General features: G+C 40.8%; 40 protein-coding genes and 1 tRNA gene. 9 read left to right on the forward strand and 32 right to left on the reverse strand.

The features are described 5' to 3' along the window. The coding region (locus DXA54_RS21730; protein ID WP_243647672.1) for a mobilization protein at nt 1-1,236 on the forward strand (1,236 nt) is incomplete at its 5' end. A gap of 146 nt (nt 1,237-1,382) precedes the next feature. Here DXA54_RS21730 and DXA54_RS21735 read toward each other — a convergent pair. The 4 genes from DXA54_RS21735 to DXA54_RS21750 are packed head-to-tail and all read right to left on the reverse strand — an operon-like array spanning nt 1,383 to nt 4,224. Further along, entirely contained in the window at nt 1,383-2,258 is an 876-nt protein-coding gene (locus DXA54_RS21735) for a radical SAM mobile pair protein B (RefSeq protein WP_005924033.1), read from the reverse strand. After that, complete coding sequence (locus DXA54_RS21740; protein WP_005924036.1) at nt 2,255-2,923, reverse strand: radical SAM mobile pair protein A; 669 nt, start codon at nt 2,921-2,923, stop codon at nt 2,255-2,257. The genes DXA54_RS21735 and DXA54_RS21740 overlap by 4 nt, the downstream gene beginning before the upstream one ends. 23 nt (nt 2,924-2,946) lie before the next feature. Next, nucleotides 2,947-3,411, reverse strand: a complete 465-nt coding sequence (locus tag DXA54_RS21745) for a cupin domain-containing protein (RefSeq protein ID WP_005924039.1) — start codon at nt 3,409-3,411, stop codon at nt 2,947-2,949. Nucleotides 3,412-3,444: 33 nt separating this feature from the next. Next, nucleotides 3,445-4,224, reverse strand: a complete 780-nt coding sequence (locus tag DXA54_RS21750; protein ID WP_005924041.1) for an MBL fold metallo-hydrolase — start codon at nt 4,222-4,224, stop codon at nt 3,445-3,447. Nucleotides 4,225-4,360: 136 nt separating this feature from the next. Between DXA54_RS21750 and DXA54_RS21755 the strand changes: the two genes are divergently transcribed. Beyond that, nucleotides 4,361-5,260 carry a helix-turn-helix domain-containing protein gene (locus DXA54_RS21755; protein WP_025819263.1) on the forward strand — a complete coding sequence of 300 codons (900 nt, stop codon included), beginning with the start codon at nt 4,361-4,363 and terminating at the stop codon, nt 5,258-5,260. A gap of 226 nt (nt 5,261-5,486) precedes the next feature. Here the strand turns inward: DXA54_RS21755 and DXA54_RS21760 are convergent. Beyond that, nucleotides 5,487-5,571: transfer RNA gene (locus tag DXA54_RS21760), tRNA-Ser, on the reverse strand. A 241-nt stretch (nt 5,572-5,812) separates the two neighbouring features. Here DXA54_RS21760 and pflB point away from each other — a divergent pair. Together pflB and pflA are read left to right on the forward strand one after the other, a co-directional pair. After that, nucleotides 5,813-8,041: a formate C-acetyltransferase gene (pflB, locus tag DXA54_RS21765; protein WP_004308785.1), complete on the forward strand. Its 2,229-nt coding sequence runs from the start codon at nt 5,813-5,815 to the stop codon at nt 8,039-8,041. 17 nt (nt 8,042-8,058) lie between these two features. Then, nucleotides 8,059-8,787, forward strand: coding sequence for a pyruvate formate-lyase-activating protein (gene pflA / locus DXA54_RS21770; RefSeq protein ID WP_004308786.1), 729 nt, complete (start codon nt 8,059-8,061; stop codon nt 8,785-8,787). A 27-nt stretch (nt 8,788-8,814) separates the two neighbouring features. Here pflA and DXA54_RS21775 read toward each other — a convergent pair whose 3' ends face one another. Genes DXA54_RS21775 through DXA54_RS21785 form a run of 3 tightly spaced genes read right to left on the reverse strand, consistent with a single transcriptional unit; the run spans nt 8,815 to nt 9,936 of the window. Next, nucleotides 8,815-9,258 carry an N-acetylmuramoyl-L-alanine amidase gene (locus DXA54_RS21775; RefSeq protein ID WP_004308787.1) on the reverse strand — a complete coding sequence of 148 codons (444 nt, stop codon included), beginning with the start codon at nt 9,256-9,258 and terminating at the stop codon, nt 8,815-8,817. Continuing rightward, nucleotides 9,245-9,436: a hypothetical protein gene (locus tag DXA54_RS21780; protein ID WP_004302306.1), complete on the reverse strand. Its 192-nt coding sequence runs from the start codon at nt 9,434-9,436 to the stop codon at nt 9,245-9,247. Before DXA54_RS21780 ends, DXA54_RS21775 begins: the two co-directional genes overlap by 14 nt. Next, nucleotides 9,433-9,936, reverse strand: a complete 504-nt coding sequence (locus tag DXA54_RS21785) for an HU family DNA-binding protein (protein WP_004305836.1) — start codon at nt 9,934-9,936, stop codon at nt 9,433-9,435. The genes DXA54_RS21780 and DXA54_RS21785 overlap by 4 nt, the downstream gene beginning before the upstream one ends. Before the next feature lie 193 nt (nt 9,937-10,129). Here DXA54_RS21785 and DXA54_RS21790 point away from each other — a divergent pair, with 193 nt between their 5' ends. Further along, a complete protein-coding gene (locus DXA54_RS21790) occupies nt 10,130-10,360 on the forward strand; it encodes a DUF4248 domain-containing protein (protein WP_004305834.1) in 231 nt (76 codons plus the stop codon). An 87-nt stretch (nt 10,361-10,447) separates the two neighbouring features. Then, complete coding sequence (locus DXA54_RS21795) at nt 10,448-12,565, forward strand: BT4734/BF3469 family protein (RefSeq protein WP_165863279.1); 2,118 nt, start codon at nt 10,448-10,450, stop codon at nt 12,563-12,565. Between the two features lie 239 nt (nt 12,566-12,804). On the opposite strand, the gene DXA54_RS21800 is transcribed toward DXA54_RS21795, so the two are convergent. From DXA54_RS21800 to DXA54_RS21865, 13 genes are all read right to left on the reverse strand, one after another. Beyond that, on the reverse strand, nt 12,805-13,110 hold the full coding sequence (locus DXA54_RS21800; RefSeq protein WP_004325432.1) for a helix-turn-helix domain-containing protein: 306 nt from the start codon (nt 13,108-13,110) through the stop codon (nt 12,805-12,807). 101 nt (nt 13,111-13,211) lie between these two features. Next, on the reverse strand, nt 13,212-13,457 hold the full coding sequence (locus DXA54_RS21810; RefSeq protein ID WP_008648497.1) for a hypothetical protein: 246 nt from the start codon (nt 13,455-13,457) through the stop codon (nt 13,212-13,214). Nucleotides 13,458-13,718: 261 nt separating this feature from the next. Then, the gene (locus DXA54_RS21815) at nt 13,719-14,990 is read right to left on the reverse strand and encodes a histidine-type phosphatase (protein ID WP_004325428.1); all 1,272 of its coding nucleotides are present in this window, start codon (nt 14,988-14,990) and stop codon (nt 13,719-13,721) included. A gap of 36 nt (nt 14,991-15,026) precedes the next feature. Then, nucleotides 15,027-16,232 (reverse strand): MBL fold metallo-hydrolase, encoded by a 1,206-nt coding sequence (locus tag DXA54_RS21820; RefSeq protein WP_229036771.1) that lies wholly within the window; start codon nt 16,230-16,232, stop codon nt 15,027-15,029. Nucleotides 16,233-16,334: 102 nt separating this feature from the next. Continuing rightward, entirely contained in the window at nt 16,335-17,186 is an 852-nt protein-coding gene (locus DXA54_RS21825; protein ID WP_004325426.1) for an endonuclease/exonuclease/phosphatase family protein, read from the reverse strand. Nucleotides 17,187-17,195: 9 nt separating this feature from the next. Beyond that, nucleotides 17,196-18,119 (reverse strand): fibronectin type III domain-containing protein, encoded by a 924-nt coding sequence (locus tag DXA54_RS21830; RefSeq protein WP_004325425.1) that lies wholly within the window; start codon nt 18,117-18,119, stop codon nt 17,196-17,198. Between the two features lie 22 nt (nt 18,120-18,141). Continuing rightward, a complete protein-coding gene (locus tag DXA54_RS21835) occupies nt 18,142-19,560 on the reverse strand; it encodes a RagB/SusD family nutrient uptake outer membrane protein (RefSeq protein WP_004325424.1) in 1,419 nt (472 codons plus the stop codon). 19 nt (nt 19,561-19,579) lie between these two features. Then, entirely contained in the window at nt 19,580-22,918 is a 3,339-nt protein-coding gene (locus tag DXA54_RS21840) for a TonB-dependent receptor (RefSeq protein WP_120080648.1), read from the reverse strand. Nucleotides 22,919-23,088: 170 nt separating this feature from the next. After that, a complete protein-coding gene (locus DXA54_RS21845; RefSeq protein WP_008648506.1) occupies nt 23,089-24,648 on the reverse strand; it encodes an ATP-binding protein in 1,560 nt (519 codons plus the stop codon). 76 nt (nt 24,649-24,724) lie between these two features. Continuing rightward, nucleotides 24,725-25,684, reverse strand: a complete 960-nt coding sequence (locus DXA54_RS21850) for a FecR family protein (protein WP_120080649.1) — start codon at nt 25,682-25,684, stop codon at nt 24,725-24,727. Between the two features lie 63 nt (nt 25,685-25,747). After that, on the reverse strand, nt 25,748-26,344 hold the full coding sequence (locus tag DXA54_RS21855) for an RNA polymerase sigma-70 factor (RefSeq protein WP_120080651.1): 597 nt from the start codon (nt 26,342-26,344) through the stop codon (nt 25,748-25,750). 212 nt (nt 26,345-26,556) lie between these two features. After that, complete coding sequence (locus DXA54_RS21860; protein ID WP_008648508.1) at nt 26,557-27,861, reverse strand: outer membrane beta-barrel protein; 1,305 nt, start codon at nt 27,859-27,861, stop codon at nt 26,557-26,559. 6 nt (nt 27,862-27,867) lie between these two features. After that, nucleotides 27,868-28,416, reverse strand: a complete 549-nt coding sequence (locus DXA54_RS21865; RefSeq protein WP_004305819.1) for an RNA polymerase sigma factor — start codon at nt 28,414-28,416, stop codon at nt 27,868-27,870. 175 nt (nt 28,417-28,591) lie between these two features. Between DXA54_RS21865 and DXA54_RS21870 the strand changes: the two genes are divergently transcribed. Further along, a complete protein-coding gene (locus tag DXA54_RS21870; RefSeq protein WP_004325420.1) occupies nt 28,592-29,314 on the forward strand; it encodes a NigD-like protein in 723 nt (240 codons plus the stop codon). 131 nt (nt 29,315-29,445) lie between these two features. Here the strand turns inward: DXA54_RS21870 and DXA54_RS21875 are convergent, their stop codons facing one another. Further along, complete coding sequence (locus tag DXA54_RS21875; protein ID WP_004302280.1) at nt 29,446-30,126, reverse strand: MIP family channel protein; 681 nt, start codon at nt 30,124-30,126, stop codon at nt 29,446-29,448. A gap of 146 nt (nt 30,127-30,272) precedes the next feature. Then, complete coding sequence (locus DXA54_RS21880; RefSeq protein WP_004302279.1) at nt 30,273-31,199, reverse strand: hydrogen peroxide-inducible genes activator; 927 nt, start codon at nt 31,197-31,199, stop codon at nt 30,273-30,275. 136 nt (nt 31,200-31,335) lie between these two features. Here DXA54_RS21880 and DXA54_RS21885 point away from each other — a divergent pair, with 136 nt between their 5' ends. Beyond that, nucleotides 31,336-31,812 carry a Dps family protein gene (locus DXA54_RS21885; protein WP_004305814.1) on the forward strand — a complete coding sequence of 159 codons (477 nt, stop codon included), beginning with the start codon at nt 31,336-31,338 and terminating at the stop codon, nt 31,810-31,812. A gap of 122 nt (nt 31,813-31,934) precedes the next feature. On the opposite strand, the gene DXA54_RS21890 is transcribed toward DXA54_RS21885, so the two are convergent. From DXA54_RS21890 to DXA54_RS21930, 9 genes are all read right to left on the reverse strand, one after another. Continuing rightward, nucleotides 31,935-34,283 carry a glycoside hydrolase family 3 N-terminal domain-containing protein gene (locus tag DXA54_RS21890; RefSeq protein WP_032852640.1) on the reverse strand — a complete coding sequence of 783 codons (2,349 nt, stop codon included), beginning with the start codon at nt 34,281-34,283 and terminating at the stop codon, nt 31,935-31,937. Between the two features lie 73 nt (nt 34,284-34,356). Then, a complete protein-coding gene (locus DXA54_RS21895; RefSeq protein ID WP_004310010.1) occupies nt 34,357-35,433 on the reverse strand; it encodes a DUF1573 domain-containing protein in 1,077 nt (358 codons plus the stop codon). Nucleotides 35,434-35,498: 65 nt separating this feature from the next. After that, complete coding sequence (locus DXA54_RS21900; RefSeq protein WP_224440802.1) at nt 35,499-36,773, reverse strand: BT_3987 domain-containing protein; 1,275 nt, start codon at nt 36,771-36,773, stop codon at nt 35,499-35,501. Between the two features lie 30 nt (nt 36,774-36,803). Next, the gene (locus tag DXA54_RS21905) at nt 36,804-38,018 is read right to left on the reverse strand and encodes a DUF1735 and LamG domain-containing protein (protein WP_032852641.1); all 1,215 of its coding nucleotides are present in this window, start codon (nt 38,016-38,018) and stop codon (nt 36,804-36,806) included. Nucleotides 38,019-38,040: 22 nt separating this feature from the next. Then, entirely contained in the window at nt 38,041-39,126 is a 1,086-nt protein-coding gene (locus DXA54_RS21910; RefSeq protein WP_032852642.1) for an endo-beta-N-acetylglucosaminidase family protein, read from the reverse strand. Between the two features lie 24 nt (nt 39,127-39,150). Continuing rightward, entirely contained in the window at nt 39,151-40,764 is a 1,614-nt protein-coding gene (locus DXA54_RS21915; protein WP_008648518.1) for a SusD/RagB family nutrient-binding outer membrane lipoprotein, read from the reverse strand. A gap of 23 nt (nt 40,765-40,787) precedes the next feature. Beyond that, nucleotides 40,788-44,081: a SusC/RagA family TonB-linked outer membrane protein gene (locus tag DXA54_RS21920; RefSeq protein WP_032852539.1), complete on the reverse strand. Its 3,294-nt coding sequence runs from the start codon at nt 44,079-44,081 to the stop codon at nt 40,788-40,790. Nucleotides 44,082-44,332: 251 nt separating this feature from the next. Then, entirely contained in the window at nt 44,333-45,253 is a 921-nt protein-coding gene (locus DXA54_RS21925; protein WP_032848779.1) for a FecR family protein, read from the reverse strand. Nucleotides 45,254-45,347: 94 nt separating this feature from the next. Continuing rightward, complete coding sequence (locus DXA54_RS21930) at nt 45,348-47,339, reverse strand: SUMF1/EgtB/PvdO family nonheme iron enzyme (protein WP_120080653.1); 1,992 nt, start codon at nt 47,337-47,339, stop codon at nt 45,348-45,350. 173 nt (nt 47,340-47,512) lie between these two features. Here DXA54_RS21930 and DXA54_RS21935 point away from each other — a divergent pair, with 173 nt between their 5' ends. After that, nucleotides 47,513-48,076 carry an RNA polymerase sigma-70 factor gene (locus tag DXA54_RS21935; protein WP_008648524.1) on the forward strand — a complete coding sequence of 188 codons (564 nt, stop codon included), beginning with the start codon at nt 47,513-47,515 and terminating at the stop codon, nt 48,074-48,076. Nucleotides 48,077-48,619 lie beyond the last annotated feature (543 nt).

Raw genomic sequence — 48,619 nt, forward strand, 5'->3', positions numbered from 1 at the left:
CCCGAACTGCGAACTCATTATGACAATATCAAGCAAATGGTCAAGGAAAAGACCGGACGTGCCATGCAGGAAAAGGAAAGGGAACGCAAGGGAAAGAATGGAAAGATTATCAAGGTGGCGGGATGCTCACCCATCCGTGAAGGAGTATTGCTTATCAGACCGGACACCACACTGGCTGATGTACGCAAATTCGGTGAAGAGTGCCAAAGACGCTGGGGCATCACTCCGCTACAGATTTTCCTGCATAAAGACGAAGGGCATTGGCTGAACGGTCAGCCGGAAGCGGAAGACAAAGAGAGCTTCCAAATAGGAAGCAGATGGTTCAAGCCGAACTATCATGCTCATATCGTATTCGACTGGATGAACCACGAAACCGGGAAGAGCCGAAAGCTCAATGACGAGGATATGGCAACCATGCAGACCCTTGCTTCCGATATTCTGCTAATGGAACGTGGGCAGACAAAAGCTGTCACAGGTAAAGAGCATCTGGAACGAAACGATTTCATCATTGAGAAGCAGAAAGCCGAACTGCAACGTATAGAAGAAACCAAGCGACACAAGGAGCAACAGGTAAGCCTTGCCGAACAGGAACTCAAACAGGTAAAAGCTGAGATACGTACAGACAAACTCAAAAGTGCAGCTACCGATGTAGCCACTGCCATAACCAGCAGCGTAGGTTCTCTTTTCGGAAGCGGTAAGTTGAAAGAACTGGAACATAACATCGAGCAGCTACATCAGGAGATTGCCAACCGGGACAAAGCTACTGATGAATTAAAAATTCAGATGCAACAAATGCAGGAACAGCACGGCAGACAAATACGCAATCTTCAAGGAATACATAATAAAGAGATTGAAGCTAAAGACAAAGAAATATCACGGCTAAACACCCTGCTTGAAAAGGCATTATGCTGGTTCCCATTACTCAAAGAAATGCTGAGAATGGAAAAATTATGCTATGTCACTGGTTTTACCAAGGGGATGGTTGATTCTCTTTTATACAAAAAGGAAGCTCTCAGATGTAGTGGAAAAATCTATTCCGAAGAATATAGACAGAGATTTGAAACAAAAAATGTAATTTTCAAAATTGAACGAAGCCCGATCAATAAGAATAAATTGATGCTGACTATAAACCAACAGCCAATCAGCGAATGGTTCAAGGAACAATGGGAGAAGTTACAGCAGCATCTGCGTAACTCAGTGCAGAAAGAACAAAAATCCAGAGGATTCAGGATGTAATATAGAGAAGTACAATTCATCATGGATTGTACTTCTATCGTAATATATAGTACAAAATCTAAGTTGTCTAACTATTCTAAAGTAAAATAAGCAATAAAAGAATATCTTATTCACTATTAATATACCATATTGTCAATATCTTTCCCTCATTTAGTCAATCGTATCTTTTCGTGGTAGAAATAATTTACGATAACCGGCTTGCCTTTTTCCGAGCGCCCGTAAGGCAAATCATTTATTCTATATGGAAACCCCTGTGCCTTGGCGTATTGGGAAATGTCCTGTTCCAATGCCTGCCAGTAATCAAGCCTCTTTTTGTTGTATATTTCTTCGTATAACGGAAAGAGGTCGGGATGCTTCTCACGGATATACGTCATTATCCCTCCCTTAAACTGCCCGCGCAGATTCAGGTTTTCGAGCCATATCAAATCGGCATATCCTTTCACTTTCTCGATAATCGCCTTCATATCGGTTATTCCGGGGAATATGGGCGATACAAAACACACGGTACGGATGCCCGCCTCATAGACCTGACGCATTGCGTTCAGACGACGTTCTATGCTCACGGCATTGTCCATATCCGTACGAAAACGCTCGTCAAGCGTATTGACCGACCATGACACCGTTACTTTGGGAAAACGCTTCAACAGGTCGAGGTCGCGCAGGACAAGGTCGGACTTAGTGCATATCATAATCTCGGCGTTGCTCCCACGCAGCTCTTCGAGCAGCCTGTGGGTACGGCAAAATTGCTCCTCATACGGGTTGTAACCATCCGTCACGGAACCTATCACAATGCGCTCTCCGTCATATTTGTGCGGATTGGCTATCGGTTTCCAGTTCTTCACGTCCAGAAATGCACCCCACGGTTCTGTATGCCCGGTGAATCGTTTCATAAACGATGCGTAGCAATACTTACAGGCGTGGGGACAGCCCACGTAAGGGTTGACCGAATATCCTCCGACCGGCAGTGAGGATTTGGTCATAACGCTCTGTACGTCTATTTCTTTGATTATTTCGGTATTCATTGTAAGCGTTTTGTAAATTGTTCCGGCAGTTCCTGAATCATCCTTTCTTCGCCCATTATAGGCAGCAAATCCTCTTTCATAAACACGGGGACGCCCTGTGTTTGGGCTTGGTCGGCAATGTGAAGCACCCATTCGGGACGGGAATCCACTTTGCCTTTCCGATGTCCGGTCTCCGTACCTATGACAATCCAGTCGATACCCTCGAAATCTATATCGCCGATTTCATCGAAAATAGGTTCGAAAGTGACATGGTAGTGCTTGGCCTTGATATTTCTTTTCAAATCGTCTAGCCGCTTTTTTTCGGAATTGCGCGTGACGGTCACGCCCATCCATACATTCTCGTCATCTGTAGAGAAACTGATCTTGTCCGGACATTTCGTAAGGAATATATAAGCGTGTTGCGGATTGCTTTTCATTCGTCTGAATATTTCCGCATTCCATTCAGGCTTCCAATCGGAGAAATCGCTCATTCCGGTCATCAGCCATACGTGAGGCTTGGGCGTGTCGATGATACGCAGCTTTCGCACCATATATTCCGGTACGGAGAAGTCGTCCGTAATATGGAAACGGCGGCAGTTGTTACGGGCATAGCAGTAGCTGCACCCGATGGAGCAGCCTACCACTATGTTCATATTCTTTATCAGGGATTTTATACAGATAGTCATCTGCTTAGAGTTCCTTTTTAGAATCATTTCGGAGAGACTTTCCATTTTACCGGTTCTTTCAGTATGATTCCGTCAGTGGCATCCTCCTGTGAGAATGTATTGCTGCAATATTGTATGCAGAGCATGAGGAGCGGAGTCGTTCCGTTGTTACGGACACTTCGTTTTCCTGCAGGAGATACCCTGACAACGCTACCTTCTTCCACTGGGAACACTGTTCCGTCTACTTGAAATTCACCTTTACCGGAGAGGAAAAAATAAAGTTCCTCATGACTCTTGTGACTATGCAGAAATCCGGTTTCTGTACCCGGGGCGAATGACTGGAAAGAAAACTCGCTTCCCGTAGTTCCGAGAGCGGTGCTGCAGAATACTTTTCCGGGAATTTTCACATCCGGGCCAAGCTGAAGTTCGTATTCATTCAGTTCATTCAACTTACCGACACTGATCGCGGCGAAATTCTGTTCTACCGCGATTTTCCTAATCTTTTTCATCTTTCTAATATTTTGAAATGATTGTTTATACAGTTATTTAAGTGTTATGCTTTCTCCGTCTTCCGGTATAATCAGTCGGCTCATATCCGTCCCGTGATGGCGAGCTTCGTTGCGAAGGATGGCACGGGTGGTCTGGCAATGATCGATGGCATCCATGTGTACGGTAATCAGCTTGATGTGTGGGGGGAGTGTGTCAAGCATCGCCATTACTTCCTGTTCATTGGGGATGATACAACCGTCCGTCTTAGAGAATTCGGGGAATACCGCACCGCCACTGTTCACCACAATATAATTAGGACGATACTTTTCCACGGTAGCAAGAGTACATTCTTCCCATTTGCAATCGCCCATGATATAAATAGTCGGAAGCCCTTCGGACATCAGCACATAGCCCGAAACAGGTCCCATCATCTGGCCTATCTGACCGAAACCGTGATGGCCAATAGCACGGTGGATGGTCAGATGACCTAAGGTTATGCTCTCTTCAATCGCTTCTACATTTGAGAAACCATCTTTCAGGATGGCGGCCTTATCTTGTGGCTGGGTGTAGAAAGGAATGTCTTTCGGCAAATGCTGCTTTACACTTGGTTCGTAATGGTCGATGTGGTTGTGGGTGAGCAGTACCATATCAACACCTTCAGTAATGTCGCTAATAGGCATTACGAGATGTACCCTCGGATTCTTATATACACCGAGAGCTGATTGCAGGGTTCCTTTGTCGGCAAATACGGGGTCAATAAGAATGGTATGTCCTGCATAGTTGATTTTCAAGGTGGCACTGCGTACCAACCGAATAATTGCTTTTTCGTTCATGATGTTATGTTTTGTATTATTTTTCGGGTACAAAGTTCGAAAGGATATCCCAATGTCTCTATGCCTTAAAAACAGGAATATATGCCATTTTGATAAAAGAATGATGTATATTTGCAGAAAGCAAAAAACAAGAGTGATGAAAGCTATAATCAATCCCGAAAGACTTGTAAGCGTTCCGTTCAATAAAACGCAATGTGGCGTAGACTTCTACATTAACACAGGCGAAAGCAAGGACATCTGTGGTGTCTTGACCGAGCATAAGGCGTTTAAGACAGATTTTTTCAGCTTCTATTTCTTTCGTCGTGCCAATGGATATTTGTTGCTGAACTTCCGAAAAGTGGAGTTACGGGATGGTATGGTGCTGCTTTTGTCGCCGCACCAGCAACAGGAATGGCACGTGAACGAGGTAGAACTAGATTACACTTTTCTTATTTTCCGCGAAGACTTTATGCGCACGTTCATTGCTGACAAGTTCTTCGTATATCGGCTGTTGTATTATTATCAGACTGATACACCGCCCTACTTGTTTGCCGAGCCGGAGGAGCTGACGGAATATATGCGCCTCTTAAAAAAGATAAAACAAGAACTACAACATCCTGTGGTAGACACTTACAACCTCATTGTGTCAGTGCTTTATTATCTACTGGTAATTATCAACCGGGCATACGCTCAAACTTATCGTCTACCTGTCGAAGTGCCAAAAAACAATTACGCATTCAAATTCAAGGACTTACTCGAAAAACATATCCGAACGACACAGCGCGTTCAAGAATATGCTGATATGCTTCGGGTAAGTCGTATCACCTTGAATAATTCTGTCATGGCGCAATTTGGTGTATCAGCCATTCACTTACTCAAGCAACGTCTTTTGGAAGAGCTGAAAAATGAGCTACTGTTCTCCAATCTGAATGTGAGCCAACTGGCAGACGAGTTCCACTTTTCCGACCCCAGTCACCTCATGCGTTTTTTCAAAAAAGAAACAGGCAAGACTTTTACCCAATATCTAATGAATTACAAAAGAGGAATATATGAATAGAAATTTCATATTTGGCAAATGAATTCCATATTTAAGATATTTATTTTTTTGAATAACTATATTTTTCGTCATAAAGGTTCATTCTGCCAGTCCATAGAAATACCAATCGCTTTGTAATTGACATTCTTTTGAAGAATCTTAAAAAATACAAAAACACCCAATTTTACATTCTTGGGTGTAAAAAAGGGTGTAAATCTCGCAAATGCTTGATTTACACCCTTTATTGCGGAGAGACAGGGATTCGAACCCCGGGTACCTCGCAGTACAACGGTTTTCAAGACCGCCGCAATCGACCACTCTGCCACCTCTCCAAAACTTCTTTATCAGAAGTGCTTTTCGTTAAAAGCGGTGCAAAGGTACGAATATATTTTAAACTTACAAGAGTTTTCACAAAAAAAAATCACGAACATCATTTCCAAAGAATAGCAATATCTAGGTATTTTATGTTGAAAAGCATAAAATAGAGCATATTTATGCTGATTATATGAAAAAACGTTGTAACTTTGTGCGCTCTAAAGAAAAGGATAACTACAACCTCTAATTTTATCATTTATGGAATTAAATAAGATCTTTAAAGACGGTCTTTGGAGCACTGAAATCAATGTCAGAGATTTCGTAAGTCATAACATCACTCCGTATTACGGAGATGCTTCTTTCCTCGAAGGACCTACCGAACGCACAAAAGCTGTATGGAACCGCTGCCTCGAAGCACTGGCAGAAGAAAGAGCCAATAACGGAGTACGCTCACTGGATAATGTCACCGTCTCAACCATCACTTCTCATAAAGCCGGATATATCGACAAAGAAAACGAACTGATCGTCGGTCTGCAGACAGACGAACTTCTGAAACGTGCCATCAAGCCTTTCGGAGGTATCAATGTGGTAAGCAAAGCCTGCCACGAAAACGGCGTGGAAGTGGACGACCGCGTAAAAGATATCTTCACTCACTACCGCAAGACGCACAACGACGGAGTATTTGACGTATATACCGAAGAAATCCGCTCGTTCCGTTCTCTGGGATTCCTCACCGGACTTCCTGACAACTATGCCCGCGGACGTATCATCGGCGACTACCGCCGTATGGCTCTCTATGGTATCGACCGATTGATTGAGGCAAAAAAAGAAGATTTGCGTAACCTTACCGGTCCGATGACCGAAGCCCGCATCCGCCTGCGCGAAGAAGTGGCAGAGCAAATCAAGGCATTGAAGGACATGAAGGTAATGGGCGAATACTACGGACTCGACTTGAGCCGTCCTGCCTACACCGCACAAGAAGCAGTACAATGGGTATACATGGCTTACCTTGCTGCCGTAAAAGAACAAGACGGTGCTGCCATGTCACTGGGTAACGTCTCTTCGTTCCTCGACATTTATATGGAATATGAATTGAGCAAAGGAACCATCACAGAATCTTTCGCACAGGAGCTGATCGACCAATTTGTCATCAAACTGCGTATGGTGCGCCACCTGCGTATGCAATCTTACAACGACATCTTTGCCGGCGACCCGACATGGGTAACCGAATCCCTGGGCGGACGCCTCAACGACGGACGCACGAAGGTGACAAAGACTTCTTTCCGCTTCCTGCAAACACTCTACAACCTCGGCCCTTCACCGGAACCGAACCTGACTGTATTGTGGAGCCCGGAACTTCCGGAAGGATTCAAAGAATTCTGCGCAAAAGTTTCTATCGACACTTCTTCCATCCAATATGAAAACGACGACCTGATGCGTGAAGTACGCCAGTCTGACGACTACGGAATCGCATGCTGCGTATCTTATCAGGAAATCGGAAAACAAATCCAATTCTTCGGCGCACGTTGCAACCTGGCAAAAGCCCTGCTGCTTGCCATCAACGGAGGACGTTGCGAAAACACCGGTACGGTAATGGTGAAAAATATCCCCGTACTAACCAGCGACACACTGAACTTCGAAGAAGTAATGAGCAACTACAAGAAGGTATTGACAGAAATCGCCCGTGTTTACAACGAAGCGATGAACATCATCCATTATATGCATGATAAGTATTACTACGAAAAAGCCCAAATGGCTCTTGTAGATACCAACCCACGCATCAACCTTGCTTATGGTGTAGCCGGACTTTCTATCGCCCTCGATTCACTGTCGGCCATCAAATATGCCAAAGTGACCGCACGCCGCAACGACATCGGTCTGACAGAAGGTTTCGATATTCAAGGCGAATTCCCTTGCTTCGGTAATGACAACGACAAGGTAGACCACCTGGGTGTTGACCTGGTCTATTTCTTCAGCGAAGAATTGAAGAAACTTCCGGTTTACAAAAATGCCCGTCCTACTTTATCTTTGCTCACTATCACTTCCAACGTGATGTATGGCAAGAAGACAGGTGCTACTCCCGACGGACGCGCCAAAGGTGTCGCTTTTGCTCCGGGAGCCAACCCTATGCACGGACGTGACAAGAACGGTGCCATCGCCTCTTTGAGTTCCGTAGCGAAATTACGTTACCGCGACTCACAGGACGGTATCAGTAACACTTTCTCCATCGTCCCCAAATCACTGGGAGCTACTGAAGAGGATCGCGTAGAAAATCTGGTGACAATGATGGATGGCTATTTCACCAAAGGCGCTCACCACCTGAACGTGAACGTATTGAACCGTGAAATGCTTTACGACGCCATGGAACATCCGGAAAAATATCCGCAACTCACCATCCGTGTTTCCGGTTATGCCGTAAACTTCGTGAAGTTGAGCCGCGAACATCAATTGGAGGTTATCAGCCGTAGCTTCCACGAACGTATGTAAAAATCTATCTACTCTATATGACGATAAACGTACATTCATACGAAAGTATGGGAACATTCGACGGGCCGGGCTTACGGCTCGTCGTTTTTCTTCAAGGATGCAATTTCCGCTGCCTATATTGCGCCAACCCCGACACAATAGCCGGAAAAGGAGGCACACCTACCCCACCGGAAGAAATCGTCCGCATGGCTATGAGCCAACGTCCTTTTTTCGGGAAACGCGGAGGAGTCACTTTCTCCGGAGGAGAACCTACGTTTCAGGCCAAAGCACTGGTTCCTCTAGTACGTGAACTGAAAGAAAAGGGAATACATGTATGCATAGACAGCAACGGCGGTATCTGGAACGAAGAAGTAGAAGAACTTTTCAAACTGACGGATCTTGTATTGCTGGATATTAAAGAGTTCAATCCGGCACGCCATCAAGCACTGACCGGAAGAAGTAACGAGCAAACCATCCGCACGGCAGCATGGCTGGAAGAAAACGAAAAACCTTTCTGGCTGCGTTATGTATTAGTGCCCGGATACAGCGATTTCGAGGAAGACATCCGCCGTTTAGGAGAAGCTCTGGGAAAATATAAGATGGTGCAACGAGTGGAAATCCTGCCTTATCATACATTAGGCGTACATAAGTATGAAGCGATGGAGCAGGAATACAAGCTGAAAGACGTAAAAGAAAATACCCCCGAACAACTTGAAAAAGCTGCGGAGGTATTTAAAGAGTATTTCACTACTGTGGTGGTCAATTAACCACCACAGTAATAAATAGGATAAAAATCACCATGTCTCTGCTTTCACCTCGAAACAGGGACACTCTTTGATCCGCTCCCAAGGGTCAACAATTCCATTATAATTAGTATCAGGACTCAAGTCCCGATGACCGACCACCTTTGCATCCGGATAACGCTGCAACAACTCGTTTACCAGACGATGCATCGCCTCTTTCTGGCGGGAAGTACGCGTATCTGCTGCCTTTCCGTTCTCATCCAGCCCGCCTTCATAGCACACCCCTAAACTAATCGCATTAAAACCGCGTGCATGAGCACCCACCGTATCTTCATCCCTCATCGGTTCTATCTGTCCCGACTTGCGGATATAATAATGATACCCCCAACAAGAAAAGCCCCGAAAGCGATGGGCAGTGTCCACATCCTTCGCCGTGAAGTCGCGATCAGCACGGGTAGCAGAGCAGTGAATCACAATCAGACTAATCTTTCTCATCGTCCTTTTCCCTTTCCGTCGTTTTCACATTACACACTTCCTTATGGGTGGCATTGAAGCGCACCTCTCTCACAATTCTGTTCCGCTTTCTTTTTCCGAAGAAAGGCACAAGGAACATAATTACATCCAAAATCTTAGTTACAATTTCTTTCATTTGATCCAATATTAAAGTTATCATGCTGCCGGATCCGGAGCTTCTCCGCTTCCACCACCGTCTGAACCGCCACCGGAACCTTTGTCATCATCTTCTCCTTCATTGCCGCTACCGCCCGTTTGGGCCACCGCACGCGTCGTTACCTGCTGGTAGCTAAGAATCTTCGTGATGTCCGCCAACGTCTTTCCGGGACGAAAAATAATATGGGCAGCCGTAATCAGCGAACTTGAAAACTCCTTGACCGACACAGCTCCTTCACTGTTCAACCCGATCTGCAAACTACCCAAATCACCCAGCCGGACTATTCTTCCCGCTTTCAACGCACGCTTCGCCTCATAAAGAATACCCGAAATGGCGGCACGCACATCTGTCTCCGTACAGGTAGACCGGCTGGTGATTCCCTCGCACAACTCTTCAAAATCCAACTCTCCCGAAGCCTGTGCCTGCGCGTAATACTTTGCCGACTCATCCTTTTTGGCAGGATTCTTGCGCGGCACTACTGAATAAGTTACTGTCATTGCCATAATAAAATAATTTTAAATTTTCATACATTTCGAACGCGTTCCTTATTTGTTAACGACATAAAGATAACACATTTTTCACCCTCCGGATTCCCCAACGAAGTTTCCTGATATTCTATGAATAATAATGACGTTATTCTTTTAATAAGCCATTAATTTTCAGTAACTTTATAGCATAAACCAAATACCATTCATCATGTATTATCCGGATCAGCCGTTTCATATCCGCACTTATAAAAAGTCGGAACTAGCTCATCTTTACAACCCCAACGTATGCCTTAAAGTAGCCTTACAAATACTACGTCGTTGGATTGTCTACAACCTTCCGCTCCTGCAAGAACTCGAACAAGAAGGCTATCGTGCCCGCAACCGCCTTCTCTCTCCCCGGCAAGTGGCAACGATCATACGCTATTTGGGAGAACCCTAGGAACTTAATCAAAAAAACGAAAAGTTCCATTCTATTATTTTACAAACAAATTTCTTTGCAACCGCAAATTAAAAAGAACAAACCAACATGGAGCATTTTACCATCTTTCAAGACTTTTACCGCGTCATAGCCGAAATGACAGAAGAAGAAATCGTATCGGCCATCAGCAACGGCACATACCGGGAAACAGTGGAGGACGTGCGCCGAATCTTCGCGGAACAAGGCGAGAAAGCAGCCAACGAAAAGAAAATAAAACTACCGGAAATCACCTTTTCAGCCAACTACCGGGGAGGACGTTCAAACGCAACTCTCGTCAAGTATCTGGGATACATCGTGGTAGACATCGACCATCAGACACAGGAAGCATTGGCACGCATCCTCGCACTGGCAAAAAAGTGTGCCCACACCCGCATCGCTTTCATCAGTCCCAAAGGAATGGGACTGAAAATCGTGGTACGTGTATGCCGGACAGACGGGACATTGCCCGAAACAATTCAGGAAATTGAAGATTTCCATCATGCTGCTTATCACAAAATCGCTTCCTTTTATGCCCAGCTCTGCGGAGTTGAGGTCGACACTTCCGGGCAGGATGTTAGCCGCACTTGCCTGTTCTCTTACGATCCGGATATTTATTTCAATCCCGATGCTACAGCTGTCATCGTGGAACAGCCACCGATGTTCTTCAAGTCTCAAAAGAAGAAAAGGGCATCCGGCAAAAAGAAAAAGACGACAGCACCAGACAACAATCCCCTCACCGAACAAGTGGCCCTCAACTACCATTCCTCGCACGCTTCCTTAATGGTGACTCTGAACTATTATCACAATAAATCCGAAAAGTACGTCACCGGCAACCGGAACAACTACCTGCATTGCCTGGCTTGTATGTACAATCGCTACGGCGTCCCCCAGGAAGAGGCGGCAGCTTTTATCAAGAGCCAGTTCACCGATCTTCCCGCGGATGAAATGGACGCACTAATCGGGAGTGCTTACGGACACAACGAGGAATTCGACACCCGCAAGCTGAATAGTACGCAGAAGCGAATGTTACAGATTGAGCAACATATCAAAGAAAATTACGATACACGCTACAACGAAGTGCTTCATATCATGGAATATCGCAGAAGGAAAACGGACACGGAGCAACCGGAACCTTTCCATATTCTCGACGAAATGATGGAAAACAGCATTTGGATGGAGATGAACGAACTGGGCTATTCGTGCACCGTCAAGACGATTCAGAATCTGATCTACTCCGACTTCAGCATCACCTACCATCCTATTCGCGAGTATTTAGACTCGCTGCCTGAATGGGACGGAACGGATTATATCGGTATCCTTGCCAACAGCGTGCATACTAGTCACCAGAAATTTTGGGTAGAATGTCTGGAACGTTATCTGGTGGGAATGTGCGCTGCCGCCACACAAGATGATGTGGTGAACCACACTGTTTTGTTGCTTTGCAGCGAAATACAGAACATCGGAAAGACTACGTTTATCAACAACCTGCTGCCGCCCGAATTGCGCGCCTATCTTTCTACCGGTCTTATCAACCCGAGCAACAAGGATGATCTAGCCAAAATAGCGCAGGCAATGCTTATCAATCTGGATGAATTTGAAGGGATGAGCGGACGGGAACTGAATATCTTCAAGGATTTGGTTACCCGCAAAGTAATCAGCATCCGCCTGCCATACGCGCGGCGTTCGCAGAACTTTCCTCATACGGCTTCTTTTGCCGGCACATGCAATTACCAGGAAGTGCTTCACGACACCACAGGTAACCGCCGTTTTCTCTGCTTTCATGTCAACTCGATGGAGTTTATCAAAATAAACTACGCGCAGTTGTATGCACAAATCAAGTATCTGCTCAACAAGCCGGGGTATCAGTATTGGTTCACCCAGTCGGAAAACTCACGGATTGAAGAAAACAACGAGGATTTCATTTTCCACTCACCGGAAGAAGAACTGGTGTTGACACATATCCGCAAACCGGAACGTTTCGAAAAGGTGCATTATCTGACGGTCACTGAAATTGCGGAATTGATTCGCGAACGGACGGGGTATCAATATTCTCACGGAACCAAAGCCCAACTAGGAAAAGTGATGTCCAAACACGGCTTCGAATTTCATAAGGGAAAAAACGGGAGAAGATACACTGTATTCATTATTGATACAGAACAGGTGAAATCAAACAGGCTATATGAATAAGATTTCATCTCCTTCGCACGTAAAAAGGTGAGGGTTGGTGAGGGTACTTTTGCAACTTTTCATTTTTATATTTCTTATTTCTATTCTTCTATTTTCTTCTAAAAAAAAATACGAATGTTAGAAATTGACCCTCACCTACCCTCACCTTTTTCCTTTTTCTTCCTCAAAAAAACGGTGGGAAATTTGAAAAAGACAGTTATCTTTTTCAAATTTCCCACCATGTTTTTTTTAATCGCTTCTTATAAAGACATCGAAAATTCGATCCTACAACCTAACGCATTCATGATACGATAGAAGGTAGAAACCTTAGGTTCTGTCTGACCACTTTCCACTCTTGAAATATAAGAACGGTCGGAACCGATACGCCGGGCTAACTCTGCTTGAGTAATCTTAGCCTTTTTCCTTGCGTCTTCGATAATTTGCCCGGTGTAGAAAGCATACGCTTTTTCTTCTGCTTCCGCACGAGTAACAGTTCCTTCCTTACCAAAACGCTCATCTATTAATGCGCTGACGTTAAAGAATTCCTCATTTGTTTTTGCTTCCATAATACTCCTTTCTTAATATCTTTGCTTTTTCAATTTCTTTCTTTGGAGGTCAATATACGAATTGTTGTTCAACTATACAACAATCGTCTTTTTATTTTATATTATTTTTCCTCAAATTCTCCGGCACGCTTTTTCTTCTCATAAGACACCAGCGTCTCTACACTAAGCGTTTTCCCATTCTTAGGGCTTATCACATCTACAACGCTTGCTAACGCACGAAAAGTCTGTTCGCAATTTGCTACTCCGTCATACGTCAACCTACCCAGATTGATGGCATCGAGCACAACAGAGACATATTGCTTCGGATTTCCCCGATACTCGATGGTGACAGGCGTGAGATGCGACATCTCTCGAGTCAGTTGACTGACGATTCTTTTTTTGGTCGAGCAGCTCCATTAATTTTTCACTATGCACATTGATTTGTGCGGTTACTTCACGAAGTTCATTTTTCAATGAACAAAACAATTCATCATTACATGAATTTTCCATAAAACTTTTCATTTAATTGATTATAAAAAAGCCATTCCAGAAAGATAAGCAATCATTACTTACTTCCCGGAATGGTGACTAACATTTTTAAGACCAGTTTTTGTATATTACTGTTTCTTTCAATGGACAAAAGTAGCCAATTTATTCCTATAATATCTTTCCACCTCTTCCCAATGATAATAGGGTACTAGCTCACTTGCAAGCGGAAGTTTCATTTCTTGTTCATTGAGTAAAATTTTCACCAAGATATTATCATTTCCTTTCTTACGGTAAAAAACGAACTGAATATTACAAGCTTTTGGAAAGATACGATAGTTACGCCATATATCTGACAATTTATTTATATCAGTAGTCTGATATGCACAATCACCTAATTCCAATAAACAAGCCAAAGGAAGTAGACAAGTCTCGTGCCCGAAGCGCAGGGTAGCACTATTCTCTTTTTTCACGACGCAAGTATCTGCAGTATTCAGTATATTCTCAAGCAGGTTTGCTTCCACATAAGGCATCTTACCTTGAGTGAGCGGAGACGGCCCGTAGTCAATATACCAATTCAGATTGCTGATTAGCCATAAATCATAACACTCTTCTTTGGTAAAAAGAGAATAAAGATCAAGGTCCGTGTCGTGACTTTGCGTAATGGCTGCCAGTTCAAACAAATAACTCATCAACTTGCCAGCATCCACTTTCCACTTTACATAATTATCGTTATTAAAAAGAGACTTCATCAAACGTTCGGGATGGAGATGCTCTTTCCGAAAAGCTGCCTTTACAGCAATCACTTCATCTTCCTGACGCTTCTTTTTGAAGTATTCATTTCCATAATTCATATAATACATATCATAAGAAGTAGCCTCATCCTTGATTCTCAACTCCGGATTCAGAGATTGCAATTGCAAGCACTCAGCCGTCATAGAGAGTATACAGCGGATAACGGTTGTAGAACGTGCATCCACCTCTGCCGCTCCCTGAAACACTTCAGGAAAGTTATTGTACATTCTTCGGGCAATTCCCCTGTGTTGACGGGCACCTAATGGAGTCAAATCACCATATCTATTTTCTGCTCCGCGCGCAAGGCTGTCTACAAGCCAGAGGGCCTTCTTGCCTAAATCTGTAAGTACTCCGTCTTTCTCTGCTTCGCGAAGAATTGCCAACGGCTTCGTATAATCATCAGGATTCACTCTATAACGGGAACCGTGACGAGCATAATGGCTTAGGTAGAACGGTTTATACCCCTTGGGTGGGGCAGTCATTGTGAAATGGGGATCAGGATAGGCATAATGGTTGGCTGCCGAGCGATGTATGTCTTCAAATATTTCATCTCTTGCTATCTGTGCACTTATACTAAGCACAAGGCAACAAAGGATTGTCAACAAAATAAAACGTTTCATACTTTCTTTTTTTAATAAGTTTAAGATACCACAGAATTATTCACTAGAGTAAGGACCAAACCTGTTCGATATAACCAAGTCTGTTTTCCGGGCATCCAGCACATATACTTCATATTCCCCGTCCGGATATACTCTTATCACAATGTGCCCCTGTTTTGCTTTCAAGCTACGGGCAAACCAAGGACCAATAGCTACCCCCGTTTCATCATCATAGTAAGTCATAAAAACATCCCTAGGCTGCGTTCCGATATTCTTTGATAACAACCGTTGCCCCACTTCCGCTCCCGGATGATCGGTACTCCATGATTGAGCCACTACTACTTTAGGATCGAGCACTTCGAGAAAGTTCCGGTTAGTGGCATCCCGATTGCTATGATGATTGAGCGACACTGCCGACACCTTTCCTATTATGGGTGCCATAGGAGTTTCTATATCATACCATTCCGCATGGTCTTGGTCTACCAAACCAGAATTATCCCCTCCCGCATAATACTTGAATGCGCCATATTTCACCACAATAGCCGTCGACATTTGGTTTTCACTATACTTGCCATTTTTTGCCATCAATTCTTCCTTGGTAAACAGAATAGTCGTTTTTTTACCTTCCCCTGTCCACAACCGATTATTCGATTTTATATTCCTGACTTCAAACCCCGGATAAGATTTCGGTTCTTTCTTTAATACAAATTGCGTATTAGAGCCTATGTCGAACTTTTCGACTTTCAATCCGTTGTGTTTTTCCTGATAGTTGAGGAACTCCAATAGGTTCAAGAAAGTAGGCAAATCTACTCCATCATTCTTTGATCGTAAATCCACGGGGAATTGGTAGTCAGGATAATCCCTATCAACATACATTTTGATAGGAATCACATCTCCGACTTCCGTCAGCCCCGTAATACGATATCCGTTTTTGGAAGTTCCAGTGGCCTTCTGAACATCACCATAATGATCGGAATGAAAATGGGTCAGAAGAAAATAGTCAATCACTACATCCTTTCCCAATAGATTTGTCACATAATTAATGATAGACGAACCGGGCGTATAACTACTATCCGGAAATATCGGAGCTGCATGCATCGGTGCATACTTAGCGGCATATTCCTTGCCATCAAAATCACCGGCATCAATCATCATGGTCGTTCCGTCAGGAAAAATCAGAAAAGCGCAATTCCCCCGCCCGGTATTGATGTGATGAATATCAAGGTATCCTTTCTCCCATTTAGGGAAAGGCGGTATTGTCATTTGAGCCTTGATTATACAACTAAAAACGAGTAAAAATATGAAATTAACTATTTTCTTTATATCCATCGTTCTATCAATCTGTTTATAAATTACTACTGTACTTTATTCTCCAATAATTATTTTACTCCATAGAAATGGATGATCTGAAAGACTAATGTCTTTTTTAAAAATGCTATATGCGATTTCCGCTTTCATACCAGAATTCTTATTGATTAATATATTATCAATCTGCCCATATTTGTATTTATCAATATATTGTTCAGCATCTTCCACATCATCCCATACACTCTTAAAGCCTGAATTAAAGATGTATTGCATGGCATTAGTTTCCGGCAAATCATTGAAGTCGCCCATGACTATGATTCTTTTACTAGTATCTTTCATCAAAACAACATCTACTAAATTCTTCATGACAGAACCTTCAACTACTCCTGCGCTACCCGGAATATGCAGACTATAAAAGGTTAGTTCCTTATTTTTAATCTTGGTTTCAATCCGAATAGTCGATGAATGTGTCCAACCTTTTCCCTCCAAAGCAAATTCTTTTGACTGCAATATAGGAGTTTTACTCAATATTACTTTGTATTTTCCTGCATATTTTCCAGTTTTATCCTTTCCCCATTCAATCCAATGATTTCCGGAGGATATATCACCGATATAAAAATATTCCATTCCCAAAGCTTTACCTATTATTGAATAAAACTCTTCAACTCCGGAATTCTTATCAATCAAAATGGGACATTCTTCCAATGAAAGAATATCTAAATAAAAAGACTTTAGACTCAATGCTATTTCTTCCGCTGTCGCCGTTTGCCCTACATCCACATTAAAAGTTCCGACACGAATAGAAGTATCTATTATAGGGGGGATTTTTTCCTTATCATTCTCCGGAGTATCACTACTGCATGAGAATATAAAAGGCAATATTATAAGCAAAATATTCAGATATTTCATAGCTATTAATTATTTAGAATCAGACCCTCTATCATTTAAGATATCATCTACTGATGGATTGTAGGCATTACCTTCACAATGATAACTTACTGTAGGCAGACTGGTTAATATTGGTTTTAATGCGGAAAGGTCAGTTAATTTTTCATTACCTTTGTCTGATTTGTTTCCACTTCTTATCCCTATATTAATTAGTTTCACTGCCGTAAGCCCTTCTAATCCATTCAAGTTTGTAAGGCTGGGATTTCCCATAATATAAAGATTCGTCTTTATTTCACTTAAATTTTTCAGACCGGTTATTGAAGTCAACATTGGATTATTTCTCAACCAAAAATTACCGCCAATCTTCTTTAGATTTTTTAGAAAATCAAGATTTCCCAGAAGACTATTACCATCTACCTCAAGGTTTGTACCCACCTCGGTAATGTTTGCAAGCATAGATACATCTGTAATATCACTGCCTGATGTCCCATTTCCAATTCGTAATTTACCGGTCACAGAAGTGTATTTCAACTGTAAATTATCGATTGCCTTTTGATTTGGCAGCAGCAAATCGCCTACATAAATATGTTCTATCACTCCTTCTTTCTGTGGAATCGTTACATTAACCGTACTTGCAAGAGAACGTACATTTGCATTATTCACCCAATACAAATCAATCTCGTAGTCCGTGCCCGGTTTCAACTTTTCAATTGAATATTTAGTTATAGCAGGATCAACGATATCAATCAGTCCGTCTCCGGGATTATATACAATGACATACTTCTTTACTTCCCCGTTTGGTACATCCCATGATAAAGAAATACTTTCTTCAAATACCTCCGTTGTCAACCCTGTTATCGGATCTGGTTGATTTATCCCGTCTTTATCATCTCCACATGAGGCTAACAATAAGGACATCGATAAAATAATGATGAAGTTTAAAATATCTTTCATGACTCTATTTTTATTTTTTATATTAATATTCCGGATTTTGTTTAATAACGACAGGATTTGCATTAATCTCGCGTTGCGGTATAGGATATACTAATTGATAATCTTTCACCGTGAACTTACTGCTCTCCTGGCTGCTATTATTCATTGTTTCGACAGCAGTACCTGTACGAATCAAATCGAACCACCTATGGTTTTCAAAAGCGAGTTCCAATCTTCTTTCATCCGCAATGGCTTTTCTGAAACTTGTTTGATCCGGCAAATCGTCTGAATCATAAGTAGATACTCCTGCGCGCGAACGTATACTGTTCAGAAGCGTAAAGGCCTCACCTGAATCGTCACCCGTATATCCTATTTCATTTAAAGCTTCTGCCAGCATAAGAACTACATCCGCATATCTTAAAACTATTACATTTATATCAGAATCCTGATCCTTAACGGTAGGACCTACATATTTTTTTGCATATAATTTATTGTTGCTGACTCCGATTGTTACATTCTTGCGCTTGTCATCTGAAGAATATAAATCGTACAATTCTTGTGTCGGTATATTCTGGTTGTATACAGCTCCCACAATACCCAATGTCGGACCTTCGCCTGTAGGTGCAAACAGATTAGCCAAAGCACTTCCCTCGTTTTCTAAGTTTGAGGTAAAGTTAACTTCAAAAATGGATTCTTCATTGTATTCATTATCCGGACCGAATATTTGTGAATAATTTTTCACCAAAGCATATCCTTTTACGTTGTGCAGTGCTTCCACAGCTTCCTGATACTGCTTCAATGTAAGATATACTTTTCCCAAAAGCGTATATGCCGCCCCTATAGTAGCCCTTCCTTTCTCTTCCTGAATAGCAGGCAATCTTTTGATCGCTTCTTTCAAATCGATAATTACCTGTTCATATACTTTAGACTTATTTTCACGACCGACACTTAATAAATCTGCGGGGTCTTTAGTTTCGGTAAGAATCAACGGAACATCACCAAACAGTCTGACAAGATTAAAATAATTAAGTGCTCTTAAAAAGTAGGTTTCTCCTATAGTAATTGTTTTTAGGGGTTCATCCATAGCTATATTGTCTATCCGCTCAAGTAAAATATTACAAGATTGAATTGCTTTATAACAGTCAGTCCATGAAGCTTCTATGATGCTATTGTCTGTTGCTACCTGAAGTATCTCAAATTGATAATACACACCTCCACGCACTGTGGCAGACGTTTCTTTCGAATTATCAGAAGGAACTTCCATCAGGAAATGGAAATTTTGTCCATATTGGCCGTTTGATTGCAGAAAAGCATAAACCGAATTTAATAGCTGTGTGAAATCTTCGGGCTTAGTATAACTATTTTCTTTAGTCGAACTGGAAATAGGATATAAATCCAACATATTCGTACAAGAAGTTATAGTAAAAATACCACTAATGAGAATAAATAATATTTTTTTCATAATGCAATTTTTAAGGTTGTTAAAAACTAATGGAAGCACCTACGACAAAATTCTTTTCTGCAGGATATTGTCCTAAGGTCACACCAGCGTTAAGTGGATTTGACGAGCCTTCACTTTCGGGATTCAGCCCCATGTATTTGGAAACAAGAAGCGGGTTTTTAACCGAGACGTAGACTCTTACATTAGTCAAAAAGGTTCGCGTTAACCACTTCTTATCCAATGTATATCCCAAGGAAATATCCCTTATTCTAAAGAAACTTCCGTCTTGCATCATTAAGTCAGACTCTCTGCTTAAAGTATTCGAGTTTGACCCGGCTTTTGCGTATTTTCCGGGCTTATCAGGACTTATCCATCTGTTGTTATAATATTCCTTGGACATAACAGACCAAATTTCACTACTTAAAATGGTAGTAGGAAGGTCTCTGTTTATAACATCAACACCGTAAACTCCCTGTATCGTTATACCTAAATCAAAATTCTTATAAAACAATTGAATGTTTCCACCATAAGTAAATTCGGGGTGAGGATTACCGATGATTTCCCGATCTTTTTCCGTTATGGTATTATCGCTGTCATCAATGTTTTTGAAAATATAGTCACCCGCTTTTTGTGAGTCCCGATAATTAGGTAAAGATTTCAGTTGCTCTTCGTTTTCAAATATACCGATGATCCGATAACCATACAATGCTCCGATGGGATGACCTACTTTTGTGATATTTCGTGCCGTAATTATTTCATTTTGATTTGCCCCCAATGACAATACTGTATTCTTATTGGTCGAGAAATTGGCAGAGATCTGATAATTAAAATCTTTGATATGGTTCTTGAATGAAGCTGCAAATTCAAAACCTTTATTCCGAACACTACCTACATTCTGTAAAGAGGTAGAATAACCGGAATATGCAGGTACCGGCACTTCAAGTAGCATATCGCTTGTTTTCGATACATAATATTCAAAGTTTAAATTCAGCGCATTCCTAAATAAGCCAACATCAAGTCCGACATTAACAGTATTATTTTTTTCCCAGGATAAGTTGGCATTGGGAGATGTGTTTGGTCTCATTCCGGCTACCAGATTGCCATTGAAGTTATATTTAGCGCTACTCATCAGAGACAAACTGGAGTAATTACCAATCTCATCATTTCCTGAAATACCCCAACTTATACGTGGTTTTAATTCACTAATAATATCATTTTTCGGAAAAAAGTTCTCTTCTGATATTCTCCATGCGGCAGAAAGTGATGGAAATAGTCCAAATCTGTTATTGCGTCCAAATCTCGATGAGCCATCCATACGTAAAGCTGCCGTAAAAAAGTATTTCTTCTTATAGTCATACTTCAGTCTTCCAAAATATGAGAGTAACGCCCATTGATAACGGGTTGCAGAAGCGGTGTTTATAGTAAGAGCCGCATTCAATGTGGGGATATCATCATTAGGAAAGTTTTCCGCATCAATAGAGTTATTATTTGTCGTTTCTTTTTGGAATGACATACCACCCAGTATTTCAAAATCATGTTTTCCCCAACTCTTGTTGAAGGTTATTGTATTTTCAGACATCCAGTTGAAGGTTTCATAGGTAGAAGACGCAGCTTTTGCTACAGTCGGAGCGGCTTGCCTATAAGCGCCAATCGTAGATGGTCTATAATACTCGGCTCTGTTGGATATAAAATATCCTCCAACATAAGTTTTGAACGTAAGACCTTTAAGTGGCGTATAAGACAAGTATGCACCACCTAGAATCTTAAAGTTTTCAACTTGATTGGTCGTTAAGTTGGCAGTTGCAACATTGTTCTCCACTTCTGCCATACCTCCATAATTTTGAACCGCATGGATCTGTTTGCTTATTGCATAAGATCCATCGGGTTCATATACCGGGAAGAATGGATAGGAATTGTAAATCCCCATTGATAAAGGAGACTCTTCCCAGCCTTCCGTTATCTTATCTTGCATAGAATAATTGGGATTTAAATTAATTCCAAATTCAAATTTGTTTGATAGTTTTGATGTCAAATTTACTCTGCCCGAAATTCTTTCGTAGTCAGAACCGATTACTATTCCTTTTTGTTTGTAGTAACTGCCTGAAACAAAATAAACGGTTTGTTCATTTGCGCCTGAAACCGATAACTCATAATAATTTGTAGGTGCATCTCTAAATATATGATCTTGCCAATTGGTATTTACCAATCCCTGTTGATGCTCTAAATATGGCTTTATAAAATTGGGAATTTCTTGATTCTTATATTGAAAAGCTTCAGCCATCAATTCGGCCTGCTGATATGCATCTACAAGATCATATTTTTTCTCAACTTGTTGAACACCATAATATGTGTTAAATGTGTATTGTGCCTTACCAGCTTTCCCCTTCTTTGTAGTAATAAGAATTACACCATTTGCAGCTCTGGAACCATAAATTGCTGCAGAAGCTACATCTTTCAGAACGTTAATGCTCTCTATATCATTAGGATTGATTGAATTCAGTCCCACATCATCCGTCACCGGTAAACCATCTACAACAACCAAAGGTGAACTTCCGGAACTAATGGTTCCAGTACCTCTGATAGAAATCTGTGGATTGCCACCCGGTGCTCCACTTGCTTGTTTGACATAAATTCCTGGCATTCTTCCCGCAATAGCCTGTCCGGGATCACTATAAGATATGCTTTCAAAATCTTTAGACTTAACTTGGCTGACAGCGGTTGATAAATCAGATTTCCTTTCCGTTCCATAACCAATTACAACCACCTCATCCAACAATTCAGAATCTTCTTTTAATACAACTCTTGCCAACTGCTTGTCCTTCGCCGAAAATGTCAATGCGCCATAGCCAACAAATGAAATAGCAACCTTTGAATCTTCCTGAACATCAGTTAGAGAATACTTCCCTTCCAAATTGGTTATAGTACCTAACGCCGTTCCAACCACCGTAACACTCGCACCGATAACAGGTTCACCTTTCTCATCTACTACCGTTCCGGAAACATTTATATTCCGCTTCTTCTCTTGTTCTTTACGAATCAAAACGATGATATTTTCTTGCTCCTGTTTGTAAGTGAGTTCCATTTTGCCTAGAAGTTGCTTCATGACCTGCTGAATCGTTGCATTCTGTACATTCAACGATACTTTCTGATTTAATTCAGGAAGATTCTCATTGTAGAAGAATTTGTAATTACTTACTTGCTCGATTTTCTTTAAAGAGGCTCTTAAAGAGATGTCTTTTACATTCACCGTTATTTGAGAATAAGCGGTAAAAGAGACGCTTAAAAACAATAGCAGACAAAGAGCCCGCAGTGTTTTCCAGTTCTTACTTCTCCCTGCATTTGTTCGAGGGAATTTCTCAAAGGTTGTTCTGTTTTTCATATATCAAAACTTTTAAGTTGTTTGATAGGTATACAGACTGTCATACTCGCTCGTCCAATCGTCTATCAGACTTTAACTCTCGTTAACTTATTCAATTCAGAGAACAAAAAAGCCATTCCAAAGAAGCGGGCTCCGGAATGGCTCTATTCTATATTTTACTCAATAAGTAATTATACTACTTTGTATTCACCAATATTACGTTCTTCAGCATTAAAGGAGACACCGACTTTAACCAGCTCACGCCCGTCTGTTTGATAAGGTAACAGATATCCTTTTTCATCTATTTGTTTCAGAGCTTCGTCTACTGTTCCTTCCAGCTTAAACTCAAAAACATAAATACGGTCTTTTGTTTCCACCACGGCATCGGCACGCCCTTTTGCACTGCGGACTTCCGCATCTACATATTGTCCCATCAACTTAAAGACAAGATAGAAAATAACCTGATAATGACGTTCAGTCTTTGTATTCAATTCGTAGGGAATGTCGGCAAAGAATGATTTCATACGTTCCATAAAAGAATGAACGTCGCCCGACTGAAGTTCACGGACAAACTTAACGGCGTTAAAGTCCGTTTCATCAGAAGAGATGGGGGTATAATAGGGTATCAGGAATTTAAGGAAACCATATTTCACCTCGTCATTCGGGAAGCCTAATGTATATAGGTTCAATGATTTATCGAAATTTTTAATCGTCAAATAGCCGCTTTGGTAAATCATCGGAAGAGGATTCTTTGCTTCGGCCCGATATTCGGCAAAGCCGGAACTACCGACTTCCAAACCGTCTATGAGTAAACGTAAGTCATAATCACTTTGTTTCAACAAGTCTACAAGATAGGTAGGGGTACCGGTCTGGAACCAGTAATTATCAAACATTAATCCATCAAAAACATTGAGCACACTGAAGGGATTAAACAATCCATCTTCGCTATATGTAAAGTGATATCCATCGTACATCGCTGTCATTTTATCGACAGTATCGTCAAAAGACATCTCCTGTACTTCTGCCAAGCGCTCCAACTCGGGAGTAAATGTGGATACTAATTCCTTTTTAGTAATACCGCAGATATTGGCGTATGGAATCTTCATACTTATATCATTCAGCTGATTCAAATCACTGAACACACTTACTTGGGCAAATTTTGTGACTCCTGTCAGGAAGATGAACCGAAGATAGCGGTCGGAACTTTTCAGTACACCGTAAAAGGCTTTCAGGATACGACGGTATTCATCCAGCAGGTTCTCGTCTAAAAGGGCTTGCAGCAAGGGTTTATCATACTCATCTACCAATACCACAACTCCTTTTCCTGTTTTCAAGCAGGCTTGCTCAATGACATAGCTAAAACGTTCTTCAGGACTGCGGTCTTTTTTCTCATCGCCATAGACGGCTTCCCATTTTTCCAAATATTGGTTTAGCATGGCAACCAAATCTGCCGCCGTCTCATATTTCTTCGCATTCAAGTCAAGATGCAAAACCGGATATTGCTCCCATTTCTTCTCTAACTTTTCAATTGCCAAACCCTCAAAAAGGTCTTTACGACCCTGAAAATAGGCTTCAAGAGTAGAAATAAGCAGACTTTTGCCAAAACGACGGGGACGACTAAGGAAATAAGGCTTTCCCGTATTTATTATTTGCCATAAAATAGATGTTTTGTCCACATAAAGATAATTCCCTTGGCGTATATCTTCAAATGTCTGTATCCCTATCGGCAATTTGCGCTCTAATGTATTCATTGCATCTTCAAATTAGTGTACCACAAATATAGATGTTATTCGATGAATAAACAAAGATACTCTATGAAAGTTCCACTTATTTCTCTTTCAAAACTATCACCGAACCGTCCATTTCATAATAGAAAGGTGAAGTTAGCATCAGAATATTCAGCGCATTCTGTATGCCGCCTCCCGGAATGGTTCCGGTGAAATATTCATTAGGTAGTTTATTGGAGTCGAAACGAATCTCTACGTCATAAATACGTGAAAGAGTTTTCATGATATTTTCCAAAGATTCTTTCTCAAAGTACATATTTCCTTTCGTCCACTCAATATAGTCAGTCGGATGCACTTGAGTGGCTGTTATCTTATGAGTGGCTTTATTATATTCTATTTTGTCGCCGGGCTTCATGATATGCGATATTTTCTGCGCATAGACCCCAACTTTCCCTTCCAAAAGAACGACTATCACGTCTTTAGCATCTTCATAGGCGGATACATTAAAAGAAGTACCGAGCACTTTCACTTCCAAATCACCGATTTGCACAATGAAGGCGTGTTTCTCATCATGGGCTACTTTAAAATAGGCTTCACCATTCAGTTGCACGCGACGAACTTTTTCTCCGAAATTATTCAGATAACTTAATTGGGAAGCTGAATTGAGCACGACATTTGTTCCGTCCGGTAGCTCAATGGTTGCTTTATCTCCTTTGCCCGCTTTCACAATAAAGGGTGTTTCTGCCGTTGGAGAAGAATCTAAAAGATAGTAAGTGAAGAAAGCGACACAGACAGGTAATAAAATGGCAGCAACCCATTTCCAAGGGATGATACGGAGGGGGCGCACTTCCTTGCCCAAAGTTTCTTCTTTGATCCGGGCAAAAAGCTTATCACGCAACACCGGATTCATGGAGGAATCCGTTCTCTCAAACTCTTGTTCCCACCAGTCGTGCAACTGACGGTCATTCTTTATCCAGTCTGACAGTTCTTTTATCTCGACATCCGTGATCGTTTCTTCGAAATATTTTTCAATTAGCTCTTTATAATGTGTCTTATCCATCTTTTCACTTATTTACAAGTATACATTTTCATCCTACTTCCCATCCAAAAACAAGTATTACTATTACATTTCATTAACAAAAAAGGCAAACAAAAGGGTAATTACCTTATCATAATGCTTCATCAACTGTTCACGCATAAATTTCACAGCCAAAGATAATTGGGTAGCAACCGTACTTTCGGAAATTCCCATGATTTCGGCTATTTCTTTATTTGTGTAATTCTGCCTTTTGCTCAAAATGAATATTTTCTTCCGTTGCGCAGGCAGTTCTTCGGCAAGAGAATCGATATACTCATTCAAAAAGCGCAGATCAATATTCTCTTCTGTCTGTGAATCACAGTCTACGCTACTTTTCATGAGATATTCATTGTAAACATACTCTACGGTCTGACGCTGATACATATTCATCAATAAGTTTTTGGCAATCGTACAGAGAAAAGAGATAAACGAGGAAGCCGGGTCTACTTTTTCATGCACTTCCCATATACGAATGAAAGTGGCTTGCACCACTTCTTCGGCCATATATTGATTGCCGGAAGAGAGTCGCATAATGAAATTGTACAGTTTGCCACTATACATATTATACAATCTTTCGAATGCCTGAAAGGAACCGCCTTTTAAGTCGATTAATAAATGTTTTTCATCTGTAGAATCTACCATATCTTAGAATTTTGCAACAAAGGTATGCAGCCATAGGTCATAAACAGGTGACAATATTATTAATATTTTCTCAATTATCCGACTTTTCTGAAGAAAAAGATAGTAAATAGCAAATAGTAACGCCATCCGGTCAGGATAATGACGCTATCCAATCAGGATAGTGACGGTATCCGAACCGGATGGCGTTACTATATTTAGTGAGGTAGTTCGTACTAATAAGTCAGACGAACACCTGCTTGTATGTTGAAGTTAAACGGATTCTCTTTACGTATAGTCTGTATATCGGAGCCATCATTGAAATAATAAGCAACACCCGGTTCCACGTAAATACCCAAACGTTTCGTTGCATTGATCTGCGCACCTACACCACCGGATACCGAGAACTGCAAAGGCTTCACTGTTTCTTTTTCAGATCCTAGCTTTCCATAAACACATTTCTCAACCATACCTCCACCGGAAACATAAAGAGTGACGAGTTTCTTATCCAGGAAGTTCCAGTTGGCACGCAACGGAATACCGATATAATGCAGTTTCTGCTCTATCTGTTGTTCTTCACCTGCCAGTTTTGCATCCGAAGAAAGCAGCGTATAAGTCAGTCCTGTCTCAAGAGAGAATCCTTTAGCTAAACCTTTACGAACGGACAATCCGAAAGAAATAGGCTGATGATGTTTAATGTCAACCACCTGTTTTGCCTGACGCAGGTAAGGTACTCCATCTTCGAAAACCAATGTTTGGTCATTAGGAATCGTCTCCATCAGACCGTTGGAAACTGAAAGCATACTCACACGTGACATATAAGCATGAGATCCGGCACCTACTTCTGTTGAAGCACCTCCTGAATTTCCTACCGAAAGTCCCATTGACCATGTTCCCTTTTGAGAAGATCTTTTTTCTGTCGGAATATGAAGTTTGTCTTTACCGGAAGGACGACGCGGTCTGTTATTCGATCGCTCTGTATCCTGTGACTGTCCCTGACTGACATCTGTATTTTCTGCCTGCTTCGGTTCATCTTTTACATTTTCAGTTTCTCCATTTCCTTTTACATTCTTATCTTCCTCACTCAAAGAGTCTTCTCCATTTCCTGTTGAAAGTTTATTTTCATTACCGATCCCTAATGGATCTACACCTGTTTTCTGCTCCGTATGATTCCTGTCGACTTTCACCAAACGATCTTTGCGAGTTACCGGCCGTAAGACAGGTTCCACAGCAGTTCCCTGCATATCCGGTTGTTGCACACCCGGCAATGCATCGGGCGTGGAAGCCAATGCCGGAGTTTGTATATGACGTATTTCATCCGCAGCGGGTGTCCCTAGAAAATACAGACTTACTGACGAAACGACAGCTAATATTATAACAGCTGCAGCAGCCATCATCCATTTTCGATAAGGATATATTTTCTTCTCCACAGGAGGCATAAGTTCTTTCTCCAGTTGTTCCCAACCGGAAGCAGGCACCGGCTCGGAATAATCCGCGAGCTTCTCCTTCAACTTATTCATCCACAATTCTTTCTCTTCCATCTCTATCTATCCATTATGCATTATCCATTCTTTTACTCTTTTTGCTAATACACTCTTCGCACGAAACAGTTGCGAAGCTGAAGATTTTTCATTGATACCTAATACCTGTGCGATTTCTTTATGCGATTTGTCTTCAAATGTATAAAGATTGAACACAGTACGATAGCCGGCGGGTAATTCTTCAATAAACTGCATCAACACATTTTGTGGTATCGCTTCTACATCGGAAGCATCCGGCTCTTCATATTCTTCGGGCAACTCTTCCAAAGGTGTCGACTGATTAATCACATCATTTTTCCGAAGATACTGTAAAGCTGTGTTGACCATCACCCGTTCCATCCAGGCTCGCAAAGAGCCTTCACCCCTCCAGGTGAACTTATCGAACGAATCGAATATCTTTAAAAAACCGTCGTGAAGCAGATCCTGGGCTGTATCCCGGTCGCCGGTATAGCGTAGACAGATGCCAAGCATACGCCCCGCATACTGTTCATACAGTTCCTTGCGGGCCCGGTTATTACCCAGCCTACATTGTTCCGACAACTCTATTTCTTCCATTCTCTTATACACGTGTTTACCTTATAAATGCAGCAAAGATAGAAATACTGCATAGAGAGAACAACTCTTTTATCACTTTTGTTTCTTTAACAGATCCGAATGCAATATTTTCTATCCTCTTGCATTTTCACTACAGAAAACATAAATATTATAAAATCTAAAACCTAGTAAGTATATGAAGAAATTTAAATTCATTGCCTTTATCTTTGCTATTATGACTACCATGCCGATTCTCCAGTCATGCTTGGACGACGATGATAATTCGTCCGATCTTCTGGCTATCAGCACCATCAATATGATTAGCCAGGATAGCAAGGAATTTTATTTCACTTTGGATGACGGGAAAAAGATGTATCCCAGCAACTCACAAGGATGGAACAATGAAGATTGGGTGGAGGGACAAAGAGCTTTTGTGATATTCAACGAGTTGGAAGAGCCTGTGAATGGATACGACCTTAATATTCAGGTGAAAGGTATCAATCCAATCTTAACCAAAGACATCGTCACAATGGGTGAAGATGACAACGACGAAGAGAAAATCGGAGATGATAAGATCAACACGACTTATATGTGGATCAATAAGGATAATAAATATCTGACGATTGAATTCCAATATTACGGAACACATAGTGAAGATAAAAAACATTTCCTGAATCTGGTGATTAATGACAAAGAAGAGACTGCTCCCACTGCTGACGAAGGCAATGCGGAGGACGAATATATCAATCTGGAATTCCGTCATAACAGTGAAGGAGATGATCCTCAACGTTTGGGTGAAGGATATGTGTCTTTCAAACTGGATAAGATTAAAGACCGGATGGAGGGGAAAAAGGGACTAAGAATTCGTGTCAACACCATTTATGGCGGGCCGAAAACTTATGAAGTGAAATTTCCTTAGACGACTAATCTAATGTGAACATGCGAAACACACTCTTTTTTAATATAATATATTAATTACGCAAAAGAGGGCGGTAGTTGTGAAACTGCCGCCCTTTTACTTTCTTCTTTATATTCTTTCTTCTAAAAGAGTTATTTCTTATCTCCCAGATAATTCCAAACAACTGCACTCAATGCAGCTCCTACAAATGGAGCAATGATAAACAGCCACAACTGCGACAATGCTTCTCCTCCTTGGAATAATGCCGGAGCAATACTACGTGCCGGGTTTACAGAAGTCCCTGTGATAGGAATACATACAATATGTACCAATACAAGAGTCAAACCGATGGCAAGTCCTGCCAGATTGCCTGCTCCCTTCTTCGGATCGGTAGAGCCGAGCACTACCAATACAAATATGAAAGTAAATACTGCTTCCGCAATAAATGCCTGCAACATTTCTCCATCACCAAAACCATTCGAACCTGTCGCTGTAGGCCCGTCATGAGCACCGGTAGAAACTAAAGCAAAAAGAATAGCCGAACCGATAATAGCTCCGATTACCTGGAAAATCATATACATACCTGCATCTTTTCCATTCATACGACCAGTCAAAAACACTCCTAATGTAATAGCAGGATTAATGTGACATCCCGAAATACCTCCGATAGCATACGCCATCGCTACTACGGATAAACCAAAGGCTAAAGCTACGCCGATTGTTCCCACACCAGCACCTACTGTATCAGCCAAACCACCAGCAAAGACGGCGCTACCACATCCCATAAGAACGAGCACCATCGTTCCAATCATTTCTGCAATGTACTTTTTCATAGTAATTAATATTGTTTTTGTTTACTTTCCAAAAATAAGCAATTCAGACTAGAAATCAAAACATATCCGTATTATTATAACGCAACTTTGCTACATTTTTTACAGAAAGAGATTGTTCTCGATGGAAAAAGGGATTCCCTAATGTGCTATAACAAACATTGTATGGACTGTAAAGAAAGCATTTCCTTGGGAACCGCCGCCTTTATTTCCTCTTTCAGGACGCATAAGAGACTGTGGCGAATAAAATCTTTATTTGTTACCAGTACCACTTGCCGTGTAGGTCGGGGAATGGCAAACGGACGTACCAACTGCCGCTGTTCTTCCGTCAATTGCATCACTGCCAATTCGGGAATAAAAGTGATTCCTTTTCCACTTTCTACCATTCGCATAAAGGTTTCCATACTTCCCAAACGATAGGCCATCTGATTAACCTTCACGGCCTCCATCTGACAGAAACGGACGAGTTGATCGCGAAAACAGTGTCCTTCGTCCAAAAGCCAAAGATGTTCGCCTGTTATATCAGAAGTACGGATCATATCATGCTTGAAAGAGGATTCTTTTCGTGACACATAAGCGTAAAATTGCTCATAGAAAAGAGTTTCTTCTGTCAAGAACGTATCTTCCAGTTTGCTGGCAATAATTCCCGCATCCAAATCTCCGACATGCAAAGCCTGCTGAATATCCTGTGTCTTCATTTCCGTGACACGAATATCCAGTTCGGGATATTTTTCCATTAGTTGAGGAAAAAAGCGAGGAAGCAGATAGGGAGCGATAGTAGGTAATACCCCCAAGCGGAATACGCCTGACAATGACTGTTTATCTTCACTGATTATTTCTTTCACTTGAGCTGCCTGCGCCAGAATCACGCGAGCCTGGTCTATCACTTTCTGCCCGATGGGTGTCGGACAAACGGGTTGCACTGTCCTATCGAACAACTTTACTCCCAGTTCATCTTCCAGTTTCTGAATCATTGCACTCAAAGTAGGCTGCGTCACACGACAATATTCAGCTGCCCGTGCGAAATGCCTGAACTGGTCTACAGCCAGTATATACTCTAATTGTTGTATCGTCATCTATCAAATCTTATTAAGTTATAGATTTCATCTATGCAAAGATAGAAATTTTCAGTTTGACAGCAAGCATTTTACGCCTTATCTTTGCAGTACAGAAAAAAAGAGAACAAGTATAAATCATTAAAAATAGAAGAATATGAAAACTTTAGAATTTATCAAATTGAACGAATCGGGAGCAAACAACGTAGTAGCATCTTTGCAACAACTATTAGCAGACTTCCAAGTGTATTACACCAATCTTCGCGGTTTCCACTGGAATATCAAGGGACATAATTTCTTTGTACTCCACAGTCAATTCGAAAAGATGTATGATGACACGGCTGAAAAGGTGGATGAAATCGCAGAACGTATCTTGATGTTGGGCGGCACTCCTGCCAATAAATTCAGCGATTATCTAAAAGTAGCAAATGTGAATGAAGTGGATAAGGTAAGCAACGGAGACGAAGCATTGAATAATATCCTTCAGTCTATCAGCTATCTGATTGGCGAAGAACGTAAGATTTTGTCTATCGCTTCTCAAGCCGGAGACGAAGTAACCGTTTCGATGATGAGCGATTATTTGAAAGAACAGGAAAAATTGGTTTGGATGTTGGTTGCTTATAATAGCAAGTAATTGAAATAAAAGGTTTAGGTTTTAGGTGAGAAAGAGAGGATATTTCCGCAAAAGGAATATTCTCTCTTTCTTATTAAGAGAAAACGAAACAGGAAATCTCTTAATATAGATATTAATAAAAATTACTCCACTAAAATAACATTCTGCAACCTAATATCATTAGAAGCGGCACCAATCATAAGATGGAAATTTCCAGACTCTACTACTTTCTTCAAAGTATAGTTAACCAAGAAAAAGTCCTCCTCTGTCAAAACAAAAGTAACTTTTTTCTCTTCTCCTTTTTTCAAATGGAAACGTTCAAAATGTTTCAACTGTTTCATCGGCTGAACAACTGATGCATATTCATCTCTCATATAAAGTTGTGATACTTCTTCGCCATCATACTTCCCTGTATTCTTTACTTTAAATGAGACTTCAAAACAACGAGCAGATTTCTGCACTACCTGCAAATCAGAATATTCAAAAGTGGTATAACTCATCCCATAACCAAAGCTATATAACGGAGAAGATGACACTTCCACATAATCATGATTCCGAGGAGCTTTCTGATTATAATAAACCGGAATCTGACCTACAGAACGCGGAACGGAGATTGGCAAACGTCCAGAAGGATTATAATCTCCAAAGAGAACATCCGCTATGGCATTTCCACCCTCCTGCCCCGGATAGTAAGCAGTCAGTAGTGCATCAGCATATTCCGAAGCCCAATTCTTTTCTAAAGGACGACCTTCAATATAAACGACAATCAAAGGCTTACCTGTCTTTTGCAAAGATTCCAATAGTTCTTGTTGTCTACCAAGTAAGGATAAACTGGCACGGTCAAATCCTTCTCCACACTCCATATCACTTACACTACCCTCTTCAGCTACAGCCGCACCTGTTTCTTTATAGCTCGTTTTAAAATCACGGGCACTGGAACCACCCACAACCACAATTACAACTTCGGAGCGACGGGCAGCTTCAATTGCTTGTTCTATCTCATTCACTGTAGTATCACGAATAGCACAGCCTCGTACATATTCCACACGAGAAGGAGATAATTTTGTTATAATTCCATCAAGAACAGTTTTCACGTTACTATCTTCCTGCGGAGCTGTATAGTCCCCTAACATATTATATCGATTGTCAGCATTAGGGCCAATTACCGCCACCTTATTTATCATCTTGCTTAAAGGAAGAATTGAATTCTCATTTTTGAGAAGTGTTATGGAAGACTGTGCGATTTTACGTGCCAGTTCGATATGTTCTTTACGGCGTACTGTTTTAGCAGCAATTTTCGGATCCACATAAGGATGCTCAAACAAGCCCATCTCAAACTTCATCCGTAACACCCGGCAGACAGCCGTATCAATCACAGTCTTATCCATTTGTCCGGATTGAACTGCATGACAAAGGTTGGTATAAGCATCCCCACCCAAGTCAACATCAACGCCAGCCATTACAGATTGTATGGCTGCATTCTCTTTGGTTGGAGCAACAAAGTGGCTTTCGTGAATCCCTTCAATACTATATAAATCGGAAACTACAAAGCCGCGAAACTTCCATTCATTACGCAAAAGTTTAGTCAGCAAATAATGGTTCGACGTACAAGGTATCCCATCTATCGAATTGTATGAAGTCATTACAGACAATGCCCCTGCATCTATTGCCTTACGAAAAGGAGGAAGAAAATTCTGATGCAAATCACGAATACCCACTGAAGCATAATTACCATTCTGTCCACCCTCCGGCACAGCGTATGCCAGAAAATGTTTCAAGGTAGCTATGGTAGCGTATTTTTGTGATAGATTACCTCCACCTAAACCGTCAACCATAGACGCCCCTAAAATACCGCTTAATACCGGATCTTCCCCAAATGTTTCTTCCACGCGGGACCAACGGGGATCACGGGTCAGATCAAGTACGGGACCGTAACTAATATGCCCACCTTGGGAACGAATTTCTTTAGCGATAACTTGACCAACTTCTTTTACTAACTCCGGTGACCAGGTAGCCGCCATTCCGATACCCGTAGGAAAAACAGTAGTACCAATTGCCATGTGCCCATGAGGGGCTTCTTCTGCTAAAAACATCGGAATTCCCAGACGGGTATTCTCCATCACATACTTTTGCAATGCATTTCCTGCCTTTGCTGCCAGTTCCGGATTAAGTCCATTTGCTATAGTTTTCTTTGTCCAAGGATCGGCACGATAGGTTGCCCAAAGCATTCCTACATTCCTTTCTTTGATTAATTGCTTGAACTTTTCGGAAGGATGAACTTCACTACCATGGATTTCATACATTTCCCAACCTAAAGGACAAAGTAACTGACCGACCTTTTCTTCTAAAGTCATGCGGGAAAGTAAATCTGAAAGTCTTATATCTATCGACAAACAGCGATCTTTGTAAGCAGGTAACGAGGGAGAGGATTGAGTAAACCCCAAAGTACATACCATCTGTACTATCACCAAGATATACAATCGTTTTATCATAATGTTATATGCAGTAAAATGACTCAATTAATTTATAGTGTATTTCTAATCTTTCAAATAGAGATATTCAATCCTACTTACCTATTTCTCCTTCAAATATAACTGTATGTACAGGTTGATGAGCATCATTTGTTATCAACTTGACCTTTGCATCCAATAGATGGTTTGAAGATGATACATTTAATTCAAACAGAACCTCCAGACACTCATTTTGCTTCAAAACCTTTTCACCCCGGATATTAGTAGAAACAAATTCCGGACATTCTATCTTGCGGATAATAAGAGGATTCGCCCCTTCATTAGTAACTTTTACTTTTCGCTGAATATGCTTTTTTAATGAGATATTCCCCAAATTAAAATAAGATTGTGAACATTTCATCCGGGGAGCAGTTGCCGTGCTTACTTTTCTCATATCATCAATCACTGTACCAAAGATTTGTATAGGAGAACTGTGTACGGAATTGGCACTAATAATAATCTTATCTTTAAATGTACCGTAAAAGCCTTTTAAAGGAGAAGCTGTTATTTTTATAGTCGCATAAGATCGACCTTGAAGAGATGATGGCATAGAAATCGACAAACATCCGCTCTTATCCAACAGCGAGTATGACAACCTGACCATTTTATCCGATCGGTTATAGATTCTAATTTCCAATTGTTTTGGCCTCCCATTATGTTGTAACAGATCATAAGATAGAGTCATTCGGTCTGCCAGAATATCTGATGATAAAGAATAAGGATATTCATCCTCTATACGATTCATTGTATTTATCGTGCCTTTTACCCAAAGAGTATTGACACTTTGCCCTGAATTAGAAACAACCCTTATACTCTTAGAGAAAAAGTTTGTTCGCCCTTTAGGATCGAAAGTTACGGTAATAGTGCCTGTATGCCCTGGTTTTACAGGTTGTTTACTATAAACAGAAATGGCACACCCACAAGTTGAAATCACTTCTTCAATCACAACCGGAGAAGTATGCATATTAGTAAAATGAAAAGTATGACTCACTTTGCCTCCTACTTCCTGAATATTACCAAAATTCCAAGTAGTAGTATCAAAACGCAATACAGCTCTTCCCTGTTGTTGCGCACATACGCCAACAATAGAGCACAGTAAAACGATCAAAGCTGACATAAAACGTTTCATCATCATTTCTTTAAGTTAATATTGGGAGCTACGTAAAAACACAATAACTCCCAATATAAAATCACATTTTAATTATCTTGAGGCAAATCATTGAATTCTGCATTCCAAATGATATTTGCCGAAGCCGGGAAAGTTAAATCACGCCCATTGCCCGAACTGTCCTTCAATGTATTTCCTTCTCCTTCATCCAATTTCCAATAGCCATATAAGTCCGAAGAAGATGGAGAAGCTATTGTACGCAAGTTAGCTTTTACTTCTTCCGCTGTCAGACACTTCTTCCACATACGAATATCAGAAATCAGACCATCAAAATACATACTTGAACTTGTATTACCAAACTGAATACCAGTCAACGTATATCCCACCTTGAATCTTTGAGAAGAGGATGGTCCCCAACGTTTAGTAGGTTTTGCAGAAGCAACTTCCTCACCGTTAATATATAAACGATAAGCAACCTCAGTATTCTGGCCCGTTTTCGTTCCGTCACAAGTAATAGTCAACCTAACCCATTGATTAGCCGGCAACGTTATATTTTGATTAGCCAATGTCAAGTCACATTGACGATTACCAATATTAGACGCTCCCGTTGCACCAGTTACACGTAGTTCACAACCACTAAAAACCTCATTATTATTGTTGGTATCCTTACCACGCCATGTACCTATATAATTAGTTCCACTGTGCCAATTATATGGATATACAAGCATTTCAAACGTATGTGTATTATCTTCAATCGTAACTACTTCATCATTTGCGAAACTTAACGTACGATACATATCCGTTGAATAAGAACTCATATTCAATCCCGGTATATAATCCAATTCCCCATCAATGCTAATCGTAAAATAAGAAACAGAACGAGTGTCCGTTACAAATTGTCCTACACACGTTTCATCTATTGTTGCAACAATAGGAAGCAAATATTCTTCACCTTCCACCAAACCGAACAATGATGAAAACTTAACTGATAAGGAATTGGATTCTTGCTGTCCTGCCTTCACTATCGCATTTTTAGCTTGCAACTCATAGACAAAAGCGGGCATCATCTTATAAGACGTGTTATTTGCAGCGTTATAAGCCTCTACCATACTTTCGTCCACGGCAATGTCACACAATAAAGTAGTAGCAGCAGGTTTATCCAGTTTGATAGTATAATCATAAACATAGCTTCCTGCATCCAGTATCTCCCTATAATCAATAGAAACAGGTCCTGCCTCCGACTGTGGCATCTCTATTGTCGGCAATTCAATAAAATCATTGTCATCATCCGAACAAGATGTGAATCCTACTCCTCCCAATAAAACAAGCAAAAGGAGAGTTAATCTATTTATATTGTTTTTCATTATCATACAGTCTATTCATTTATTATTACCTTATTCAAGACATTTATTCGTATCATCATAAGTCCAGTCAATCGTGATTCCATTCTTATAACTGATATCACGCTTTGACGGAGATAAATCATAGAAAGTAGTTCCTTCTCCTTCATTCATTCTCCAATAAGACACAAGCCCATTGGTAGAAGGGTCTACCCCACATACATTTGCTTTAATTTCACGAGCAGACAAAGGACGAGTCCAAAGACGCATCTCACTCAAACGACCATAAAACAATTGTGAAGATTGATAACCTTTTGAAGGCATACCGATCTGTACTCCATAAAGCGCATATTCATACGGAGCAACTGTCATTGAGTTATCTTTCTCTCCATTGATATACAATGTCAACGTACTGCCGTCATTTACCAAGGCAACAGCATACCAGGTATTTAAAGCAAAGCGAGTATTCGATGACATTTTACCCTGTTTAGTTGTTACATGCAACTGGTTCGGTTCATCCGTTCCTTCACCAAAACGAAGCAGGTTCTGGTCACATTTAAAGCCTCCATCATCAATCGCTCCCCCTTCTACAGATGCTTCACTACCTCCAAATGAGCAAACACGGGTAGTACCGGAAGCTCCGGAAGAACGGAATTTAGTGGCGTAAATCTTCACTTCCCATGTATAAGTAGGCAAAGAAGGAATAGGATCCGGAAGCAAAAATTGATAAGCCATAGAAGCCTGTCCTACATACGGAGCATGGAAACGCAATGTTCGAGATACTTTCAGGAAAATAGTACGCCCTGCTTCTATAATATCCAAATCTCCCGTCGCACTTTTTATGGTAACCGGTATCAAATAAACACGTCCCGGAACAAATTCCGAATCATCGGCAATTGAAAGAGAGGCAGCAGAAGAAATTGCCTGTCCTGCTGAAATCGTAACCTCCGGATTTTCAAATGTATATGATTTATCCGGAATGGGATAATAATTGGTTCCCATTTCCTCATTATAAGTATCAACCAGACTTGCATCAACAGCCAAATTCACCTGAATATCCGATTCAACGCGAGAAGTTGAAGTCACAGAAACAGCATACGCAGATGGAAATCCATCAATGGCGAACTTTACCAATCTATCCGAAGATGTTCCGGTCATTAACAACCCGTCACCTTTTTGAGCGGCTTCCTGGCATCCCTGCAGCATAAAAGAAGCTATTCCTATCAAAGCAACTCCCCATATCTTTTTTATATTATTCAATGTTTTCATACCTTGCATACAAATTTAAAAATCATCCATTTTCTTCTTCCGTTTCTTGTTTAGTAGACTGTTGTACAGGCTTTCCGGCAGGATTTTGTTCCTGAATACCACGCCGAAGGCTATAATAAGGAATAGCGGCTTTCTCTTTATCACCTATAGCCTGATTAGCAGGACGAGTGGTATTGTATTCATATTCAAAATAATATCCGCCGAATCCGCCTTTTCGTCCTTGTGTAGGATTCCAGCGTGCCATACCTATTACAGAATAGATTGGATTGCCCCATGAATCTACTTTATTTCCATCGGCTTCCGTAAATTCGACTCCACCATTCTGCCAGTACCATCCCATTTGTTCCGTAGCAACGAATTTTTCAGGAGGACACCAGCTGCTAAGCTGGTCAAATTTAGATTGCAAACTTTGAGCACTACCGGTGGTGTAACATTGTCGTACAAAATAATCGACATAAGGTTCTGTTTCCTTAGGAGGAAGCTGATTATAGAAGTCAACAATTAATAATTTGTCTGTACCCGATTGAGGACCGAAATAATTTCCCAATACCTTTATAAACTTTGTAAAGTTATCATTTTGCAACCAGTCGCCTTCCGGTTCGTAGTCCAAGTCCAAACCATCCAGATCATTACGCAACACACATCTCGCAAGATGCAAAGCATAAGCCTCGATACCTGCGTCGGTTTTAGGAAACTCCGTACTTCCAATACGGCAAATCGTACACATCACAACGCGAGTTCCCTTTACTGTACGGATATAATTCATTTCCTCATAAGCAGTCGGCAAATAACGCTCGTTATAATAACTCGTTTCTACATAAGCCGGATTGTTGGAAGGAATACCTGACCACAGACTGACAATGTCCAGACTATCCGGCAGACCAGTGAAATGAAGCCCCTGCGAAGGAGATGCTTCTGAAGTATAACCGGCATACCAGCCGAAACAAATAGCATGATCTGTTTTCTTATATTCACGCAGGTTCTGATAATATTCTTCATTATAAGTATTAGCTGCCTGTATAACTTCCGGTTCAATATCCGTATCACAACCACTCACAACAAATGTCAAGAGACAGGTGAACAAAAAATATACATAATTTCTTTTCATATTCTGCATTATTTAAGTAACCAATTATTTATTAGGCACATCCCACCACAATCTGACACCCGGGTTATCTACGCCACCTAAAAGTGTGATGCCTTTATCCAACTCTGTTCTATTCGTATTATATTCCGATTCCGGATAAGGTAATCTGCGGATTTGTATATTTGTGTCTACAGAACCTCCGGAACTTTCGTTCACAACAACCGGAAATACTTTCGGATAACCGGTACGGCGGAACTCTGTCCATGCCTCTTGTCCCACCGGATAAAGAGCAATGTACTTTTGAGTAATGATTTGTTCCAGATTTGTTTTAAAATCCCCCGATTCATCCCAAGCAATAGAAACAGTACCTAAAGCATCCATGGAATGAGATGATGTCACCGGATCCTCATAATTGGCTGGCACATATCCACCCGCCGCAGTTCTTGTCAGATACGCGTCAGCTCCCGATGCGCCATGTTCATCAAAAGACATTCTTATTCCATCTTCATAATACTTTTTAGCATCGGCATTCGTTCCCCAACGCAAAGCATATTCCGCCAACAAGAAATATGATTCGGATGAACGCATCCACACTACATTGGAAGTAGCGGTTGCCTGTGGTTCGGCAAAGATTCCTGTTATATATTTATCCTTACTTACGTCCTTTGACATTCCGGCTCTTATACCCCGATATTTTCCACCCGTACCTGCCTCGAAGTAAGCAGAAAGTCGTGGATCCTGATAACCATTCATGTATGAATCCAGCGTCGCTCCCATACAAATATCATCCCATCCTTTCAGAATATACAGAGGACTTTCATAAGTCGCTATCGGAGTAATATGCTGAAGTTCTGCTAAATCAGACTTTACATTCATCAAACCATAACTGTTGCCAATAGCCAGTTGGGCTTCACTTTTTGCCTTTGTTTCATCCACATAGGCAAGACGCAATGCAAGACGCAAGCGAAGTGAATTGGCAAACTTTATCCAAGATGTAACATCACCGTTGAACACACAATCCCATGATGACAAAACTTTATTTCCGGATGCTGCGTAACTATCCAAGTTATTGATAGCTCCATCCAACTCCTCAAAGAATCTGTAATAAACATCCTTTTGCGAATCATAAGGCACTTCTTTTGAAACTCCAAAATTCAAATAAGGAATAGGACCATAGGTATCTGTCACACGATGCATTGCCGCTACTTTCAGAATTTGTGCCATAGAAAACCGGGGATCTTCGTCATTGTTAATCGCTTTTCTTATTTCACGCCAAGCATTCATAGTCGTCAGGTAATTGGTAGTGAACATATCACCATACCAACTTCTTTTATCCCAATTGTAACGACCGGCAGAATTGATACTGGGAGCAGGAAAACCAAAATAGCCGACATAACCATCTCCACCCATCACTTCCACAGTCTGATATCTGTCCGAACCGATATTAAGTCCCGGTTGTGCTACCACCAGTACGTTCTGCTCCATCTGTAAAAGAAGAGAACCAGTTCTCACATTATCCCAATCCGTCATCTCATCGGTTGCTTCATTAGGATTGGTATTGTACTCCAGAAAATTCTTCGTACAACCTACATTTATCATGATTACTCCAAGGAGTAAGTAGTAGTTCCTTACTTTAAAAAACTTACGTATGTTCATCATTATTTTTTTTAAAGGTTATCCAATTAGAAAGAAATCTTTGCAGAAAATCCCATCGATCTCAAACTCGGTTGCATGAAATAGTCCATACCCTGGTTATAAGTACCTGTACTTGCAGTAGATTCCGGGTCAAATGGAGCCTTACAATATAGCATCCATAAATTACGTCCTACAAAGGACACATTCAATCCAGAAATCCATTTACACCATTTATTGATCGGAATATCATATCCCAATGTCAATTCTCCCAAACGAACATTCGTCATACTATATACATACATAGAACCGACATAACCTGTACCATTAGCTCCGATAGTCTGATACCATGTCTGGGCATCAATCATCTGACCGTTTACTTTCACGCCACCATTATCCCGCGCTTCTGCCGATGTCTTAGACACTCCATAATAGTCCATTACAGCTTGAGTGGCAGAAACTCCGATACCACCTACACGGGCATTCAACATAAATCCGAGACTGATTCCTTTCCAATTAAATTCATTTCTCCAACTAAGAGTATATTTCGGATTGGTATTACCGGCATAGACATAATTATTCTTATCCGTTTCCAATGCACCTGTCATTGAATTCATCCAGATATATCCATGCTCGTCAGTTCTCATTGTATTCACATATACATCTCCCATAGAGCCCCCCACTGTTAGCCGTTGTTTGGCACCGCCTAATGAATAAACATCCATTTCGTCCAGATGTACTGTCACTCCCAACTCTTCATTTGTATATTCAGGGAGTAATTGGTCAATGCGGTTTCTGTTGAGCGACCATAGTAAAGTTGTTTTCCAATCTACAGGCCCTATATTCTGTTTAAAGCCAAGAGCTAACTCAATACCTTTATTCGTTACTTTACCTGCATTTACATATAGTTTAGAATATCCGGTTGTTGTAGAAATTTCCGGACTGAAGAGCTGATTCTCCGTATATGTCTTATAAGCTGTCACGTCCAGTGTCAGTTTATTATCAAACAAACCTAAATTAAATCCTCCTTCCCATGAATGAGTTCTCTCCGGTTTAAGGTCTTTTATCGGGAAATAAGAAGTGGTATTCAACCCTCCCAACACTGCGTAAGTAGTGATAGCCCTGAATCTTTCCGGTGCATTACCCACCTCACTATATGAAAGGCGGACCTTTGCATAAGAAAGAATGTTAGATTTCATTGTAAACATATTAGTCAGAATCGCTGAAGCACCGATAGAAGGATATAATATGGAAGAATGGTTTGTTCCTGCCAAAGCAGATATCCAGTCATTACGTAACGAACCGTCTACATAAACCATGCCCTTATATCCTAATGAGAATGTTCCGAATAAAGAATTGGTACGGTCGTGATAGTTCGTATTTTTATAGGTTAATTTACCGGAAACGTTCGCATTGTTAGAAGTAAACAGATTAGGAATGGTCAGCAATCCGCCGCCAAAATTAAGTTCCTTATAATCCAAATCCAATAAACTGGCACCTAAAGATGCTGTCAGATTCCATGTGTCGTGATAGAAATATTTATTGATATTCAACATGGCATCCGCATATATCTGACTGGTATTCTTGTTCGATTGCACGTATGCTCCTTTATCCGAGTTTTCAGCAATCACATTCAAAGTGGAAGCATACATTTTCTTTTCCGAGTTGATAGTTTCCTTATCCAGTTTCACGCGTCCGGAAACATTCAACCAATCTGTTATCGTATATTTTAGTGAACCGCTTGCCAGAAAACGGTCTTTCTTGTTGGTATACATATTCCGGTTCGTAATCCAGTAAGGATTCTGCATGGATAATCCATTTTCTTTCAATGGCCAGAACTGTGTTTTTATGTTACGGTCTACATCATATCGTTCATAATACTGATATTTCGAGAAATCATCACCGCGCGGAAATAAATAAACGGGAACCAATGGATTGGCATACTCTCCTTGCGACAACATATTCTGTTCCTTTACATTAGAATACATAAAACTTAAATCCATCGTCAGTTTATCATTCAGCATAGAGGTCGTGTTACGAACAGAGAAATTATATCTGTCCAAGTCATTATTCTGAATGATACCCCGGGCATTCACAGCACCTACGGATACATAGGTTTGATTTTTTTGTGTCCCTGTAGTCAGACTTACAGTGTTTGCTACATTGTAACCTGTCTGAAAAAAATCTTTAACTTCATAATCGGTAGGAGATGACAATTTAGATGCCCAACTATACCACTCTCCAGTTTCCGAACCATACGTATTCTGGAATTCCGGCAATCGGAATGGTGAATAGAAAGTTGAATTATTACTGTAAGTCAATCTGGTTTTATCTACAGCTCCTTTCTTCGTTGTGATAAGTACCACACCATTGGCAGCAGCCGAACCGTATAGTGCAGCGGCGGCCGATCCGCTAAGTACTGAAATTGATTCTATATCATCAGCGTTGAAGTTAGCCAATCCGTCACCGGATTGTCCGGCACCCGTATACTGATCGTCGGGTTGTTCACCTGATATATTAGCCAAAGGAACTCCATCTACTACATATAGAGCGTTGTTATTACCTGATATAGACTTCGTACCACGCATTACCACACGGGCACCGCCTCCAATACCGGATGAACTTGCATTGATATTCACACCCGCCACCTTACCGGCAAGACTGCTCATCACATTCATATCTTTCGCCTTTGCCACTTCGTCGCCGCCAATCTGCTGCACATTGTATGTCAAAGACTTGGTTTCGCGTTTAATGCCCAAAGCCGTTACAACAACCTCATTCAAGACTTTTGCATCTTCCGTCATCACAATGGAAAGCGATTTATTATCTGTAACCTTCACCTCTTGAGAAGCATATCCAATATAAGAGATCTCCAATACCGCTCCCTTTTTAGCTTGAATCTGAAAGTTTCCGTCGAAATCTGTAATAGCACCGGTAGTTGTCCCTTTTACTTTCACATTCACTCCGATCAAAGGTTCTCCTTTTGTATCTTTCACTGTACCTTTTACCTGAATAGTCGGATCTTGCTCTGTTACATTCAATTTATTGGTAGACAAGATAATCTGCTTATCAACCACTGTATAAGTAATGTTGGTTCCTTTAAATACCTCATCAAGAATATCCAGGATCTTACCTGAATTGTTTCTCACAGAAACAATACGATTCTTCTGAATTGTTTTATCATTATAAAGGAAAACATAGTCGGACGTCTCCTCTATTTTATTCAGTACCTGTTCTACAGATACATTGTTCATTGAAATGGCAACCCGCGTTCGCTGGGCATAGCCATCTTCGGCAGAAAGTTGTAATACTACTGCGAAAAGTAGTGCTAGACTAATCCTCATAACTAAAGGAAGTTTTAGATTTAAAGCATATTTAGGACATAATGCTGTAAATGAATGATTTTTTTTCATACATTTGTGGCTAACTAAAGTTTATTACTAAATGAACTATGGTTTGATTCCGGCTAGTGTTTGCGAGACCTTGTACCGTGAATCTGGAAAATTCGGAGGAAGACAGCTGTTGGTAGCAGCTTTCTTCCTTTCTTTTATTCTCTTGTGTTATTCCATGGGCTTTTATTTTAAGGGTTACTACTCTAATATAAATCTACTCTAATTTTAGTCTTTGATAATGTATCATCTGCCTGTTGTTGCGGTTCTTCAATTTTCCATTTTAAATCGGCAGACCTGGCCAGATAATCCAATATCTGCGACAGAGTTTCAGTCCGGAAAGTAGCCCGGTACTTATATTCTTTTCCAGACCTATTGTTAAACTGAATTTCTACATTGAAATGTCGTTCCAGACGCTTCAGGATTTCTTCTAATGAAGCATTTCTGAAAATTAGTTTTCCATCTTTCCAAGCTATCTTTCCATAGACATCCACTTTATTTTTTTTCGACTTTTGACTCTGTTTGTCGTAAAGCAACTGTTCTCCAGGAGCCAATACGATTGTTTCCTGATCGGGGGTTATCACATTTACCTTACCCTTTTCCAATACTGTTTCTATATAATTATCATCCTCATAAGCAGCTACATTAAATTTGGTTCCATAAACATATACGCTCAAGCCATTCGGAGTATTTACATAGAAAGGACGATCTTTGTCTGCCTGCACTTCGAAATATGCCTCACCCTTCAGTTCTACCAACCGGTTGTCTTTCTTGAAAGTGGTAGGATAACGCAATGTACTACCTGCATTCAACCATACTACAGAATGATCCGGAAGTTCATAACGTATGACAGAACCGGTAGCGGTTACCACCTCTGCATATTTCTCGTCGGTTTCTGTTCCACTAAAATATAAATATCCCAAAACCAGAGAAGAGAGAAATAAAGGTATAGTCAGAAATGCTGCATAACGCATCAGTTGATTATACATATTCTTTCTTCTATTAGTTTTTATTGTGGTTTGTGCTTGATAATAGGCACCCAATACATCAATGGATTCCATTTCTTTAATATCATCTCCCAATGCTTGTGCTTTACGGAGCAATGATTCCGGACTCATATTTTCCATATTTTCTTTCAAAATCTTATCTTTTAATTGTAATTACACTTATAATACAACTGAAGTAATTGGAAAAGGACAGCAAAAACAAACTTTTTTTATTTTATTTTTCGAGCCATGCCAAATTGAAGCGGTAATGCAATCGGCTACTAAGGATATGAACCACATTATCAGGAGTTTGTGTTCCTGCAAGATAGCCACGTGGTTCAGCATGATTTTCATCCATTTCGAAATATCCCGTCCATGCTCCACCGTTTAAAAAACGATATTCACCGTCCGTCAGTAGTTTTCTTACCGGCCATGTTTTTCCCTCATCGTAGGAAAGAGCCGCATACATGCCATATCCTTTCTTCACATTTCCATTTTTATCCTTAAATTCCAGACCACGTTCTTCCAAAGGCGTACGTTGCGGATGGTCTGTGAAAGAAACCAATAGCAAAGGTCCTTCATTCAGTCTCATTAAAACAAGACGCTGACCTCCGTCAATAGGAGGGAGTTCGCTTGCTACATATTTCCAGGTCTTTCCCATATCATCTGATATGCTCATTGGCATTCGGAGCTTTCCTTCTTTATTCCGTATGCTATTACCACGCCCCATAGCCATCAAACTTCCGTTCCCTAATTGTACAATTCCCGCATGGATACCTGCGATTGTACTTCCCGTTCCTCCTTCTTTGAAATCCGGCAAAGGAGCGCCATCCCAAGGATCGCACCATGTTTTTCCTCCATCTTTACTGATTTGAACAGCTGCCCCGTCATGACTGCCGGGACCCGCATCACAGGCTTGAACCAGCCATCCCTCACGTGTGCGAATCGTACCAGCTATTACCTGATGACGTTTGGTATGTTCGGGAGCTATCAGTTTAGGAGTGCTCCATGAAGCACCGTTATCTGTGCTGGTACGTAGTACCATTGCGAGATTCTGCCAGTCTCCCGATGCTTCCACTCCATTGATATGATACAATTTTCCTTTCCCGTCATTGAGCAAAGCGCTTCCTGTCATATTCCGATCCGGAACTTTAAAGAATAAAGAAGCCACATCCCAATCAGTGTGCCCGGCACGCAAGCGGGAACCGAGTACTACCATCCCTCTCCCATTCTCTTCATTTGCAGAAAACCATATTGCCAGCAAATCTCCATTATCACACCACGTAACTGCAGGCTGATGATTATGCAGATAAAATGGGGTATTCGAATCACATACCGGACGTACCACAAATGGTATCGGAGGCAAAAACATCGGTGTGATAGCAGATACTTTTTTCCATTTTATAGATGTATTTTCTACAGATTTCTGATTGAACGGAACAGGGGCAGATGTTCCCGATACATTCAAACGAGTATCGGCTTCCACAATTCTAAATCCGGTTTGGGAATGTTTATCTTCCGGGAGCATAGCCAGTCGATTGGCACTTCGCAAGTATTTCTCCGGGGTGTGATGACTCCCTCCTCTAGTGACCCGAAACTCTCCTGCCAATGGTCCTGCCGGGTCTTTCTGCTTTTCTGCGGAATAAGGAGCATACCAATCCAAGCACCATTCTTCCACATTTCCATGCATATCATAAAGCCCGAATGTATTAGGAGGAGTCTGAGCTACTTTTAAAGATACCGGATCAAAGTCACGAACCACTTTTTGATTCCGATGATAAACTGCAGGTAACCCGTCTCCTGTAGAAAATAGTGTGTATGTGCCTGCCCGACAAGCATATTCCCATTCCGCTTCTGTTGGCAAACGATAGTTTTTGCCTTCTTTCCGGCTAAGCCATTCACAAAAGGCAACAGCATCGGAATAACTCACATTGACAACTGCTTCATCATCTTCCAGCGAAACACCGTTTTTTCCTCGTAATGCCCGATGTTCCGGACGGAATGATTCATATTGCGCATTCGTTATTTCAGTGATTCCCATACGAAACGGGCGAGAGATTACTACCTGATGGATAGGAGCCTCATCAAAATCTTCGCCTAATCCGTCACTTCCCATATAAAAACTTCCGACAGGTATTTCAGCCATCGGAATAAAAGACTTGGAAATTTCTTGAGAATGTATTGGCAAACAAAAGGTTATAGCCAATAAAAAAAACTTGTTTTTCATATTTCAATCCTGTTTATATATAATACAATCAACCTATATACAAAAGGACAGCCTCATCTGATTATTTTCTATTCATTAGTGTTGAAAGCAAAAAAAAGAATCGAAAATTAGGCTTTGATAATTATCTTATTATATATTTGCAGCAAAATGAAAAACTACAGAACCTCTAAATAATGAAAATATCTTTTTCCAAACAGACTAAGGAACGGGCTTTCAAACAACTTTATGAGGAGTATTATGCCCCATTTTGTCTGTATGCAAAAAGGTTTGTTGATGATAAAGAGACACGTGAAGACATCGTTTCGGATGTATTCGCTTCATTATGGGACAAGATGGATACCGATTCTTTCGACCTACAATCGAACACAGCATTGGGATATATCAAGATGTGCGTGAAAAACAGTTGCCTGAATTTCCTGAAACATCAGGAATATGAATGGAGCTATGCGGAAAACATACAGAAGAAAACTCCAGTCTATGAAACAGAACCGGATAGTGTATATACTCTTGACGAACTGTACCGAATGCTATACGAAACATTGTACAAACTTCCGGAGAACTACCGTACAGTATTTATGAAAAGCTTCTTTGAAGGCAAAACGCATGTAGAAATTGCAGAAGAGATGAATCTTAGTGTGAAATCCATCAACCGTTATAAGCAAAAGACAATGGAACTTTTGCGCAATGAACTGAAAGACTATCTGCCATTGTTACTTTTGTTAATCTATCGCACATAACAGTCTCTCCTTATCACCACATACTAACTATTACTTGTCCGTCCGGAAAGTATTAACAGTAAAGTTGCTATCGACTAATAGCAAACTTGCAAACCCTTATATATAAAGTTATTTTTGACTAATCATAAACTATAAATGCAATCTTCGTTTTTATAATCAAAGGTTGCATTTATAAAAATAAAACTTGCAATTATATAATCAAAGCTTGCAATTATAGTTTATAATAGGTGAAAAACAAGTTTACTATTAACCCAAAACAAGTTTATCTATAATGAAGAATAACTTTACTATTAATGATTCAGGCGTAAAATAGCAGTAGATTGTTATACAACTGCTATGAGAAATAACAAGAATGAGTATGAGAAATGCCTGTTTTTAGGGATAGAGCACAGGAAAAGTATGAGAAATGCCAACTTTTCAAAGTATTTCTCATATTCTATTACATTATGTTTCAACAGGTTGACTGATATTCATGAGAATATGAGAAATAGAATTGCCAAATCAGGTTCTTCGTCAAATTTGGTGGTACTTCTTCTATTGTGA

This window comes from Bacteroides sp. OF03-11BH (assembly GCF_003604005.1).
GTDB classification, from domain to species: Bacteria; Bacteroidota; Bacteroidia; order Bacteroidales; family Bacteroidaceae; genus Bacteroides; species Bacteroides ovatus.

Coding starts and splice junctions, on each gene's coding strand:
- DXA54_RS21790 (WP_004305834.1), top strand. CDS start 10,130: ATGTATTATCCGGATCAGCCGTTTCATATCCGCACTTATAAAAAGTCG.
- DXA54_RS21890 (WP_032852640.1), bottom strand. CDS start 34,283: ATGATAAAACGATTGTATATCTTGGTGATAGTACAGATGGTATGTACT.
- DXA54_RS21900 (WP_224440802.1), bottom strand. CDS start 36,773: ATGAAAAACAATATAAATAGATTAACTCTCCTTTTGCTTGTTTTATTG.
- DXA54_RS21745 (WP_005924039.1), bottom strand. CDS start 3,411: ATGAAAAAGATTAGGAAAATCGCGGTAGAACAGAATTTCGCCGCGATC.
- DXA54_RS21905 (WP_032852641.1), bottom strand. CDS start 38,018: ATGAAAACATTGAATAATATAAAAAAGATATGGGGAGTTGCTTTGATA.
- DXA54_RS21885 (WP_004305814.1), top strand. CDS start 31,336: ATGAAAACTTTAGAATTTATCAAATTGAACGAATCGGGAGCAAACAAC.
- DXA54_RS21915 (WP_008648518.1), bottom strand. CDS start 40,764: ATGATGAACATACGTAAGTTTTTTAAAGTAAGGAACTACTACTTACTC.
- DXA54_RS21875 (WP_004302280.1), bottom strand. CDS start 30,126: ATGAAAAAGTACATTGCAGAAATGATTGGAACGATGGTGCTCGTTCTT.
- DXA54_RS21795 (WP_165863279.1), top strand. CDS start 10,448: ATGGAGCATTTTACCATCTTTCAAGACTTTTACCGCGTCATAGCCGAA.
- DXA54_RS21845 (WP_008648506.1), bottom strand. CDS start 24,648: ATGAATACATTAGAGCGCAAATTGCCGATAGGGATACAGACATTTGAA.
- DXA54_RS21860 (WP_008648508.1), bottom strand. CDS start 27,861: ATGGAAGAGAAAGAATTGTGGATGAATAAGTTGAAGGAGAAGCTCGCG.
- DXA54_RS21870 (WP_004325420.1), top strand. CDS start 28,592: ATGAAGAAATTTAAATTCATTGCCTTTATCTTTGCTATTATGACTACC.
- DXA54_RS21740 (WP_005924036.1), bottom strand. CDS start 2,923: ATGACTATCTGTATAAAATCCCTGATAAAGAATATGAACATAGTGGTA.
- DXA54_RS21935 (WP_008648524.1), top strand. CDS start 47,513: ATGAAAATATCTTTTTCCAAACAGACTAAGGAACGGGCTTTCAAACAA.
- DXA54_RS21750 (WP_005924041.1), bottom strand. CDS start 4,224: ATGAACGAAAAAGCAATTATTCGGTTGGTACGCAGTGCCACCTTGAAA.
- pflB (WP_004308785.1), top strand. CDS start 5,813: ATGGAATTAAATAAGATCTTTAAAGACGGTCTTTGGAGCACTGAAATC.
- DXA54_RS21850 (WP_120080649.1), bottom strand. CDS start 25,684: ATGGATAAGACACATTATAAAGAGCTAATTGAAAAATATTTCGAAGAA.
- DXA54_RS21910 (WP_032852642.1), bottom strand. CDS start 39,126: ATGAAAAGAAATTATGTATATTTTTTGTTCACCTGTCTCTTGACATTT.
- DXA54_RS21865 (WP_004305819.1), bottom strand. CDS start 28,416: ATGGAAGAAATAGAGTTGTCGGAACAATGTAGGCTGGGTAATAACCGG.
- DXA54_RS21835 (WP_004325424.1), bottom strand. CDS start 19,560: ATGAAAAAAATATTATTTATTCTCATTAGTGGTATTTTTACTATAACT.
- DXA54_RS21930 (WP_120080653.1), bottom strand. CDS start 47,339: ATGAAAAACAAGTTTTTTTTATTGGCTATAACCTTTTGTTTGCCAATA.
- DXA54_RS21800 (WP_004325432.1), bottom strand. CDS start 13,110: ATGGAAGCAAAAACAAATGAGGAATTCTTTAACGTCAGCGCATTAATA.
- DXA54_RS21925 (WP_032848779.1), bottom strand. CDS start 45,253: ATGGAAAATATGAGTCCGGAATCATTGCTCCGTAAAGCACAAGCATTG.
- DXA54_RS21855 (WP_120080651.1), bottom strand. CDS start 26,344: ATGGTAGATTCTACAGATGAAAAACATTTATTAATCGACTTAAAAGGC.
- DXA54_RS21755 (WP_025819263.1), top strand. CDS start 4,361: ATGAAAGCTATAATCAATCCCGAAAGACTTGTAAGCGTTCCGTTCAAT.
- DXA54_RS21820 (WP_229036771.1), bottom strand. CDS start 16,232: ATGACAATACCGCCTTTCCCTAAATGGGAGAAAGGATACCTTGATATT.
- pflA (WP_004308786.1), top strand. CDS start 8,059: ATGACGATAAACGTACATTCATACGAAAGTATGGGAACATTCGACGGG.
- DXA54_RS21825 (WP_004325426.1), bottom strand. CDS start 17,186: ATGAAATATCTGAATATTTTGCTTATAATATTGCCTTTTATATTCTCA.
- DXA54_RS21775 (WP_004308787.1), bottom strand. CDS start 9,258: ATGAGAAAGATTAGTCTGATTGTGATTCACTGCTCTGCTACCCGTGCT.
- DXA54_RS21810 (WP_008648497.1), bottom strand. CDS start 13,457: ATGTCGCATCTCACGCCTGTCACCATCGAGTATCGGGGAAATCCGAAG.
- DXA54_RS21840 (WP_120080648.1), bottom strand. CDS start 22,918: ATGAAAAACAGAACAACCTTTGAGAAATTCCCTCGAACAAATGCAGGG.
- DXA54_RS21880 (WP_004302279.1), bottom strand. CDS start 31,199: ATGACGATACAACAATTAGAGTATATACTGGCTGTAGACCAGTTCAGG.
- DXA54_RS21780 (WP_004302306.1), bottom strand. CDS start 9,436: ATGATAACTTTAATATTGGATCAAATGAAAGAAATTGTAACTAAGATT.
- DXA54_RS21785 (WP_004305836.1), bottom strand. CDS start 9,936: ATGGCAATGACAGTAACTTATTCAGTAGTGCCGCGCAAGAATCCTGCC.
- DXA54_RS21815 (WP_004325428.1), bottom strand. CDS start 14,990: ATGAAACGTTTTATTTTGTTGACAATCCTTTGTTGCCTTGTGCTTAGT.
- DXA54_RS21920 (WP_032852539.1), bottom strand. CDS start 44,081: ATGAGGATTAGTCTAGCACTACTTTTCGCAGTAGTATTACAACTTTCT.
- DXA54_RS21895 (WP_004310010.1), bottom strand. CDS start 35,433: ATGATGAAACGTTTTATGTCAGCTTTGATCGTTTTACTGTGCTCTATT.
- DXA54_RS21735 (WP_005924033.1), bottom strand. CDS start 2,258: ATGAATACCGAAATAATCAAAGAAATAGACGTACAGAGCGTTATGACC.
- DXA54_RS21830 (WP_004325425.1), bottom strand. CDS start 18,119: ATGAAAGATATTTTAAACTTCATCATTATTTTATCGATGTCCTTATTG.